The organism is Limnoraphis robusta BA-68 BA1, from assembly GCF_034932365.1.
Classification (GTDB): Bacteria; Cyanobacteriota; Cyanobacteriia; order Cyanobacteriales; family Microcoleaceae; genus Capilliphycus; species Capilliphycus robustus.
In genome coordinates, this window is sequence record NZ_JAYGHR010000001.1 from 163,580 (window position 1) to 221,250 (window position 57,671).

The 57,671-nt window shown below is 42.5% G+C and carries 56 protein-coding genes and 1 pseudogene (1 of these 57 cut by a window edge); 36 read left to right on the forward strand and 21 right to left on the reverse strand.

Features of this window, described 5'->3' with window-relative positions:
• Nucleotides 1-500 precede the first annotated feature (500 nt).
• Together VB836_RS00790 and glmU are read left to right on the forward strand one after the other, a co-directional pair.
• Nucleotides 501-1,379 (forward strand): tRNA (5-methylaminomethyl-2-thiouridine)(34)-methyltransferase MnmD, encoded by an 879-nt coding sequence (locus VB836_RS00790; protein WP_323217568.1) that lies wholly within the window; start codon nt 501-503, stop codon nt 1,377-1,379.
• Between the two features lie 304 nt (nt 1,380-1,683).
• Nucleotides 1,684-3,087 (forward strand): bifunctional UDP-N-acetylglucosamine diphosphorylase/glucosamine-1-phosphate N-acetyltransferase GlmU, encoded by a 1,404-nt coding sequence (gene glmU, locus VB836_RS00795; protein ID WP_323217569.1) that lies wholly within the window; start codon nt 1,684-1,686, stop codon nt 3,085-3,087.
• A gap of 107 nt (nt 3,088-3,194) precedes the next feature.
• Here the strand turns inward: glmU and VB836_RS00800 are convergent, their stop codons facing one another.
• Nucleotides 3,195-4,637, reverse strand: a complete 1,443-nt coding sequence (locus VB836_RS00800) for a mechanosensitive ion channel domain-containing protein (RefSeq protein WP_323217570.1) — start codon at nt 4,635-4,637, stop codon at nt 3,195-3,197.
• A gap of 60 nt (nt 4,638-4,697) precedes the next feature.
• On the opposite strand from VB836_RS00800, the gene VB836_RS00805 reads away from it, so the two are divergent.
• Complete coding sequence (locus VB836_RS00805) at nt 4,698-5,078, forward strand: VOC family protein (protein WP_323217571.1); 381 nt, start codon at nt 4,698-4,700, stop codon at nt 5,076-5,078.
• A gap of 385 nt (nt 5,079-5,463) precedes the next feature.
• Here VB836_RS00805 and VB836_RS00810 read toward each other — a convergent pair whose 3' ends face one another.
• Entirely contained in the window at nt 5,464-6,423 is a 960-nt protein-coding gene (locus tag VB836_RS00810; protein WP_323217572.1) for a DUF1517 domain-containing protein, read from the reverse strand.
• A gap of 328 nt (nt 6,424-6,751) precedes the next feature.
• Between VB836_RS00810 and VB836_RS00815 the strand changes: the two genes are divergently transcribed.
• Together VB836_RS00815 and VB836_RS00820 are read left to right on the forward strand one after the other, a co-directional pair.
• Nucleotides 6,752-7,360, forward strand: coding sequence for a hypothetical protein (locus tag VB836_RS00815; RefSeq protein ID WP_323217573.1), 609 nt, complete (start codon nt 6,752-6,754; stop codon nt 7,358-7,360).
• Nucleotides 7,361-7,516: 156 nt separating this feature from the next.
• The gene (locus VB836_RS00820; protein WP_323217574.1) at nt 7,517-9,310 is read left to right on the forward strand and encodes an ABC transporter ATP-binding protein; all 1,794 of its coding nucleotides are present in this window, start codon (nt 7,517-7,519) and stop codon (nt 9,308-9,310) included.
• Between the two features lie 202 nt (nt 9,311-9,512).
• Here the strand turns inward: VB836_RS00820 and VB836_RS00825 are convergent, their stop codons facing one another.
• The 4 genes from VB836_RS00825 to VB836_RS00840 all read right to left on the reverse strand — a co-directional run bounded on the left by VB836_RS00825 (nt 9,513) and on the right by VB836_RS00840 (nt 12,370).
• Nucleotides 9,513-9,887 (reverse strand): hypothetical protein, encoded by a 375-nt coding sequence (locus VB836_RS00825; RefSeq protein WP_323217576.1) that lies wholly within the window; start codon nt 9,885-9,887, stop codon nt 9,513-9,515.
• 67 nt (nt 9,888-9,954) lie between these two features.
• Nucleotides 9,955-10,521: a DUF6232 family protein gene (locus tag VB836_RS00830; protein ID WP_323217577.1), complete on the reverse strand. Its 567-nt coding sequence runs from the start codon at nt 10,519-10,521 to the stop codon at nt 9,955-9,957.
• Nucleotides 10,522-10,768: 247 nt separating this feature from the next.
• Nucleotides 10,769-11,374, reverse strand: a complete 606-nt coding sequence (locus tag VB836_RS00835; protein ID WP_323217578.1) for a macro domain-containing protein — start codon at nt 11,372-11,374, stop codon at nt 10,769-10,771.
• Between the two features lie 90 nt (nt 11,375-11,464).
• The gene (locus VB836_RS00840) at nt 11,465-12,370 is read right to left on the reverse strand and encodes a calcium-binding protein (RefSeq protein WP_323217579.1); all 906 of its coding nucleotides are present in this window, start codon (nt 12,368-12,370) and stop codon (nt 11,465-11,467) included.
• Between the two features lie 204 nt (nt 12,371-12,574).
• Between VB836_RS00840 and gor the strand changes: the two genes are divergently transcribed.
• The 12 genes from gor (at nt 12,575) to VB836_RS00900 (ending at nt 24,973) form a co-directional block, all read left to right on the forward strand.
• Entirely contained in the window at nt 12,575-13,921 is a 1,347-nt protein-coding gene (gor, locus tag VB836_RS00845) for a glutathione-disulfide reductase (protein ID WP_046277123.1), read from the forward strand.
• A gap of 310 nt (nt 13,922-14,231) precedes the next feature.
• Nucleotides 14,232-15,587 (forward strand): GH39 family glycosyl hydrolase, encoded by a 1,356-nt coding sequence (locus tag VB836_RS00850; RefSeq protein WP_323217580.1) that lies wholly within the window; start codon nt 14,232-14,234, stop codon nt 15,585-15,587.
• Nucleotides 15,588-16,005: 418 nt separating this feature from the next.
• The gene (locus tag VB836_RS00855; RefSeq protein ID WP_323217581.1) at nt 16,006-17,592 is read left to right on the forward strand and encodes a sensor domain-containing diguanylate cyclase; all 1,587 of its coding nucleotides are present in this window, start codon (nt 16,006-16,008) and stop codon (nt 17,590-17,592) included.
• A 135-nt stretch (nt 17,593-17,727) separates the two neighbouring features.
• The gene (locus VB836_RS00860) at nt 17,728-18,303 is read left to right on the forward strand and encodes a sigma-70 family RNA polymerase sigma factor (RefSeq protein WP_046276717.1); all 576 of its coding nucleotides are present in this window, start codon (nt 17,728-17,730) and stop codon (nt 18,301-18,303) included.
• The gene (locus VB836_RS00865) at nt 18,300-18,668 is read left to right on the forward strand and encodes a hypothetical protein (RefSeq protein WP_323217582.1); all 369 of its coding nucleotides are present in this window, start codon (nt 18,300-18,302) and stop codon (nt 18,666-18,668) included. Before VB836_RS00860 ends, VB836_RS00865 begins: the two co-directional genes overlap by 4 nt.
• Before the next feature lie 69 nt (nt 18,669-18,737).
• Nucleotides 18,738-19,817, forward strand: coding sequence for an RNA-guided endonuclease InsQ/TnpB family protein (locus tag VB836_RS00870; RefSeq protein WP_323217583.1), 1,080 nt, complete (start codon nt 18,738-18,740; stop codon nt 19,815-19,817).
• A 204-nt stretch (nt 19,818-20,021) separates the two neighbouring features.
• On the forward strand, nt 20,022-20,483 hold the full coding sequence (locus VB836_RS00875; protein ID WP_323217584.1) for a Spy/CpxP family protein refolding chaperone: 462 nt from the start codon (nt 20,022-20,024) through the stop codon (nt 20,481-20,483).
• A gap of 152 nt (nt 20,484-20,635) precedes the next feature.
• The gene (locus VB836_RS00880) at nt 20,636-21,616 is read left to right on the forward strand and encodes an NmrA family NAD(P)-binding protein (protein WP_323217585.1); all 981 of its coding nucleotides are present in this window, start codon (nt 20,636-20,638) and stop codon (nt 21,614-21,616) included.
• A gap of 186 nt (nt 21,617-21,802) precedes the next feature.
• Nucleotides 21,803-22,720, forward strand: a complete 918-nt coding sequence (locus VB836_RS00885; protein ID WP_323217586.1) for an NAD(+) kinase — start codon at nt 21,803-21,805, stop codon at nt 22,718-22,720.
• A 79-nt stretch (nt 22,721-22,799) separates the two neighbouring features.
• A complete protein-coding gene (gene nblR / locus VB836_RS00890; RefSeq protein ID WP_323217587.1) occupies nt 22,800-23,495 on the forward strand; it encodes a response regulator transcription factor NblR in 696 nt (231 codons plus the stop codon).
• A gap of 89 nt (nt 23,496-23,584) precedes the next feature.
• Nucleotides 23,585-24,094 (forward strand): DUF192 domain-containing protein, encoded by a 510-nt coding sequence (locus VB836_RS00895; protein WP_323217588.1) that lies wholly within the window; start codon nt 23,585-23,587, stop codon nt 24,092-24,094.
• A 660-nt stretch (nt 24,095-24,754) separates the two neighbouring features.
• Nucleotides 24,755-24,973: a DUF2949 domain-containing protein gene (locus tag VB836_RS00900; protein WP_046281886.1), complete on the forward strand. Its 219-nt coding sequence runs from the start codon at nt 24,755-24,757 to the stop codon at nt 24,971-24,973.
• A 112-nt stretch (nt 24,974-25,085) separates the two neighbouring features.
• On the opposite strand, the gene VB836_RS00905 is transcribed toward VB836_RS00900, so the two are convergent.
• The 7 genes from VB836_RS00905 to VB836_RS00935 form a co-directional block, all read right to left on the reverse strand.
• Complete coding sequence (locus VB836_RS00905; RefSeq protein WP_046281869.1) at nt 25,086-26,243, reverse strand: pyridoxal-phosphate-dependent aminotransferase family protein; 1,158 nt, start codon at nt 26,241-26,243, stop codon at nt 25,086-25,088.
• Nucleotides 26,244-26,287: 44 nt separating this feature from the next.
• Entirely contained in the window at nt 26,288-26,533 is a 246-nt protein-coding gene (locus VB836_RS00910; protein WP_323217589.1) for a DUF5340 domain-containing protein, read from the reverse strand.
• Nucleotides 26,534-26,619: 86 nt separating this feature from the next.
• Nucleotides 26,620-27,507: an indole-3-glycerol phosphate synthase TrpC gene (gene trpC / locus VB836_RS00915; protein ID WP_323217590.1), complete on the reverse strand. Its 888-nt coding sequence runs from the start codon at nt 27,505-27,507 to the stop codon at nt 26,620-26,622.
• A 310-nt stretch (nt 27,508-27,817) separates the two neighbouring features.
• Nucleotides 27,818-29,251 carry a dihydrolipoyl dehydrogenase gene (gene lpdA, locus VB836_RS00920; RefSeq protein ID WP_323217592.1) on the reverse strand — a complete coding sequence of 478 codons (1,434 nt, stop codon included), beginning with the start codon at nt 29,249-29,251 and terminating at the stop codon, nt 27,818-27,820.
• 437 nt (nt 29,252-29,688) lie between these two features.
• Nucleotides 29,689-30,114, reverse strand: a complete 426-nt coding sequence (locus VB836_RS00925; protein WP_323217594.1) for a type II toxin-antitoxin system VapC family toxin — start codon at nt 30,112-30,114, stop codon at nt 29,689-29,691.
• Complete coding sequence (locus VB836_RS00930; protein WP_046281874.1) at nt 30,114-30,350, reverse strand: DUF2281 domain-containing protein; 237 nt, start codon at nt 30,348-30,350, stop codon at nt 30,114-30,116. The genes VB836_RS00925 and VB836_RS00930 overlap by 1 nt, the downstream gene beginning before the upstream one ends.
• Nucleotides 30,351-30,462: 112 nt before the next feature.
• Nucleotides 30,463-33,192, reverse strand: coding sequence for a class I SAM-dependent DNA methyltransferase (locus VB836_RS00935; RefSeq protein ID WP_323217595.1), 2,730 nt, complete (start codon nt 33,190-33,192; stop codon nt 30,463-30,465).
• A 288-nt stretch (nt 33,193-33,480) separates the two neighbouring features.
• Here VB836_RS00935 and VB836_RS00940 point away from each other — a divergent pair, with 288 nt between their 5' ends.
• Together VB836_RS00940 and VB836_RS00945 are read left to right on the forward strand one after the other, a co-directional pair.
• A complete protein-coding gene (locus VB836_RS00940; protein WP_046281876.1) occupies nt 33,481-33,723 on the forward strand; it encodes a hypothetical protein in 243 nt (80 codons plus the stop codon).
• On the forward strand, nt 33,723-34,166 hold the full coding sequence (locus VB836_RS00945; protein WP_323217596.1) for a type II toxin-antitoxin system VapC family toxin: 444 nt from the start codon (nt 33,723-33,725) through the stop codon (nt 34,164-34,166). The genes VB836_RS00940 and VB836_RS00945 overlap by 1 nt, the downstream gene beginning before the upstream one ends.
• Before the next feature lie 71 nt (nt 34,167-34,237).
• On the opposite strand, the gene VB836_RS00950 is transcribed toward VB836_RS00945, so the two are convergent.
• Nucleotides 34,238-34,633 carry an SH3 domain-containing protein gene (locus VB836_RS00950; RefSeq protein ID WP_323217597.1) on the reverse strand — a complete coding sequence of 132 codons (396 nt, stop codon included), beginning with the start codon at nt 34,631-34,633 and terminating at the stop codon, nt 34,238-34,240.
• Between the two features lie 436 nt (nt 34,634-35,069).
• On the opposite strand from VB836_RS00950, the gene VB836_RS00955 reads away from it, so the two are divergent.
• The gene (locus VB836_RS00955) at nt 35,070-35,285 is read left to right on the forward strand and encodes a KGG domain-containing protein (protein WP_046281878.1); all 216 of its coding nucleotides are present in this window, start codon (nt 35,070-35,072) and stop codon (nt 35,283-35,285) included.
• 142 nt (nt 35,286-35,427) lie between these two features.
• Here the strand turns inward: VB836_RS00955 and VB836_RS00960 are convergent, their stop codons facing one another.
• Together VB836_RS00960 and VB836_RS00965 are read right to left on the reverse strand one after the other, a co-directional pair.
• Complete coding sequence (locus VB836_RS00960; protein WP_323217598.1) at nt 35,428-35,781, reverse strand: hypothetical protein; 354 nt, start codon at nt 35,779-35,781, stop codon at nt 35,428-35,430.
• 99 nt (nt 35,782-35,880) lie between these two features.
• Nucleotides 35,881-36,840 carry an orange carotenoid-binding protein gene (locus VB836_RS00965; RefSeq protein ID WP_323217599.1) on the reverse strand — a complete coding sequence of 320 codons (960 nt, stop codon included), beginning with the start codon at nt 36,838-36,840 and terminating at the stop codon, nt 35,881-35,883.
• A 379-nt stretch (nt 36,841-37,219) separates the two neighbouring features.
• Here VB836_RS00965 and VB836_RS00970 point away from each other — a divergent pair.
• The 3 genes and pseudogenes from VB836_RS00970 to VB836_RS00980 all read left to right on the forward strand — a co-directional run.
• Nucleotides 37,220-37,318 (forward strand): annotated as a pseudogene (locus tag VB836_RS00970) (XRE family transcriptional regulator); the annotation flags it as partial.
• A 222-nt stretch (nt 37,319-37,540) separates the two neighbouring features.
• Nucleotides 37,541-38,467, forward strand: coding sequence for a DUF2207 domain-containing protein (locus tag VB836_RS00975; protein ID WP_323217601.1), 927 nt, complete (start codon nt 37,541-37,543; stop codon nt 38,465-38,467).
• A gap of 600 nt (nt 38,468-39,067) precedes the next feature.
• Entirely contained in the window at nt 39,068-39,589 is a 522-nt protein-coding gene (locus tag VB836_RS00980; RefSeq protein ID WP_323217602.1) for a lecithin retinol acyltransferase family protein, read from the forward strand.
• Nucleotides 39,590-39,733: 144 nt separating this feature from the next.
• On the opposite strand, the gene VB836_RS00985 is transcribed toward VB836_RS00980, so the two are convergent.
• From VB836_RS00985 to VB836_RS00995, 3 genes are all read right to left on the reverse strand, one after another.
• Nucleotides 39,734-41,140 (reverse strand): NAD(P)(+) transhydrogenase (Re/Si-specific) subunit beta, encoded by a 1,407-nt coding sequence (locus VB836_RS00985; RefSeq protein ID WP_323217603.1) that lies wholly within the window; start codon nt 41,138-41,140, stop codon nt 39,734-39,736.
• The gene (locus tag VB836_RS00990) at nt 41,137-41,433 is read right to left on the reverse strand and encodes an NAD(P) transhydrogenase subunit alpha (protein ID WP_046281882.1); all 297 of its coding nucleotides are present in this window, start codon (nt 41,431-41,433) and stop codon (nt 41,137-41,139) included. The genes VB836_RS00985 and VB836_RS00990 overlap by 4 nt, the downstream gene beginning before the upstream one ends.
• Nucleotides 41,434-41,650: 217 nt before the next feature.
• On the reverse strand, nt 41,651-42,796 hold the full coding sequence (locus VB836_RS00995; RefSeq protein ID WP_323217604.1) for a Re/Si-specific NAD(P)(+) transhydrogenase subunit alpha: 1,146 nt from the start codon (nt 42,794-42,796) through the stop codon (nt 41,651-41,653).
• Between the two features lie 465 nt (nt 42,797-43,261).
• On the opposite strand from VB836_RS00995, the gene VB836_RS01000 reads away from it, so the two are divergent.
• The 11 genes from VB836_RS01000 (at nt 43,262) to VB836_RS01050 (ending at nt 51,850) form a co-directional block, all read left to right on the forward strand.
• Nucleotides 43,262-43,771 (forward strand): DUF2808 domain-containing protein, encoded by a 510-nt coding sequence (locus VB836_RS01000; protein WP_323217605.1) that lies wholly within the window; start codon nt 43,262-43,264, stop codon nt 43,769-43,771.
• Nucleotides 43,772-43,889: 118 nt separating this feature from the next.
• Nucleotides 43,890-44,027 (forward strand): 50S ribosomal protein L34, encoded by a 138-nt coding sequence (gene rpmH / locus VB836_RS01005; RefSeq protein WP_049560297.1) that lies wholly within the window; start codon nt 43,890-43,892, stop codon nt 44,025-44,027.
• A 58-nt stretch (nt 44,028-44,085) separates the two neighbouring features.
• Entirely contained in the window at nt 44,086-44,493 is a 408-nt protein-coding gene (rnpA, locus tag VB836_RS01010) for a ribonuclease P protein component (RefSeq protein ID WP_323217606.1), read from the forward strand.
• Nucleotides 44,465-44,848, forward strand: coding sequence for a PH domain-containing protein (locus tag VB836_RS01015; RefSeq protein WP_049560303.1), 384 nt, complete (start codon nt 44,465-44,467; stop codon nt 44,846-44,848). Before rnpA ends, VB836_RS01015 begins: the two co-directional genes overlap by 29 nt.
• Before the next feature lie 186 nt (nt 44,849-45,034).
• Complete coding sequence (yidC, locus tag VB836_RS01020; protein ID WP_049560306.1) at nt 45,035-46,207, forward strand: membrane protein insertase YidC; 1,173 nt, start codon at nt 45,035-45,037, stop codon at nt 46,205-46,207.
• Nucleotides 46,204-46,692, forward strand: coding sequence for a Jag family protein (locus VB836_RS01025; RefSeq protein ID WP_456085749.1), 489 nt, complete (start codon nt 46,204-46,206; stop codon nt 46,690-46,692). Before yidC ends, VB836_RS01025 begins: the two co-directional genes overlap by 4 nt.
• 51 nt (nt 46,693-46,743) lie before the next feature.
• Nucleotides 46,744-47,259, forward strand: a complete 516-nt coding sequence (locus tag VB836_RS01030) for a YceD family protein (protein ID WP_049560309.1) — start codon at nt 46,744-46,746, stop codon at nt 47,257-47,259.
• 81 nt (nt 47,260-47,340) lie between these two features.
• Nucleotides 47,341-48,858, forward strand: coding sequence for an AAA family ATPase (locus VB836_RS01035; protein ID WP_323217607.1), 1,518 nt, complete (start codon nt 47,341-47,343; stop codon nt 48,856-48,858).
• 93 nt (nt 48,859-48,951) lie between these two features.
• Nucleotides 48,952-49,404, forward strand: a complete 453-nt coding sequence (locus tag VB836_RS01040; RefSeq protein WP_323217644.1) for an SH3 domain-containing protein — start codon at nt 48,952-48,954, stop codon at nt 49,402-49,404.
• Nucleotides 49,405-49,696: 292 nt separating this feature from the next.
• The gene (locus tag VB836_RS01045) at nt 49,697-49,873 is read left to right on the forward strand and encodes a hypothetical protein (RefSeq protein ID WP_200906315.1); all 177 of its coding nucleotides are present in this window, start codon (nt 49,697-49,699) and stop codon (nt 49,871-49,873) included.
• Nucleotides 49,874-49,984: 111 nt separating this feature from the next.
• Complete coding sequence (locus VB836_RS01050) at nt 49,985-51,850, forward strand: peptidoglycan-binding domain-containing protein (RefSeq protein ID WP_323217608.1); 1,866 nt, start codon at nt 49,985-49,987, stop codon at nt 51,848-51,850.
• Between the two features lie 64 nt (nt 51,851-51,914).
• Here the strand turns inward: VB836_RS01050 and VB836_RS01055 are convergent, their stop codons facing one another.
• On the reverse strand, nt 51,915-52,463 hold the full coding sequence (locus tag VB836_RS01055; RefSeq protein WP_049560318.1) for a transcriptional repressor: 549 nt from the start codon (nt 52,461-52,463) through the stop codon (nt 51,915-51,917).
• A 302-nt stretch (nt 52,464-52,765) separates the two neighbouring features.
• Complete coding sequence (locus VB836_RS01060; protein ID WP_323217609.1) at nt 52,766-55,297, reverse strand: VIT domain-containing protein; 2,532 nt, start codon at nt 55,295-55,297, stop codon at nt 52,766-52,768.
• 448 nt (nt 55,298-55,745) lie between these two features.
• On the opposite strand from VB836_RS01060, the gene VB836_RS01065 reads away from it, so the two are divergent.
• On the forward strand, nt 55,746-57,467 hold the full coding sequence (locus VB836_RS01065) for a CTP synthase (protein WP_323217610.1): 1,722 nt from the start codon (nt 55,746-55,748) through the stop codon (nt 57,465-57,467).
• A gap of 102 nt (nt 57,468-57,569) precedes the next feature.
• Nucleotides 57,570-57,671, forward strand: partial view of a hypothetical protein gene (locus VB836_RS01070; RefSeq protein WP_049560329.1) — the beginning only. 318 nt of this gene lie beyond the right edge of the window; the window shows 102 of its 420 coding nt (coding positions 1-102); it begins with the start codon at nt 57,570-57,572; its stop codon lies beyond the right edge, outside the window.

Consider the following 57,671-nt stretch of genomic DNA (forward strand, 5'->3'; position numbering starts at 1 on the left):
TTCAATAAACCCGCCCCCCAATCATAAATTAAACCAGATTAGGATATAGTCCTCTTGAGAGGACTTTACTTTTTAGACGGGGATTTTAATCCCTGGCAACTGGGAACCCGTAGAGACTAAAAAACCCGGTTTCTTTGAGAAAGCGGGTTTTTGGCTTGTACCAACGGGGAACCCGCCCCTACAACACTGGTAACTGTTAAGGGCGGGTTTATATCGGTTGTCTGTGGGAAAATAGACATTGATGTAGGGGGGCGGGTTTATATCGGTTGTCTATGGGAAAATATAGATTAATGTAGGGGGGCGGGTTTATATAGGTTATCTGTGGGAAAATAGACATTAATGTAGGGGGGCGGGTTTATATAGGTTATCTGTGGGAAGACATAGATTGGTTCGGAACCCGCCCCTACAAATATCTGGTAATTGTTGAGGACGGTTTATATCGGTTATCTGTGGGAAAATATAGATTAATGGGGAACCCGCCCCTACAAAATTGTTGATTGATGGAGAAACAAGAACATTTCACACCGCAACCCACCGCAGATGGTTCTTACACGTTTTATTCAAGCGTGTTTGGTGAGTCTTTTCACAGTCAATTTGGGGCAAAACAAGAGGCTGAACGGAAATTTGTTGAACCGTTAAATCTTCGTCAACGCGCTCAACATTCTCCCTTATTTTTACTTGATATTTGCTATGGTTTGGGTTATAATAGTGCTGCGGCTTTAACAGCAATTTGGGAAACTAACCCCGATTGTCAAATCGAATTAATCGCATTAGAACTCGATGAAACGGTGCCGAAAAGTGCGATCGCTCATCATCTTCTCGAGAGTTATCCGGCTGAAATTGTAGAACTATTAACACAATTTTCAACAACTCATTCTTTAAATTGCGATCGCCTGCAAGCTAAACTGTTACTGGGAGATGCACGAATCACGTTACAACAGGTGAGATCTTCTGAGTTCAAAGCGGATGCTATTTTTCTCGATCCGTTTTCGCCTCCGGTTTGTCCACAACTATGGACAGTCGAGTTTTTAAGCGTTGTCGCCCAATGTCTCAAACCGGATGGTAAACTAGCTACCTACTCCTGTTCAGCGACGGTACGAAGCGCGTTACTCGCCGCAGGATTAACAATTGGTTCAACCTCTCCTGTTGGACGACGCACACCGGGAACTGTTGCGGGGTTCTCTGCTGCGTTACCCCCGTTATCAACCTCGGAACTCGAACATCTGCAAACTCGCGCTGCTGTTCCCTATCGAGATCCCGAGTTAAACGATAACGCTGAGAGTATTATACAACGCCGTTACCAAGAACAACAGTCCTCTTCGTTAGAACCGACCTCTCAATGGAAAAAACGCCATCGTGTACAGGCGGGTTCCGAATAAACCTATATTTTCCCAGAAACAACCTATAGTAGAAGTCAGGAGACACCGAGACAGGAGACAGAATTGAAACCTTTATCATAAAAGGATTCGACAGAAAAACAGTGTCCTAATCAACTCTTTCTCTGCTATAGATAAACCCGCCCCCTCTTTCAGACAGCGCAACAACAAACCCAACTTCTGAACTTCCCTCGTCCTGAGTTCTGTTAAATAGTATGAATAGTTAGCTGATCTTATGAAATCATAGTTTAAAGACCTAAAGTAATTAGGTCAACCACTTGAACACTGAAACCGCAAATTTTTTTTAATGGTAGCAGTAGCAATTTTAGCGGCCGGACGGGGAACCCGCATGAAATCTGATCTCCCCAAGGTTTTACACCAACTGGGCGATCGCAGTCTAGTTCAGCGAGTTCTCGATAGTTGTGTAGGAGTTAAACCGAACCGACGACTTGTTATTGTTGGTTATCGAGGCGATTTAGTTCAAGAATCTTTACGAGAAAGCCAAAGTGCTGAGGACTGGTTTTCTGATTGTCCTCTTGAGTTTATCGAACAACAGGAACAATTGGGAACGGGTCATGCTGTTCAACAGTTACTTCCGCATTTAAAAGGGTTTTCGGGTGATTTGTTGGTGTTAAATGGGGATGTTCCGTTGTTGCGTCCTCACACCTTAGAAGAATTGCTGAAAATTCACCAACAAAATGGAAATGCAGCGACAATTTTAACCGCTCATTTACCACACCCGAAAGGTTACGGACGAGTATTTTGTGATAGTCAAAATATCGTGAATCAAATTGTAGAGGAACGAGACTGTACGGATGCTCAACGCAAAAATCACCGGATTAATGCCGGGATTTATTGTTTTAACTGGCCGCAACTTGAACAGGTTCTTCCCCAGCTTACCTCTAATAATGATCAAAAAGAATATTACCTCACGGATGCCGTTTTTTTCCTCAACCCGGTGATGGCGGTGGATGTCGAAGATTATCGAGAAATTCTCGGAATTAATAACCGAAAACATCTGTCAACGGCTTATCAAGTCTTGCAAGAATGGGTGAAAGATGAATGGATGGCATCGGGTGTAACGTTGCTTGATCCGGCGAGTATTACGATTGATGATACTGTACAATTAGAACCGGATGTTGTGATCGAACCTCAAACTCATCTGCGCGGAAATACGACGATTAAAACAGGGAGTCGTATTGGGCCAGGGAGTTTAATTGAAAATAGTCAAATTGGCAAAAATGTAACGGTTTTGTTTTCGGTGGTGTCCGATAGTACGGTTGCTGATGGGACTCGAATCGGCCCTTATTCTCATTTGCGAGGTCATGCAAACGTTGGGGAAAATTGCCGCATTGGTAATTTTGTGGAACTGAAGAAAACCCAACTTGGCGATCGCACAAATGTCTCTCATTTATCTTATCTGGGAGATGCCACCGTTGGCAATAAAGTTAATATAGGCGCAGGAACAATTACCGCAAATTATGATGGGGTAAATAAGCATCAAACCCATATTGGCGATCGCACAAAAACAGGTTCAAATACTGTTTTGGTTGCACCGATTACTTTAGGGGAAGATGTTACTGTTGCGGCGGGTTCAACGGTTACAGAAGATGTTCCTGATGATTGTTTAGTTATTGCGCGGGAACGTCAAGTTGTGAAACCGGGTTGGCGGATGAACGCTGAGAAAATAGAACAACCCAAAACCGAGTAAAATTTTGAAGGGGCGTATAATTTTGCGCCTAATTCTGTAGGTTGGGTTAAGCGATAGCGCAACCCAAAAAAAGTAAATTTATGTTGGGTTTCGTTCCTCAGCCCAACCTACGGGCGAAGATTAAACAGTTTTTGAATGCGTTTCCTTATCCAAACTACAGGATTTTGATGAGGATCTGATTCTTCTATTAATCCTAACTCTTTGAGTTTAATCTGACAATTGGCGACAATTTCTTGACGTTTGGCGAGTTCTTCTGCTAATCTATTAACCAAATTGGGTTTGTCTTTGATAAAAGTCTCAAAGTTGTGTTTGGGAATGACAAATAACAAGGTATCTTCTAAGGCTCGAATCCCGGCGGGTTGAGGGACTCCTAACATCAGAGAAAATTCCCCAAAAAAATTATTGGTATTGAGAACATCAATTTGTCGATCAACTTTTTCGAGATAAGCTTCGACAGAACCTGAGAGGATAATATACAATCCTTCGCCTGTTTCTCCTTCTCGAAAGATAATTTGTGAAGCTTGAAACTGTTTGCGATATCCGAGTTCTATTAGTTGTCGAATATAGAAGTCATTACAGTTTTTAAAATAACAAACATTTTTTAAAATATCTTTTAAAAAGATCGGCTGAGGGGGTTCTTCTGAAGATAATTGAGGAGGGGTGGAAAGGTTTTGAGGTAGAGATAATGTTTCTGAATTTTTGACCCATAAATCTCGTTGAGGGAAGGGAATCGAAATTTTATGTTGACGAAATTGATATTCGATAATGTAAAAAATAGAACTTTTAATGGTAACTTGTTGATCAATTTGATTGACATAAACCCAAAGTTCAAAGTCTAAAGAATTTTCTCCAAATCCAATAAATTTAACTTTTGGCGATGGATCATGTAAAACGGTTGATTCCATGTACGCACAGTCTAACAAAATTTCAGTCACCAGAACCGGATCACTCCCATAAGCGACACCAATTGGAATTTTGATGCGTCCTCGGAAGCTTTCTAAACTCATATTAACTAAGCGTTTTTCAACCAATTGACTATTGGGAACAACGACATCAAATTGATCGAAGGTTTCAATTAAAGTGGAACGAATTGATATTTCTTTCACATATCCAACCATTCCATCCAGTTCGATAAAATCTCCGACTTTAACTTTACGTTCGAGTAAAATCGTTAAACCACTGACAAAGTTTTTGGTAATATCTTGTAACCCAAACCCAATCCCAATCCCTAAACCGCCTGCTAAAATTGCTAAGGAACCTAGATCAATTCCATTAACTTGTAAAACTAAAACACAAGCTAAAACCCCAATCCCATAACCTAAAATGGTTGAGATGATTTCTCGGTTACTGGCGTCTATTTTTAATTTCGTTAATACTTTTGTTTTGAGAAATTGTTTGAACAGTCGAGAAATCAGAAGCGCAAAAATCAGTGAAACGGTTAAGTTGACAACGGCTAAACTGGAGATGGGTTTATTCCCAATCTTGAATAAAGGTTCACTCAGAAAAGATAAGTTGACAGCTAAAATTTTCCCAAAGATTACGAACAACATACTTTCAACCGACTAACGTTAAAAATTAGAACTGATCCATTCAAAAGGAGCGATCATTCGATGAAATTAAATCAAGTCACCATTGGTGTCACAGACATGAATAAAGCTGTTCAGTTTTATCAAGGACTGGGATTTGTTCAAATTGTCGCGACTGATGACTTACATTATTCTCGGTTTTTATGTCCCGATGGAGAGGCGACTTTTTCTTTAGAAAAGGTTGAATCTGTCTCCACTCATCCAACGACAATCATTTACTTTGAGTGTAATAACCTCGATGAAAAGGTTAAACAGTTGCAGGCTTTGGGCTACAGTTTTGAAAGCGAACCGACTGACAAAAGTTGGCTGTGGAGAGAGAGTTATCTGCGTGACCCAGATGGTAACAGAATTTGTCTCTACTATGCCGGAGAAAATAGAATGAATCCTCCTTGGCGGTTGAAATAGTTAGCGCTCACCTCTAAAACCCACATTTATTATGATCAAAGCTGGGTTAACTTGGCACTAACCCAGCCTACAACTAATCATTATTTCAGAAGTGAGTTAAGTTTGCACGGAACCCAACTGAGCGTTAATTAACGTGAATTCGACAAATAGAAAAAACCCCTCTCCAAACCTCTCCCCTGAGAGGAGAGAGGCTTTAAAACCTTAATTTTTCATTGAGCAGCTTTAAAGAGATTTAAGCCCCTCGCGATTAATAAATAGTCCCGCCAGGGACACCTTTTCCCTCTCGATTAATAAATAGTCCCGCCAGGGACACTTTTTCCCTCTCCTCGTAGGAGAGGGTTAGGGAGAGGTGGAGAGGGGTTGGGGAGAGGTAATCTCACGTTAATTAAACGAGTGCTAAATCGGGATAATTCGCCAACATATCATCAGTGCTGAGTGTATCTCCCTTCGCTTGGGGAGTCCATAAGACTTCTACCGCTAAAAGTTGTTCCGCACCCACAGAACCCAAACGACTAATCGCTTGACGCAATTCTTGAGCGCTATTCACTTTTGGTAATTCTAGCTTTCCTAATGTTCCCACAACCAGGGTGACAACAATATATTCTCCTGGTGCTTGATCTTGGGGAACAATTTCACCGTTACCTGTATCACCGGATGAAATTGCAGGTGCAGTCATACCGGAAAGCTGATTATTATAATTAGACAGGGTTTCTTCGGTGAACTTACTGCGTTCTGCGATCGCCCACTGATTAAACTTGGACTCTGCCCCTTCCATTCCCGTTTGTGTCGTTTCAGCCGCCCCATAAGCCCAATATTCAGGGTGACGCAACAGGGCTAAAGTGGCTTCTTGTAACACTTGGGCGCGTCCTTGTGCCGAGCCTGTATCCGCCGCTTGAGCGATGCGATCAAGGTCATCTTGTAGGCTACGACCCTCCGCCAATAAACCCACCTGTACACGCCCTACAGACACTCCAGAACGGCTGTAAGGGCTTGTTTCTTCGCCGCCCCCCGCAGCAGACTGGAAGCTTCTAACCAGGAAATTCGCGATCGCAATAACGATGAAAATGCTAAATAATCCACCAAAGCCGCCGCCAAACCCAAAGAAGGGAATTAGGAAGGGGAAGCCAAAGCCACCACCATAACCATAACCGCCACCGGGCGCTCGGGTTGGGCCAGGAGCATAGGTTCGCGGTGCTGTTCTAAAGGAACCTCCGCCAATGCGTCCCCCACTCCGGGCGGCGAGTGCAAAATCGGCTTGAGAGAAGACTAAGGTCAATACTATCCCAAAAGCCACTAAGGATTTCAAAATGGATTGAATTCGTGAATGCCGTTTCTCGTTTTTCATAGAGCTTTGTATTTTAACTTCAGGTTAACCTAGAGCGGATAACCGACCTCACCTAATACTGTAGCGTTTCTTGGCTTCCTGCTTAACTCCTGGGATGGGTGGATTTCCGCCAATGGGGATTTATAGCATAAGTCAGAAGTCCAACTCTTTCTAGACTAGAGTTTAACAGAATTGTTCTGTCCTAATTGCAACTTTGCGACTGCTATAGCATTGATGAGTCAGTCTAGATGTTCAGAGCGTGTCTGTAAAGTCGGATGCTTTTTTATTCTTAATTCTCAATTCTCAGATAAAGATATACTACGAACGGGCTAGCTGGAGGATTGCTTTTTTGAGAACAATTCAAGATTTTTTTAAGCTTCAGAAAATCAAGAAAGTTAAACGTTACTTTTTTCTGACTGTTGCTTTTTTTCTGATTATAACCGATTCTGTTAACGATTTTTCAGTTCAGGCTTTAACGGTTGCTACAACGATTATTCGTCCGAATTCTGTCAATCAACCCAGTTGTCCGACGGATTTACAAGCGTTACTGGATAAAATGTTACCAGATTTACCGAGTTATACCAATCGAGTGATTCAACGGGCGAGTACCAATCGTCAATTAGAACGAGACATTTATATTTTACTGGCTACACAGTTAGATGAACTTGAAGCTTTACCTTTTAATGTCAATTTAGATCATCCCGATGAAACCTATCTGGTTTATTTTCAAACTTGGCAACGAAAACATTATCCCAATAAAATTATTAGATTCAAACAATATCATTGGTTATTTTTGCGAAGAAGTCCGACAGGTTGGGTGTTAGAAAAGATGTTTTCCAAGTCGAGTTCTTACCCTCAATATGGATTTTATCCGCTTCCGGGTGAAACGAGCGAAAGTGCGATCGCCCAAGCCATTGGTTTGTGGTTACGGGACTGTCAAGCGGCGAATAGCAATTAGAATGCCGACAAGCCTTATTCTAATTTCTATCTCTTTATCTTATCACAAAAGGATAGCGTTGATCAACTCATAAACAACAAGCCTGAAAACCCGTTAAAATTTTTTAAAAATGTCACAATAATACAGAGTCATCGTTAATCCTCAACTTGAGTACCCGTGAACGATTTTACCCCATCTTCTCAACCGTTGCCGAATAAGTTTTTTTCAGACTATCGTAGCGATCGCCCGTTTAAAACTTTACTCTACCTCTATCAAAACGATCTACGCTATATCGGGCTATCAATGCTATTTTACCTGATTAAGCACAGTCCTGAATGGATTCGACCCTTAATTATTGCCAATATTATTGATATTATTTCCAGTCCAAGCACTCACAGTTTATCAGAACTCTGGTTCAATGGAGCCTTTTTAGCCTTTTCAATTCTTCAAAATACTCCCACCCATTATCTTCATATTCGCTTTTTGAGTACCGCCACTCATTCAATGGAATATAACCTCAGATCGGCGATTACTCGTCAACTGCAATATCTTTCAATTGGCTTTCATCAACAACGAAATTCAGGAGCAATTCAAAACAAATTACTGCGAGATGTAGAAGCCGTTGCCCTATTAACAACTCAGATCTTTCAGTATCTCCCTTCATCCATTTTAACGATTGTCATTGCCATTATCATTACCGCCATTCGCGCCCCCGGATTTTTGATTTTTTTCGTAGGAACCATTCCGGTAGCCGTAACGTTAATTCGTTATTTTCGCACGCCAATTCGTTCTCGAAACTCCGTTTTTCGTCAACAGATGGAAACCACTTCAGCCTATTTAATTGAAATGCTGAAACTGATTCCCATTACTCGCGCTCATGGTGCCGAAGAAGCGGAAATTTATCGCACCGAACAACGTTTAAAAACCCTCAAACAAGCCAGTATTAAACTCGATTTAATCAACGCTTTAGCGAATGCTGCATCTTGGGTTAGTTTGCGATCTTTTAACCTGGTTTGCTTATTAGCCTCCGCTTGGTTAGCCTATACTGGAAAATGGGAAATTACCGTCGGAGATGTCGTCTTATTAACGGGATATTTTGACTCAATTACAGGTTCAGTTGTGCAGATTTTAGGAGTTCTTCCCCAAATCGGAAAAGGGTTTGAAGCGTTGTCAAGTATTGGGGAAGTTTTAGAATGTCCTGATGTTGAACAAAATCAAGGAAAAACACCCGTTAAACGACTAAAAGGAGAGTTTTGTTTTGAGTCGGTTTGTTATGTTTATCCCGAGAGTCGAAACCAAACTGCAATTGTCGATTTTTCTCTACAGGTTAAACCCGGAGAAACGATAGCTATTGTTGGGCCATCGGGTGCGGGAAAATCAACCTTGTTAAACTTAATTATCGGGTTTTTGCGCCCAACTTCGGGTCAAATTAAACTGGATGGAAAAGAGATGAATTCCCTAGACTTGAGAACCTATCGCCAATTTTTATCAGTGGTTTCTCAGGAAACAATCTTATTTGAGGGAACCGTCCGAGAAAATATTTTATATGGGAAAGATACCGTGAATGAACAACGGTTAAAACAAGTTGTTATAGAATCAAACGCCGATGAATTTATACAAAATCTCCCTCACGGACTAGAAACACAAATTGGAGAAAATGGCGTTAAACTCTCAGGAGGACAACGCCAACGAATCGCAATTGCACGGGCTTTAATTCGTGATCCGCGTGTGTTAATCTTAGATGAAGCAACATCTTCTTTGGATACGGTTTCTGAGTCGTTAATTCAAGAAGCGTTAGATCGGTTAGTTCAAAATAGAACAACATTTATTGTCGCCCATCGCCTCTCAACTATTCGCAAAGCAGATCGCATCGTCGTGTTAGAAAAAGGGAAAATTATTGAAGTGGGAAATCACGAACAGTTATTAGAACATCAAGGTTTATTTGCGATCATGCACGCTTTACAAAGTTAACCGTTACAATAAATTATCAGAACATATTTGGAGTGATCTAGCATGACTAAAATGACGGTCAAAGATGTAGAAAAAATTTAAGTGATTGCCTTCTATATAAGTACCATGATTACAAACATATTTCTGATAATCATTATTTGGACTATACTCGTTAGAGTGTTGTTCAATCAAAGCATTTTAGAAGGCAATTTATTATGATTTATTATAATTTATTGTTTTCTTGCCAATCTTCTAAAGCACCAATTATGAAACTGGCAGCAGGATGATTTAAAAACTGCTCTAAGGCACTCACACTACCTTTTTTAAAAGCGCTCCGTAACCTTTGAACCGTTCCCGGGTTGCTTTTAATACTTTTTATTGTTTCAGTTGCTACCTGTTTTGTATCAAAAGGGTAAGTTTTACTGTGTTGTTCCATGATCTGATTAATCTCAGCAGCAAGTTCAACAAATATCTGCTTCTGCTGTGAGTTATTGTAATAATCGCCTTCAACATAAGTCCCGTGATCATTAACATTAGTTTCCCGATAGTCACCTCTACTAATGTGGATATTGCGCTGATTAGATTGTGGTTCTGTCATGGTATTTTCAGTTGAATGAGTTATTGATTATAATAACTTTTTAGTTGCTGTATTGCAAGCTTTTTTATTAATTATTTTCAATGTAAGTTCCTTTGTCATTAACATTGTTCTCACGGTAGTTCCCCGTGACGGTAATATTTCTTATAGAGTTCTCTTGAGGATCGATAATTAAGTCTCTGAAATTAACATAAATATTAGAATAAGTTAAAAGGTCATATTCACCATCCATAATTCTATAAAACTCAGCGATTACTGTTTCTAAAAATTTTCTGTCTCTACAAGTAAATAATACTTGTTCTCCAGAGTTGGTTTCAAAAAGTAGTCCCCATATTACTTGCTCTTGTATTTTAGGTAGAGATATACTGAATAATGCTCCCAGTAAAAATAATAATCCAATTCCTCCTATGAGGATACTGCCTCCGACTACTGATAATGTAGCAATACCTGCACCAGAAAATAAGAAAGTAGAATTCCAGCGATAAGTTTCCTGAATTTCTTTTTTGTATTTAACTACTTTAAAATAGGTAATATTACGAACTTGATAAACACTAGAACCAAATTTAACTGTTTTTTTGGTAAAAGTTAAACCTGGGTAAGGTTCAGGTTCTAAGTCGGAGAGATTTTCTTGAGTCATAGATTGAGGTAAAGTTGTTTACTGGAGATCGGTAGATGCAGTCCAACTCAACCCCATATTTGACCTATGCAACCGCTTCTCTACTGAGATCAATAGCATTTAGTAGTGTTTGGTCAAAGAAAGCCACCAAAAACATATTAACTCAACTTGTCAACTTTGACAACTTTCTTTAACCTCGTATTGCTATCGGGTTTGATTAAACAATTGCGATAATAACTGATATGATATCGAGAATAAGGATTGAAACTTACATTTTATGATGCTTTCCCCCTTCCCAAATTTGAAGTTGTCTTTCTGCTGCAAAAAAATTATTAATAGAAGTCGGTGGATAAACAAAATGATCGTAAGCTAACGCCATTTGACGGGCGGCTTCTGAATAGGGAACTCTACCAATTCCTGTCCCTAAACCCGGACAAAGAACAGATTTAATGTTTCGTTTGTGATGTAAATTATAACGGCGAATTTCCAATAACATCGCCCACATTGCAGTATAAGGAATATCTGTTCCTGTAATAGACATGGGAACTCGCATGGTTGGTGTATGGGCTAAAAAAGGATGTTTGGGATGTTGAGTTTCGACAATTAAACAGGTTCCCACTGGTTGTTCACCGAGATATTCTGTTAAAATCTTTTCTTGAACTCGCATCATTAATTCTTTCCCGAAATAAGTAATAATTGCTGCATCTATTCCACCATCCATTAGCCCAAAAGAGTTAGCTGGACTCACTAAACAATCATACTCTGATACCGCTTCAAACGAGTTATTAATAATTTCCACATCGGGTAAATAGTGGAAATGTTCTCGAAAAGCCGCAGTTAAAGCGGGGTTGGGTGCCACTAAAATGAGTTTCAAGTTTTCAGCCTCCTTTTCACTTAAACTTTTATTTTAATTGATGGGATTGCTATTGAGAAGCTTTGAGGACGCAAGCCGCAGCGCTCCTACTTAACCGAAGGCTAAATCTTGATTAGAAACAGAGATAAAGTTCAAATCTTCCGCCCCAACATCTCTAACTAACCCGAGAATATTTCCGGTACTTTCCTCAGAAATAACTATCACTTGAATGGTTTCAATTTGAAAATCCTCCGTTCTCATTTGTCCTAATGGAAAAGGCCCACTCGGATCATAATCTCGGCGATCGCCAATCACCATAAATCGTTCAGTTAAAATCAGATTATCGGCGGTTAATCCACCCGTTAAACCAATCACATCATCCGTTGGATTATAATCTAAAATGATATCAACCGTTACAGATTCTAAAGCCGTAAATAAATCTCCCTCGGGTGGAGTTTCTGAACCAATTTCTTGTGGGGTAGAAGCTGTACCTGTTCTTAAAACAAACAGATCTTCTCCTTCCCCTCCCCAGAGTTTATCAACACCTAAATCCCCAATCATTGTATCATTTCCTTCACCTCCGACGACCTCATCATCCCCTTGACCACCGCGAACAAAATCATCATCATCATTCCCATAAAGTCGATCATTATCTTTGTTTCCATGCAGGAGATCATTCCCTTCTCCACCTGCTATAACGTCAAAATCTTGACCGCCTCGTATCGTATCATTACCCGCTTTTCCGAGTAAAACATCTTGACCAGAATTCCCATAAATCAACTCATCATTCTCTGAACCGCGAACATAATCATCACCTGCTAGGGCGAATATTCCACCTGGATAATTCTCAATGACATCATTGGTTAATTCGACAATATCCGAGTCGGAAGTTAACAGAAAAAAGCCAAAGCGGTTGCTGGGGTTACTGAGAGGTTCGGAAATCACCTGAACATCCACAGGATCAGCAAGGCTTGTTTCAGGGTTAATTGGGGTAGAAGGGTCAAAGTTTTGTGCCATAATCCGAGTTATAATATATGGGTTGAGCCTTAAACTAAACTGTGAGAGTATTGGTTCCGATCCTAGCAAAAGATGAATGCTTTAACAACCGATTGAAAATTGCAGCCCCTAACTCATTACAATAAACAATAGGAGTTAACTGCACAATTCAGTTGACCACCAGGAAATGACTTCAGAAAATTCTCTACAAGAGGCGATTTTATTATGGCTTATGACTACGATCTGTTTGTAATTGGTGCAGGTTCAGGCGGGTTAGCCTCTTCTAAACGGGCGGCTTCCTATGGCGCAAAAGTGGCGATCGCAGAAAATGATTTAGTCGGCGGAACCTGCGTGATTCGCGGTTGTGTCCCCAAAAAATTGATGGTTTATGCGTCTCATTTTTCCCACTATTATAAAGATGCAGTCGGCTATGGTTGGAGTGAGGTCGAACCCTCTTTTGATTGGAAAAAATTAGTCGATGTGGTGGATAAAGAAGTTCGACGTTTAAGTGAACTTCATATTAGTTTTTTGGAAAAAGCAGGCGTTGAACTAATTCGAGGATATGCTAAATTTATTGATCCACATACCCTAGAAGTGGGCGATCGCAAAGTCACCGCCGATAAAATTTTAATCGCAACAGGAGGACATCCAATTAAACCCGATATTCCCGGAATTGAACACAGTATTTCATCGGATGATATGTTTCTTTTAAGTGAACAACCGAAACGATTTGCGGTTTGGGGTGGCGGTTATATTGGAGTAGAATTTGCTGGAATTTTAAACGGTTTAGGAAGTCAGGTGACGCAAATTATTCGCCGAGATTTTATTTTGCATGGATTTGATCAAGATATCCGCAGCAATATTCAAGAAGGAATGAGTAAACATGGCGTTAATTTTCACACCAATACCACCATTGAAAAAATTGAAAAAACCGATGAAGGCTTGAAAATTACCCTCACAGGTGAACAAGCAGAAAACCCGTTAATCGTTGATCAACTCCTCTGTGCGACGGGTCGTCAACCCAATTTAGGCGGATTAATGTTAGAAAATGCCGGAGTCGAAGTCAATGCGAATGCGATCGCTGTTACTCCAGATAGTCAAACCTCTCAACCGAATATTTATGCGGTAGGAGACTGCACAGATCGGGTGAATTTAACCCCCGTTGCGATTGCGGAAGGTCGCGCTTTTGCGGATACTGAATATGGTCATACACCGCGATTAATTAGCCATGAAAATATTGCAACGGCTGTTTTTTCTCAGCCCGAAGCTGCAACAGTGGGCATGACCGAAGAACAAGCCAAAGAAAAATTTGGAGAGGCTATAAAATGCTATAAAGCCCGTTTTCGTCCCATGTTTCATAGTTTAACTGGATCGGACGAAAAAGTGTTTATGAAGTTAGTCGTTGAAAGCAATACTGATCGCGTTTTAGGAGCGCATATGGTCGGTAAAGATGCAGCCGAACTCATTCAAGGCGTGGCGATCGCTGTGAATATGGGTGCAACGAAAAAAGACTTTGATAATACGATGGGAATTCACCCCAGCAGTGGCGAAGAATTCGTGACGATGCGTTAGAATCAACTGAAATTTACCAAGGAGAGAATGAAAAAAACGGTCTTCATTCCTCCTTTTTTCTGGTTGTCTATGAAATCGCTTAATGTTGGCTACAGATGATGGATAGGGAATGCTATAGGGGCAGGTTCCGAACAAATATATACTTCCCACCAACCCCTAAATAAACCCGTCTAAGATTGCCACATAAGCTGAAGATTGATCTGTAGCATTCTTTTTTTAGATATTATGATAGAATGAATCTAATTCATTTTTTCAACCTAAAAATGATCACAAGAGAGAGAATCTAGTCAAAATTAGTATATTGTTAACGATGCAGAAATTCAAATATTCAAGTCTATTTTCCGGGTTTAAACCTGGAAAATTTAATCCTATAAAAACCTTTTTTGTGTTGTTTTTTGTGAGTTCTGCTTTACTCACGTTTTTGATCGGACAGTCGCCTGTATTCGGACAAACTCAAGCCACCGTTGCAATTGATTTTGGTGTACCTCAAACAGGGATTCATTCCATGAGTGGTTTTTTGTATGGGATTGGTGATAGTAAGCCACCCAATAATATGTTAAGTCCCTTACAACCGAAATTTTGGCGGACATCAACACTCAATCATTATCCTAAAATTACAGCATTAGGTTCTCAATTTCAGTTACTATTAAGTGATACTTGGGGCTATGGAAAACCACGTGGTTGGCCCTATGAAGATTACAGTAAATGGGAAGAACACGTTAGAAAAATTGCTCAACAACACAAAGATAAAAAGATGATCTGGGATGTTTGGAATGAACCCGACTTAAAAGATCCCTTTTGGCGAGGAAGCCGATCACAGTTTTTTGAAACCTACAAACGCGCCTATACTGTGATTCGCCAAGAACTCGGGCCAAATGTAATGATTGGAGGGCCGAGTATTGCCAAATATGATCAAGGTTTTCTCAGAGAATTCTTAGATTATTGCAAAAATAATAACCTAGAAGTTAATTTTATTGCATGGCATGAACTCAATGATCAAGAAATTACTCGAATCAATGATCATGTGAATGAAGTGCGGCGTTCATTTGTGCAGAACCCCAACTATCAAAGCCTGAAAATTCAGAAAATTTATATCAATGAAATTGTCGGGCCAATTGCTCAATATCGCCCCGCAGAGATTTTAGGATATCTGGCTTATACCGAACAAAGTCGAGTTGACGGCGCTTGTAAAGCCTGTTGGGAACCCGTTGCAGGGGGACGCAATAACTGCTTTAATGAAAGCCTTGATGGTTTAGTCACGCCCGAACAGTCCGCCCCCAGAGCCGCTTGGTGGGTTTATAAAGCCTACGCCGATGGGTTTAGTTCACGGGTAAAAAGCGAGTCGAGTAACCCGAGAGTAGTAGCCTTAGCCAGTCAGTCGAATCCACAAAATCAAGCTCAAATTTTGTTTGGTTATTTTGAACAAGGCGCCTCACCCGGGAAAGCAACCGTTGTTCTGACGCTGAGAAATTTGCAACAGCTTAATATTGCTCGTGAGGGAAAACCGTTAACCTTTGCCGTCCAAAGAATACCAGACTCGGGAGAAAAAGTCATTACCCAACTAGAGAAAGTCAGACAAGAGCAGGTTACCGTTAATAATCAAATTGTACGCTTGACCATTCCTAACGTTCAACTGCACGAAAGCTACTTGCTTACAATAAGTTGAAAAAAGTCTAATCTTCCAGTATTATTCCTGAAGACAATATACTGGGACTAATTTTTGTGATTTTGAACAGCATCCCTATTCCCAGGGATGCACATTAAGACCCAAAAATTTAAAACTTATCAAAAGTTTATAAAAAGCATCAAAAGTTATAACGATTTAAAAAATATTCAAATAATTCTTCAAATCTTTAAATTTCTGTATGCTTTGCAACAAATTTACATAAGAATTGTAAAAAACTATAAATAAGTTACGGTGACTGACGTATCCTTAATCTTATAACCTCTATTTAATAACAAAAAATATAAGGAGGTGAGTTCGAGCTGTGCATAAGTTTTTGTGTCCGTGCTGTTCTGAACCCCTATTGGTTCATATTAGTGATCATAAAAAGGTCGGATTTTGTGTTCGGTGTCATCAAGAAATGCCTCTTTTAGAGCATTATGGTTGTTCAGGAATCACACCTTATACAGAAGTTGAATTAAATTCCAATTTTTCCGTGTTTGATTTGAATAATATCAAACAATTTACCGAGCAATTTTTGCAAACTGGGCTGGAAGGAATTTTTATTTTAGATACAGACAAAAAAATTACCTTTTTAAACTCAAAGATGGCAGAAATGCTGGGATATACAATAGAGGAAATGATCAATAAATCCCTCCGAAACTTTTTAGATCAAGATCATCCAGCCTTTGCTCAACTTTGTTCCTACAAAAATCTCAGCAGTCAAGAAGAAAGATACGAAATAAAACTCTATCATAAAAACAGTCAATTCATTTGGGTAAAATTATCAGTAAACGTTCTGCGAGATCAAGACAATCAATTTCAAGGCTATCTGTGTCGAGCAATTGACATCAGCGATCGCAAACAAATGGAACAGGACATTAAACAACAAAATCGACGAGAACAAGCCTTAAATCGACTTACGCAAGTCATGCGATCTTCCTTTAACTTAGAGATTGTTTTTGCCGCCGCCGTCGAAGAAATCGGGAGGCTTTTTGCCGTTTTATCCGTCCAAATTGTTGAATATCTCTCCGATGAACAATGTTGGCTGAGTCGAGCCGAATACCGTTCTCCAGAAGCAGAATTAGCGTTAAATTCTGATCAAAACTTAGAACCGATCAAAAAATTAGACCATCCACAACTTTTACGATTTGATGATCGAAAAATCCTGAAATTTGAGAGAGATAAATCCTCAATTCCTCTGAAAGTTCCCGCTCATATCACTGAAAGTTTAACCTCAAACCCCGAAGTAAAAATAGACGCTCACAAAATAGAGCAGTTCATGCAAAATTGTCCAGGAGCTTGGCTACCTGTGCCGTTGTACAGTCAGTCAGAGATTTGGGGAAGTCTCAGTATGGTGATGAAAAATCCCGGGTATAGTTGGCAAGAATCAGATTTAAAATTAATATATAGTTTTGCCAATCAACTCTCAATCGCCATCCATCAAGCCTCACTCTACCAACAACTCGAAGAAGCCAAGAAGAAATTAAAATACTTATCAGGAGTTGATAGCTTTACTCAACTGTTGAACCGTCAAAGCTTTAATGACTATCTCTACAAAAAATGGGAGCATCTCTGCCAAGAATCCTTACCCTTGTCTATGGTTTTGTGCGATCTAAACTACTATCAGTTTTATCGAGAAACCTATGGTGAACATTCGGCGGGACAATTTATAAAACAAGTCGCTGAAGCTATCAATACAGCCGTGAAAAATCCCCATCATATCGTTGCTCGTTATGATGAAACCGAGTTTGCAGTGTTGTTACCCAAAGCCCATTCAACCCAAGCCGTACAACTGGTAGAAACCATTCAGACTAAAGTAGAGAAAATCAAGTTGACTCCAGAATCTCGATGTGAGAAACAATATCTATCCATGAGTTTTGGTATCGCCAGCACCATTCCCAAACCTGCGAGTTCTCCCGAACAGCTCCTTGAAGCCGCAGAACAAGCTCTTGATCACGGAGCCTCTCAACTGTGTAAATGTTTACTCTCGAAAAAATTGGGGTAACTCAAACTTAGAGCAGTTTCTCGGAAAAATAACAAAGATCAACCATGAACTTTTGAGAACATCTGTGAGTCTATAATATATAGACCAGGAAGGGAAAAGGAGATTTCGCAGGTGTTCGTTGAGGATACCACCGATATGTTAACGGATGACTGCTCGGATGCCTTTTTGGTAGAACAGTGTCAGAAAGGCGATCGCCAGTGCTTTCGCTATCTCTACCAACGATACCAGGGAAAAGTTCGATCAACTTTATATCAACTCTGCGGCTCCTCATCCCTTGATGATTTAGTTCAAGAGGTGTTTTTGCGGGTGTGGAAAGGATTACCGAAACTGAAGCAACCTGCAACATTTTCGACTTGGCTCTATCGAATTACCTGGAACGTGGCAACTGATCGACGACGAATGTTAGCCAAACATCATTCATTTAATTTACCATCCAAAACGGTAGATTCAATAGACGCTCAAGATCTTCTCTCCTGTGCGAGCGATTCTCCTGATTTAATGCTTCTACACTATCAGGATTTAGTGCAACGCGGATTAGCTCATCTCAGCTTTGAACATCGAACCGTGATCGTTCTGCATGATCTTGAGGAAATTCCCCAAAAAGAAATTGCGGAAATTTTAAATATCCCCTTGGGAACCGTTAAGTCTCGCCTGTTCCATGCTAGAGCCGCTCTGCGGAAATTTTTGCAAAGTGAAGGAGTCAACCTATGAGTCAGTTGCCCACTAATGATCAAACGTTGATTAATTTTCTCAAGCAATATCGTTCGACTGCTCCGGAAGCAACCCCTGAGTTGGAAGAGCTAATTATGGCGAGTCTCGACACCGATGATCGGCTTAAAGAGTCTCAACATCAAAGCAGTCCCCGAACAACAATTCAGGCTTTGGGATGGGTTTCCTCTTTGATTGCTGCCAGTTTGACTCTACTGTGGATCGGCGATCGCATCCTTCATCCCCCATCATTAACAACCCGTGAACAATCCCAATTAGAAGGCTTTATTGAAAGTAACTGGGAGGGTGCAATGGAAGAAACGCAAGAAAGCAGTTGGTTCACAATGCTAGAAAGCTCTAAAGATTAATAGAGCAGTAACTTAGTAGACGATTTATGGTACAACACGGTACTCTCCGTAAGAGCAGATAATAGATCTATGCAACGAGCCTATCATACCAAGTTAAAACTGAACAACAAACAGAAGACTTTAATGGCGACCCACGCCGGATATTCTAGGTGGGTTTGGAACTGGGCGTTAGCGATGTGGAATGAAGCTTACAAACAGGGTTTAAAACCTTCAACGAATAAGCTAAAAAAGTTCTACACCAATCACATTAAACCTCAATACTCCTGGCAGTCAACGCTAAGTTCTAGAGTTTATCAATTTGCTTTCATGCACTTGGGAGAAGCATTTAGCCGATTCTTTCAAGGCATTGCCAAACATCCTAAGTTCAAGAAAAAAGGAATAAATGATAGCTTTACTCTCGATAATTGTGGCAAGGTAATGAGGTTTGCGGGTACAAGGCTAAAGCTCCCCTTCATTGGATGGGTATTCACTTATGAACCCCTACCTGAAATCAACACAAAGCGAGTCACAATTAGTCGAGTAGCTGATTCTTGGTATATTTCAGTAGCTTATGAATTTGAGCCTGAACCTACCATTAAATCAAGAGTTGCTCTGGGTGTTGATGTTGGGGTTAAGGTCTTAGCGACCTGTTCAGACGGTACGGTTTTTGCAAACCCCAGAGCATACAAAAAGGCTAAGAACAAATTAGCGCGACTTCAAAGAGAACTCTCGAGAAAACAAAAGGGCTCAAATAACAGGAATAAAGCTAGACTGAAACTGGCAAAAGCACATCAAAGAGTGGCTAACATCCGAAAAGTGTCAATTCATAAATTTACCTCATGGCTATGCAAAAACCACGCAGTCATCGGGTTAGAAGACTTGAATGTTTCTGGGATGTTAAAGAATCATAAGTTAGCGGGTGCTATTGCTGATTCTGCTCTTTATGAAATTCGCCGCCAAGTTGAGTATAAATCTGAGTGGTACGGCTCAGTAGTAGTTTTTGCTGACAGATTTTATCCGTCAACTAAGACCTGTTCAAGTTGCGGTCACGTTCAAAAAATAGCACTGAAAGAACGAGTTTTCATCTGTGAAGCTTGCGACATATCAATTGATCGCGATTTGAATGCGAGCCTCAACTTAAAGTATTACGCCGAAGGCTATTCGGTTTGAGCCTGTCTGACCGGGTGCTGCCGACAGTCCGGGGTGAGGCACCGAACGAAACATTAATACGGTTTATACCGTGTTATATCAGTTTTCGATAGCAGAACATACCGCCTCTAAACGGTTCACTGACTCTGCCTTCCCTGGTTTTCTTCTCAGGGACTTATTCCCTTGTCAACTCTTAAAATTTTTAAAAAAGAGAATTAAAATTTTATGTTGAGATCTTGGATTTTACTATTAACGCTTTTCCTGCCAACTTTTCACAGTGGGATTGCTGATGCTGCCACGTCTGAGAAAATATTATCTCAACTTCAGGCGCAAGCAAAAGTTTATGCCGGAGAATCTGATGATGATACCGAGCAATTGCTGAAACAATTAAATGCGACACCCGAACAAAAGCAGAGAATGCAAGAAATTCGCGCTCAGTATCAAGATAAAATCTCTCAACGCCGACAACAACTGCGTCTAGCCCAAGAACAATTACAAGCCCTACTCTCCAGTAACGCCAGCCCCAGCCAAATTCGTCAAAAATATGATGAATTGCTCCAGCTCAAACAGGAAATGAGCAAGTTGCAGTTTGAGATCATTCTGCAAATTCGAGAAGTTCTGACTCCCGAACAGCGCCGTCAGTTTGCCGAGATCATGGAACAACGACGGCGAAACCGTCCCCGCTAGCACGGGAACTGCCATTTCCTCTGTTTCAAGCTCAATAGAGCTTTTTAGGGGGCTACCCATCAGCTTATCAAAAATTTATGAAGTTTTATTAAAAAATGAGAGATTTTCTGATACGATCTTAAGTCAAGTTTAAGTTTAATACCGATTTATTCATGACTATTTTAATCGTGGGTGCTACTGGCACTCTAGGGAGACAGGTGGCTCGTCGTGCTATCGATGAGGGCTATCAAGTTCGTTGCTTGGCCAGGAGTTACAGTCGAGCTGCTTTTCTTAAAGAATGGGGCGCTGAACTGGTACCCGGAGATCTCTGCAAACCCGAAACCCTCAAAGCCGCTCTCGAAGGAGTCACGGCTGTCATTGATGCCGCCACCGCCCGACCCACTGATTCTCTCAGCATCAAAGATGTAGACTGGTACGGTAAACTTTCACTAATTCAAGCGACCCAAGCCGCAGGGATTGAACGCTATATCTTTGTCTCCTTCTTGGATGCCGAAAAATACAGACAAGTACCGCTATTAGATATCAAATACTGCACCGAGTTATTTTTAGCAGAGTCGGGCTTAAAATACACGATTTTAAAACCTTGTGGCTTTTTACAGGGAATCATTGGTCAGTATGCCATCCCCATTTTAGAAGGACAATCTGCCTGGGTTCCGGGCATCAGTTCTCCGATCGCCTATATGGATACCCAAGATATCGCTAAATTTGTCGTTCGCGCCCTCTCCGTAGCGGAAACCGAGAACAAAAGCTTCCCCGTTGTCGGTTCTCGCGCCTGGACAGCCGATGAAATTATCCGCCTCTGTGAACGACTCTCCGGCAAAGAAGCCAAGGTGACTCGCACCCCCACCAATATGTTAAGGTTGGTACGCAGTATCACCCGTTGGTTTCAGTGGACGTTGAACATCTCCGATCGGTTGGCTTTTGCAGAAGTAGCCGCCACAGGTCAACCCCTGAAAGCTTCGATGGAAGAAACCTACAGCGTTTTTGGTTTTGAGCCAGCAGAAATGACTTCTTTAGAAGCCTATCTACAAGATTACTACGGCCGAATTATCAAGAAGATCAAAGAAGTCGAATACGAGCGCGAAAAACAGAAAAAACGCAAACAAAAAAGAACTCCATTCAAAAAAACATAATTGCTCAACCCATGCCAGTTGTCGTCTTGATCATTGCTCATGTCTGGCTGGGGTTAGATGTTGGTCAAGGCGGACTGAAACTATGATAGAATTCAATCTAACCAAATTCCGTAAAGCACCTGTTCAAAAGCTGATTTAAAGCTTTCTGTTGAATTGCATTTTTTAAACCTGAGTTAAGTTATTCGCGTGCCCAAAGCTGGGATTATTTATAACGATGCCAAATCAGCGGCTTGTCGCATCGCTGACGAGTTGAAAGACAAGCTGACTTCTTGTGGCTGGCAAGTTCATACTGCAACTGGAGTGGGAGGCTTGCTCGGCTATTCTGAGCTTAACCGTCCCCTCTGTCATAAGCCCGTCGATCAGTTAGTGCCTCCCGGTTTCGATGAGGATATGGCGTTTGTGATTGTTTTGGGTGGAGATGGCACTGTGTTATCGGCCTCTCGCCAAATTGCTCCTAAAGGAATTCCGATGCTGACAGTCAATACAGGTCACATGGGATTTTTAACCGAAACTTATATTAATCAGTTACCGACTGTTCTTGAGCAAGTGATGGCCGGAGATTATACCGTTGAACAACGGGCCATGCTCTGTGTCGAGGTTTATCAAGAAGATCAATTACTTTGGGAAGCATTGTGTTTAAACGAGATGGTCTTGCATCGTGAACCCATGACCTGTATGTGCCATTTCGAGGTAGAAATTGGCCGACACGCGCCTGTTGATATTGCCGCAGATGGGGTAATCATTTCTACCCCAACGGGTTCTACAGCCTATTCTCTCTCGGCTGGCGGCGCCGTTGTCACACCGGATGTCGGAGTCTTGCAACTCCTGCCCATTTGTCCCCACTCTCTGGCCTCAAGAGCCTTAATTTATGCCGAAAAAGAACCTGTCAACATTTATGCAGCCAGTCCTAATCGTTTGGTGATGGTGGTTGATGGGAACGGCGGATGTTATGTCTTACCGGATTATCGCGTTAGAGTGACGCGCTCGGTTCATTCTGCCCACTTTATTCGCCTAAAATTACCGGAATTTTTCCAGGTTTTGCGAGAAAAATTGGGTTGGGGACTGCCCCATATTGCCAAACCGACGTCTGTTGAGTTGCCCTGAAGGAAAACTAAATCTCTGATTGTTCAATTAATCCGTCTAACGTGCTAAAACGGGTAATATTCCGATGGGGGATTTGTCAATGAGTATCGTTGCGAGCGAGCATCATCCTTCAATTTTAGTGGTTGAATCCGACGAACTTTTAGCCCAACACGTTAGCCTAGATTTGGAAGAATCGGGCTATTATCCGATTGTGGTTCCGAATGCGACCCTGGGCCTGCATCGAGCCACAGAGACTCAACCCGCTTTGATTGTTGTGGATCGAATGTTGGGCGGAGAGTCGGGGTTAACGCTGTGTCGTCATCTGAGAAATCAGGGAAACCGCACGCCGATGCTAGTATTTATGGCAAGAGATAATGTAGAAGATCGTGTCGCTTGTTTAGAATCAGGAGCGGATGATTATTTCCTCAAACCCTATCGCACCGAATCGTTTTTGCAACTGGTGCGTCTGTATTTGCAACCGATTGATCACAATACTGATCAACTACGCTTTGGTGAATTAGTCTTAGATGTAGCGACTCGATGCGCCTTTCGCAATGGTCGAGCGATTGAGTTGACCATGAAAGAATTTGATCTATTACGATATTTAATGGAACATCCCCGAGAAGTTTTAACTCGTGAACAAATTTTAGAAAATGTTTGGGGTTATGATTTTCTCGGTGAATCGAATGTGATAGAAGTTTATATTCGTTATCTTCGTCTCAAAATCGAAGAAGAAGGGGAAAAACGTCTGATTCAAACCGTTAGAGGCGTGGGTTATGTTTTGCGAGAGTCCTAACTCTTTGGGAACAAATCAGGGGAAATAAACAACAAGATTGCTAACTCTGTATTTGCCTGATCTGTGATTAGGTTTCTCAACAATTTCCTATGAGCAAATTTTTAGCACTGTCTCTACTCCCCATCGGACTTTTTGTTGTTTTAAACAGCACTATCTTTTCTCAGCAGCCAACCCAGCTTTCATCCCCACCTACCGAAAATTTAGGTCAAATGCTACCTGTTACCGCCCAAACCACTCTCGGAGGTGAGGTGATTCAACTCGAAGTCGCCCGCACTCCCCAACAACAGCAAATGGGACTGATGTACCGCACTTCCTTACCCGACAACCGAGGAATGCTGTTTTCCTTTTCCCCGCCTCGGGTTGTCGGTTTCTGGATGAAAAATTGTAAAATTTCTCTCGATATGATTTTCATCCGTAATGGAATTATTCAAGGGATTCAGGTGAGTGCGCCTCCTTGTACGGCTGAACCCTGCCCGACCTATGGCCCTAATGTTCCGGTAGATCAGGTGATCGAATTAAGAGGCGGACGAACCCAAGAGTTGGGCGTGAAACCCGGCGATCGCGTTGAGATTGAGTCTTTGAACTCTGGGAACCCCTAAACCCTGAAAAAATTGTTTTCACAGAATCTTTACAAAAATTAAGTAAATTTGATAAAAACTTAATGATAGAGCCTACAAATTTGCAGAGAAATCTGCTAGGCTATCATTTCTAGCGTCTAAAATTTATCCGGCTTCATCTGAGCTGTAGGCTCCTATTGATTAAGGTGTCAGAGACGAGTGAAAGCTTGGGCGCACGACAGGCATCCAAGCCAGTTAGCCGAAACAAAGCGAAATCTTTGTTCGCTTCAGTCTGCGAGTTGGAATGAAGTCGAGATCGACTGAACATTCATGACTGGATGGAGCTAGTCATTAAGTTCTGTCCAAGGACGGATTTAATCGGTTTAAAAACCAGTTGTAGTAGTTAGTAGCGAAATTTAATCAAGATTAAGCCTATAACTACGCAGAGCATTAGCTCAAATCTTTATACTGCCTGAGTTGCAGTAAAAGCCATCTGTGAGGAGTGCAAGAGTGCAAAATAGTTCGGAATTCGATCCTCAGTGAATGTAGATCGAAAAACAATCCGAATGTTCAACTCAATAAGGTCTGATTTTTTAGATCTCAAGTGACGGGTAGACAGAAAACAAACTGGCTGAGTGCTGTTTTCTAAACAACTATCTACGTCACATAATGGTGTCTGTAAAAGGGGAGGTGAATACTCAAATGACACCCAACACCTACTCTCGATTTGTGCGATTTTTGCAAGAAGAGTTATCGGTTTCTCCCGCTTCGATCGCGATGGCGGAGAAAGCTCAAGACACGTCTAACGATAAACAAAGATACCGCGATCCTAATCCACTGTCAATGACACTGTTGCAGTATGGACTGGTAACTTTGGAACAACTTGATAAAATCTTTGATTGGTTAGAAACGGCTTATTGATGAAGTCAGTGGTCTTTTTCTGAGGTGTGCTATTAGAACGAGACCTATAAAGTCTAATACAAACACTCAAAAATTGTCGATAATCTTCGACCACTGACTGTCAATTTTCGGCTTAAGATTCAGCTAAAACTCGAGCTGCTGCCGCTACTCCCGATCCAGGAGTAAAGCCTTCATAACCTAATTCTCGCAATGCGACTTCGATCGAAGAAACCGCAGTCAGAATATCGCGATCGCTGACAAATCCTAAGTGACCAATGCGGAAAATTTTACCCTTGAGATGATCTTGTCCGCCTGCGAGAATAATATCAAACTTCTTCTTGACTACAGAACGCACTTGTTCAGCGTCTAGAGATTCAGGAGGACTAACCGCCGTGATCGCTGGACTTGCGGCCTCATCTGGGGCCAGTAAGGGCAAATTCAACGCTTTCATCGCCGCTCGACTGGCTGCCATTAAGCGGTGATGACGAGCAAAAATCGATTCTAAACCTTCAGCTTTCATCATGTTCAATGTTACCTGCAAGGCAAAGAACAAGTTGACTGGAGGGGTAAACGGGGTCGTATTTTTCGCGGCATTTTTGCGATAAGCCCCCAAATCTAAATAGTAACGAGGCAAATCCGACGTTTTATAAGCTTCCCAAGCCTTCGGACTCACCGCCACAAAAGCTAACCCGGGCGGAATCATGTAGGCTTTTTGAGAACCACTGGCGACGACATCAATCCCCCATTCATCGATGGGAATATTAACCGCCCCTAAACTGGTAACCGCATCAACAATCATCAACGCTTCCCCGTGAGCCTTAACATAACGGTTAATCGTTTCGAGATCGTTGAGGACTCCGGTTGAGGTTTCGCTGTGGGTGAGAATCACCGCCCGGATGTCTTTTTCGGTATCGGCTTCTAACTGTTCGCGGAACTTCTCTGGATCAAGGGGTTTACCCCATTCGGCGGAAATCACATCAACTTGCAACCCGTAGGCTTGAGCAACTTCAGCCCAACGTTCGCCAAATTTACCATTACTTCCACATAAAACGCGATCGCCGCGACTCAAGAAGTTAATGATTCCGGCTTCCATCGCCCCGGTACCACTAGCCGTCAAGATCAGCAGATCATTTTGAGTTTGATGTAACCACTTAAGGTTTTCCGTCACCTCTGCCATGATCTTGCTAAATTCCCCGCTACGGTGTCCGATGGGGTGTTTAGCGAGGGCGAGAAGGGCTTGTTCAGGAACGGGGGTCGGCCCCGGAATCATCAGCATTAATTTGTCATCCATCGCTTCAATCCTGTGTTTATGTCTTTGAATTGATTATCAGGGAATTAGCTCAGATTAGACTCTGGGTTAATCTCATTTAAAGACCAACGTGACTCAACGGGCAAATTCGCGTGTAGACAGCTTTGCTCTAATTGCTTTTGGAGGGCGAGCGCTTTGCGAAGGGTAATGATGAGCTGGTTGACCTGTTCATACTGGCGAGAATTGCGGTAAAGTGCAACTCTGGTTCTGCGTTCTAGCAGTTGTAGCAGAAGCTCGTAATGAACGTAAGAGGGTAAAGGAATCGGTTCCATGTGGGCAGATTAGAAGCTGATAAAGTGGAACCTCAAAGCTAACATCTGACCAGCTTATTATACTAGCAAATGGCGATCGCATTTGACTAGCCATGACCGATCAATTGCTTTAAGGCCTCTCCCGGATCGGGTTGCTTGATCAACGACTCCCCGATCAAAACCCCATTCGCTCCGGCATTTTTCACAATACTGAGATCATCAGGAGTATACAAACCCGACTCACTCACCACTAAAATTCCCTGGGATTGAATTTGTTCTTGTTTGGCTTCTAACAGTTGGCGAGTTGTGTCTAGATCAACTGAAAAGTCCTGTAAATTGCGATTATTAATCCCAATCAAATTCACACCATCTAAACTCAAAACCCGTTCGAGTTCATCAAGGGTATGAACTTCAATTAAGGGAGTCATCCCCAAAGACTTGACAATTTTGAGAAAATATTGTAAATCTTGGTTAGATAAAATAGCCGCAATTAATAAAACCGCATCTGCCCCATAAATTCGAGCCAGATAAATTTGATAAGGATAAATCACAAACTCCTTACACAACAACGGAATATTAACCGCAGCCCGAATTTTTCCTAAGTTATCAAAACTCCCTTGAAAGAACTTTTCATCCGTTAACACCGAAATACAACTCGCACCATTTTCTTGGTAAGCTTGAGCAATATTCACCGGATCAAAATCTTCCCGAATGATCCCTTTACTCGGAGACGCTTTTTTCACCTCTGCAATAATAGCAGGTTGAGTTGGACTGGTTTTTAACGCCGCGAGAAAATCCTTGGTTTGGGGTAAACCTTCAAGCTGACGTCGCAACTCCAATAACGGTAAACCTTCCCGTCTTCTATCAACTTCTCTCTCTTTTTCCCAGACAATTTCTTCGAGAATATTTTGCGGTTGATCATCCGGTACTGCAATTTTATAGCATAAACTAGCAACCGCAACAGACGGGTTAGGAGGACGACGACGAATTTGCATTGTTAGGAATTAGGGAACAGGGAACAGTAACCAGTGAACAGTAATCAGTGACCAGTGAACAGTTAGCAGTAAACAGCTTTTACAGTTTACAGTTTACAGTTTACAGTTACCAGTTTTTAGAGTTATCAGTTATCAGTTATTAGTTATTAGTTATCAGTTATCACTGTTTACTGTTTACTGGTCACTGTCTTCACTGGTCACTGTTTACTGTTTACTGGTCACTGTCTTCACTGGTCACTGGTCACTGGTCACTGGTCACTGTTTAAACCCACCCGATATTTTACAGCCTAATGGTAACGTTTGGATCGAATTAATGGGTTGCACTTAAAGCCCGTTTGTAGGCTTCATCTAACACCTCTGAAAGCGTCGGATGAGTATGCACAGAAAACGCTAAGGTTTGCACCGACTGACGGCTACTAATGGCGTTTGCTGCTTCTTGAATTAAATCCGCAGCGTGTAACCCAAAAATATGAACCCCTAAAATTTCACCCGTATCTTTGCGGTAAATTACCTTAGCCATTCCTTCGGTTTCTCCCTCAGCAATAGCCTTTGAATTCCCTTTAAAATAGGTTTTCACCGAAGCAATTTCAAAGCCTTCTTGTTCACCCAATTCCTTCGCCGCAGGTTCAGTTAAACCCACATAACTAATCTCAGGATGAGTAAACGCTGCTGCTGGAATACTGCGATAATCGACTTGGCGATGCCGACCACAAATCGTTTCAACGACTGCAATTCCCTGAGCAGATGCCGTATGGGCTAACATCATTTTACCCGTTACATCGCCAATTGCCCATAAATTTGCGATCGCCTCACCGCCAGAAGTTACGGCTAAATCATCATTAACTGGAATAAAACCGCGTCGATCTGTTTCCACCCCAACTGATTCTAACCCCAAGTTTTTACTATAGGGAATTCGCCCCGTTGCCACCAAACAAGCATCAACTTCTAACACTTCTTCAACTTCTTTGGTTTTTGCATCGGCTAATTCAATCACCACTGGAGAACCGGGCGTTACTTTGATCGCCAATTTACCCACCCGCGTTTCAATATCTCGCGGCGAAATTAACACCCGTTGGGCTAATTTAGCAATATCTGGATCGAAAGTTGGCATCAATTGATCCAACGCTTCAATCATCGTAATTTCACAGCCTAAAGCCGTATAAACATCAGAAAATTCTAAACCGATGTAACCACTTCCAATAATCGCAACCCACTGAGGTAATGATTCTAATTTCAGCGCATCATCACTCGTAAAAACGGTTTGATGATCAATTTCAATACCAGGGGGAACAAACGGAATAGAACCCGGCGCTAAAATAATATCTTTCGCTGTAATTGTTTTATCACCTTTTGGCGTTTCAACGGTTACTTTTTGGGGGGCGACTATTTTTCCCCAACCTTGAATAACATCAATTCCCAAGCGTTTCAGGCTATTCGTCATATCGCCGCGAATTTTCGTGACAATATTTTCCGCATGACCCGCAATGGTTTCTCGGTCAAAACTCACCTGTCCCAGTTGAATTCCCAGCGTTTGTAGATGATGAGTATTGCGTAACTCTCGCACCCGTCCTGCCGCAGCTAACAAGGCTTTTGATGGGATACAGCCTCGGTTAACGCAGGTTCCGCCCATTTCTGCAACTTCTACAATAGCAGTTTTCAAGCCACAGCTAACGGCGTGGAGGGCGGCACCGTGTCCACCCACCCCTGCGCCAATTATCACTAAATCGTAGTCAAAATCACTCACTCTACCTCTCCTGGTGCGATCCTCTTTGTTTATTGTGAACCACAAAGGGGACAGTAGACAAGGGTGAGTTTGTCACGGGTTGAAACTATAGCAATTCTGTAGGGGCTTATGACATCAGCCCAAAACCCATTGTAATTAAAGTTGTGATTAAAAAAGCTTGTCGTTGCAATGCACATACTCCCAACCTCGGGCTGAAGCAACAATGACGAACTGAGTAATAATAATTGTACAGTAATTAGTCAAGGTAAGGAAAGTCAATCTATGATCCAAATCTTACAACAACCGATTACCTTTTCTATCAATTGGTGAATGAAGAATAGGAATTACAGCAATTTATAGCAATTTCAAGTTGGCGATCGCTTATTTTCACCGACTTTCCCCTATCTAACGTTAACAGTTGAACAATTTTTTGGAAGCTAGTCAAGTGCGATCGCTCTTTAATTATCTGATTGAGGACTAAGCAGAGGAATAGGACGGTCGCGATTCTTGCGATAAATCTGAAAATCACTATCGAGAGTGAAAACAGAACTGTTGGGATAAAGCTCGGCCATTCGGACTAATTCTGCATCTGCCAAAGAAACTGGTACGGATTGATAGCGAGTCAGCAGCGCCGTTACTGCTGCCAACTCTGCATCTAAATCAAACTGAATCACAACTTGCTGCTGGTTAAGAAGTTGAAGCAGTGTTTCACGACCATTCTTGACTCGTTGCAACAGAAACCAGGTTTCCGAAATCACAGCCTCACAAGTCAGCAAAGGCGGTGCGATCTGGGTCAACTGCCCTCTTACCCAGGCATGATAGCGATCGCGTCGATCAATCAAAGCCACCAAAACACCCGTATCAACAATGACTTGCTGGAGCATTACTGACCGTAACCCCGCATATAGTCTGGATTCGTTGAGAGATCTCCAGGGCCTTCCCCCGCTCCAATCGAAGCCTGGGCTACCTCAAAAAATGATTGGGAAACAATTTCAGGTTCCGCAGTTTTGAGTTTCTGACGTTTGGCTTGTAGAAACTGTACAAAATCCAAAACCTGTTGCTGATCTTCGGGTGGTAATGCTTCTACAGTTTGTAAAATTTTCTCACTCAAATGAGACATGGTTATCGGCTCTAGAAGGAAGGATACCTATATTATGATAAACGACTGCGATCGCCTTAACTAAACCAATCTAATTTCGGTGAAAATCGACTTTCACGATTAAGGGGGGAATTTATTCCACAGGACGACCAGGCCCGACTATAGATTCACCTTGTTTTTCTTTGGCTGCAAGTTCTTGATTTAGTGTTAATAATCTTTCTAAAATATCATCATTTTCATTAAAACCGTAGGCTTGCATGACCAACTTACTCAGTTTAGCATGAAGTTGGTAAAGTTGGCTACTCGGTTCATTAAAAAAGGCATTATAAAGTTTTGTGATTCCCCATTGTTTCTTTTGCATTTGTTCACTGCGATATTCATGCAGTTCTGTTGCTGTAACTCGAATTTGTTTGACCAACTGAGCATCGGGATTTTGTGGAAAGGGAAAGGTTTCAAAGCAAGTATTGTGAGTGTAAGCAATATCTGCTTTAAGAGTTGATTTTTGAGCGTTCATCCAAATTCTATGAACCGAGGATAAAAGTACACCCAAAATATAGAAGTCATCTGAAGAAACAGCTTTTGTTTTGTTTCCTGGTAGCCAATCAGAATAACAAGAAATAAAGATTGCCCACTTTGACACTTCTGGAACTGCAAAATACCCAGATAATGAAGCCAGTGCGTCCCTCATTTCTGATCGGGTTCGTAAAAATCTCCACCAGTATTTTCTTGCTTTAGCGTCTCTATTTTTATCTCTTTCTGGCTTAACATTAGCCTTGACCCATTCAAAAGGAAGCTTGTATTCAATTGCATCCTCCAAACTCATATCATTAAAATCAATAATCCAGCGCTCCGGTTTTCCCAGGGTATTTTTAGCGAGATTACTTCCCATCGAAAACAGTTTAATCACCTCTTGGTTTTTTGAATCAGATTTTATCCACTGTTCGGCTTGTTGTTCGGCAATGATAAACCCTTTACCCACAGGAATAACACCTTGAAAACATTGATTGAGATTAGCCTTTAAACGTACAGCTTGAGAAACATCGATAACAGATTTTAGGGATGAGTTAATCTGTTGAACGAGATGATTATCGAGATGATAATGTTTGGGTTGCTGCTTACACCAATTCACCAAACTAACATGAACTTTTGCTTCACCAGACCAAGGTTGAGTAGAAATCGCTTCGTAAATATATCCGCCATTTTGGGTAATATATTCTAACGCAGCTTTGCGACTTTTTCCTTGACTAATAGAGTTTGTTCCAACTAATCCCGCCCTACCTGTTTCACCAATATGATCGTGAGCTAACCGAAACCAATACACACAAAAATCTACCGAGTCTTTTACATCTGAAAACTTGTTAAAAACCCGATCAATATATTCATCGCCTAGCGTCATTCTCATGTGTTTTCCGCCCAAAAATGGAGGATTTCCAATCACAGCATCCGCCTTCACCCACTGACCAAATAAAGCATCTTGACAGACAATATTTTGATCTAATGTATCTAAAGGTAAAGCAGGTTCATTGGTGAGTTCATATTTATCAATGGCAATTTTTCGAGCAATCATCATTGTCACCCTAGCCAACTGCACAGCAAAGGGATTTGTATCCATTCCAAAAAATTGCATCGGAGTCACAAAACTGATCGCCGCCACAGTCGATTCTGAACGTTTTCGTGCGGCGATTTTATCCATTAATAGCCTTTCAATCCGTTTTAATTCTTGATAAGCCACATACAAAAAATTTCCCGAACCACAAGCGGGGTCAAGTACCCGATATCCTTGCAATTCCATCTGCAAAGTATTTAATTCTCCAATAGTATTCGCCCCATTAATTCGGTCTTCCCAATAATCGCTAATGGTCGGTCGAACAATTTGACGAATATCAACTTCACTGGTAAAATGAATCCCGTGAGCGTGGCGTTTTACGGGGTCAATCGCACCTTCAAAAATATTACCAAAAATAGAAGGTCTAATATTACTCCAATTATCACGAGCGCAAGCATCCAACAAGCCGAGTTCTTCTGAAGTTAAATCAATTGCTTGCACAGTAGAAAACAACCCGCCATTAAAATAATCAACTCCTGTATAACGTCCGGCGGGTGTAACTCCGGGTCGATTCATTTCTTGAAACAAACCGCCCAAAATATCATAGGAACTTCCTTTTTTATCTTTGCAATCTTGAACCAAACCGACAAATAAATCACGGGGAAGTAAACCCCGATCTTCTGAAAACATCGCCATCACACATTGCAATATAAATCGCTGAAGCTGTTCTTCGTTAAAGTCTCGAAATCCCGTTTTATTTGCTCTTTCATAAATCAGTTGATACAATTCCCCCATTCTTCTAGCGGTGCGTTCAGTAACAGCAACTTGGTTATTTTTAAATACAGGAGACTGACCGCCAATTTCCATAAAACTAAACGCTCCCATTCGTTGAGGAAGCTGTTCTAGGAGGACTTGATCGACGGGTTCATCGACTTGGTTTTCAAAGTCAAAAATCCAAAATTCATCAAAGTTACAAAGAATTGCATATCGGGGTCTGTTGGGAGCAATTCTCATCCAATACCGTTCGAGTTGAGCATAGTGTTTGCTGAGGTTTTCTCCTTTTGATTTCATCTCAATTAAAACACCGTAAACACCCGCACGCGATCGCCAAACCAAATCAGCAAATCCTGTTTTTCCCTTTGCACTTCCTTTCGTTAAACGGTCTTCAAATTCTGCACCGACTTCTTTCGTTCCTTGGTGTCCAAAAGCCTGAAAAAACTTGCTCAAAAAAATTTGAGCCTCACTTTTTTCATCGCCTCTGAGGTGTTGCTGACAATAATTTACAAAAGACTGAAGGCTTTCGGGCGTTGCTGGCATTGAATTGACTCCGGTAATTCACCAAACTGTCATCAATTATTCTAATAATTCTTGTTTATTTTTATAATTACTGTTGGCTGATTGTCGTAATTGATTCGGCAGTTTAATAACGCTTTCCTTTTTAATTATACCAAGAAAGGGCTTCCACTTAATACAAATATTTGTATCGATTACGCAACCCAGGCAGTTTAATTCAATGATTGAACAGATAGCGATCGCTGAAGTTAAAATAATGTAATAATTATGGTAAAAATCTATCGCCTACAAATCAGATTTTTAACACATCCTATGACTCTCAAAGAACAACTCATCCAAGCTATCGAAGATTTACCGAGCGATCGCCTTGCCGAAGTCCTCACGTTTGTCAAATCTGTCTCCAAGCAACCTTCTACCACATCTGCTCAATCTTTTCTCACTCACCTCAAAACAATTGGCACTTGGTCAGGAGACGACCTCCCAGAATGTTTAGAAGCGATCAAAAACTCACAAGGAGAAGTACAATTTGACTACAGCCTCAATCCATTCGATTAATGTTTCTCCTTGACACTAACCATTGTAGCTACGCGATTCTAGGCAATACCCAAGTTTTAGAGTACCTTGCTAGTCTTGGTGATCAACCCATCGCAACCTGCACAATTGTTAAAGGTGAATTAATTGACATGGCGGCGCGATCGCAGCAACGGGAGGCTAATCTTGCCCTAATTCAACGCTTTTTGTCGGGACTCTATATTTACCCAATTGATGAAACGACAGCCGAAATTTACGGCAAACTCAAAGCCGCAGTCTTTGATCGCTACGCCCCAAAAGACAAAAGCCAACGCCGTAGAACCAACATCACTCAATTGGGGATGGGCGAAAATGATCTGTGGATCGCTGCCGTTGCAGTTCAGCATCAACTTACCCTAGTGACAGCAGATCAAGACTTTCAGAGAATTCAAGCCGTTCAACCCTTCAATTTGGAATCTTGGGTTTGAACATCATTGGAGGAAAGGAATTGACATCCTCCCGTCATAGAGCGATCGCTATCTGTAATTTTAACGTTTAATTATCGTCGCCACATATCAAATTGATCTTCTGAACACCCATTGATATAACGATTATCCACCCACCCGGAAAACGGAGTTAACTTTTCATTAGGCGGAAATCCATTAACCAAGGCGACAATTTTAACCCAATTTCCTTGACGAGAAACAGCCCGAACGACATCACCCCGTTTCAGTTGTTTTACGACTGGACTTTTTAAGTCCGGGTTTTTACGAATATTAACTTTACTATTCACTTGGTTTGTCACAATAAACGAACAAACCGGAGTAGAAGCGTTAACTGCAACAGTAAAATGACCTGCGGTGAAGGTTTCAGCCAAAGCAGGAGTGACTAAGAATGTACTAGCGATCGCAGCGAATGTTAGCGGTTTTAAAATAGATGTAATGGCGAATTTCATGGTGACGGTTCCTGGTGAAATCAATTGAACTGATTCTGTTTTCACCTAAACTATCTGTTTATTTAGAGGTTGATAGACAAAAATTAAATTGTCTACACTTTAAACCCCTATCACCTCCTAAGTTCTGAGTCTTTGAGACAATGAGAATAGGACAGTTAAACTTCTGTCTATTTTTAGAGATTTACTAAAATGGCGATCGCACACCGCTATCCTAGCAATAAATAACCCACTCTCTTTAAAAGACTTGGTTTTTGATTATTAACACTTTATTGTTGAGCTTGGTTCAGTAAAAGTAGCAGTAACATGATCAACAGAAATCCATCCAAAGTCAAGTTAACTTGAATTTAAAACTTGCATCTCTAGATAGACTCTGTAACGTTTTTGAATTGATACCTTATAGAGAAATGAATTTGTTTTGAAAAAAGGAGAAAAGCTAATGTCTACTGAAGATCGTGGATTTGCTTCAATGGATAAAGATAAGCAACGGGAAATTGCTAGTAAAGGCGGTAAAGCAGCCCATGAAAAAGGAACTGCTCACGAATTTACCTCAGAAGAAGCTCGTGAAGCAGGTAAGAAAGGCGGCGAAACAACCAGCCAAGACCGTGAATTCATGTCGGAAATCGGTAAAAAAGGAGGCGAAAACAGCCATTAATTAATTAACTAATTTTCGATTTCACTTAGTCAAAGATTAAGGGATTGTTTTTCTGAACTCAACAAGGGAGTTTAGCAGGGATGTACAGTAAAAGCTTTAAATAAAACTGTACTATCCCTCAACTAAAACTCCCTTGAAAACTTTACATTCGTGTGAGTACAGAAACCTTACTAATCTTCTCAGCATCTAAACCTTTCAGTTCATCAAGATGCAACCATCCCTCTTTTACTAACTGAGCAAAGGAAAAAATCAACAGAGAATCTCTGTGATCATACTTCCCATCAATATCATGTCTTCTGGCACTTAAAAAATCGTGAAGAAGCCAAATCTCATCAAGCTGTGTAATCTCACTTGCTTGTTCTCGAACAACTTTGATTAAAGCCGTAATTTCTCGCTGATAAGCTTTTTCAAACGCCTCCCGAGCAATTTCTTTCTCGGCGGTAGACCACTGAATGTCACTCACGGGTATTATCAAACCTAAAATATCTGCAATCATCTATGTTAACCGATTCTACGGTTAGCCTCCAAATAAAAGAGCGCCCTTTGTACTCAGACGCTCATCCCAAATTAAACAGTATTTTTGCCTAATTTTTTTCTAACGAGCTAAGTTTAATAGCTCTTTGGGAGAAGCCAACAAATCAATTGCAACGAAGAAAATTTTGTTTTCAGCATTCAGTAAAAACCGCCAAGCAATATTCATACCCACACCTGCACCGAACCAGGGAGTTTGAACTTTACCTGTTACTTTGATTTGAGTATAACCATCGTCCGCAGGTTCAGAAACGCCCCGCTCTGGAATTAACTTCAGATTTTGACATTCTTCTTGGAAAAACCGCAGAACCGCTTCTTTTCCTACAATGGGTCGGCGGAAAGGAGGCTGCAACGCCCCATCGGGTGCAAATAACTCAATTAACGTATTGAAGTCATTCGCATTCAAATTATTCATGTATTCCAATACAGTGGTATTGGTAACGCCTTCAATTTTGACTTGAGTTCGTTTTGCCATATCTGTCGGGGGAGTAACAGGTTCAGCAACACGGGTGTAACTGCCTAATTTGCTGGTGTCAAACCCCATATCAACAACCGAATTCCGCAAAACGGTAATTTGTTGACCCGACTCTAAATCGCGAATCGCTTGTAACACCGCAGCCGCGTTTGCAGAAAGCTGATAGCCTTCAGGAATCGGCGCCACAAGTCCCTGATCCATCCATTGTCCGAGTTGATACCAGAAACCCAGCTTAATATTCGCAGACCAAGTGGCATAGGTGCGACAAAGGGGTGTATCTGAACGGTTTGCCAAGTCGCACATGATCTGGGATTGTTCTTGTGGCCCAGAGTTACGAATTTCGTTGAGTGTAATCTCAGCAAATTGCATATTTGCCGCTCCAGGTGCCGCAATAGTAATGGTTTTGCCCATTTCAAGATAAGCAAACCAAATCAAAGCCAGTTGGTCTTCAGCACTTAGCTGAGTAAATCGAGCAATGGTAGCGGGTACGGTATCAGCAGCTAACGTGTTTGGAAAGATGTTGCGAGCTGAATCGATTGTAAATGGCATAAATTACCTTTTCAAAGTCTACGAAAGGTTTAACTCAATGCTTGTTATCGCAGGTGTGATCAAACCCACCTCTACAATAGGGGAATATGGTACACCCAAACATAAAGAATTCAAATTGGGGGTTAAGCATTTTTTATGGCCATCCCTCTTTATGGGTTGGCCTTTCTTTGTGACTGATTTGGATTTGTGAATAACGAAAAAATAACGAGTTTCAGTGTAGGGGCTTCAGGTCATTTTCAAAAATGTTTTATCCAAGCATTATAACACATTTCTACACGGGGATAAGATTACTTAGAAGAATTAATTTACAGTCTGCGACAAAAAGCCGAGCGATCGCCATAGATGCAGTGAGCGCGTTTTCGCGCCTCAGAAGCAGTTAGCCGAAGCATTGGGAGTTACTGAAACGACAATTAGAAATTGGGAAGCGAGACGTTCAGTTCCGAAGTTAACCCCTGTTCAATATAACAAATTCTTATAAGTTCTGGAAATTACCGTTGAGGAATTACCTGATAATTTTGGCTTTCCCAATGACTAAAATGAGCCAATTCATAAATTCTCCTTGAGGGGGTGTAATAGTAATAGGACTCAGACTGAGTTCCTAAAAAAATCAAGTTTCGACCAAGTTCTAGGCTGTGTCAGTGCAGAAAAAACAATGTGTAATATGAGACTCAAACTTAAGTGGCAGAGAGTTCTAATTTTCATGCTCTCATTTTTGCTCAGTCTGGCTCCGATGCTAATGGCTGTCGGACAAGAAAAGTCTCCATTTTATTGGGAATTTATCAATGTGGAAATTGATGTTCAAGAAAATGGAGATATGCTCGTGAGTGAAACTCAGAAATATGTTTTCACTGAATCCCATACCAATCAGCGATATCGATATATTCCTTTAGATAAGGTTGATCGGATTACAGATGTTAGGGTTTTGGAAAATGAAGAACAAATTTCGGCAGAAACGGGAACTGAAAACCATCAATTCTGGATAAGATGGCGACACGATCTTAACGCTCCAGAATCCCATACCTTTGTTTTGAAATATCGAGTTATTGGAGGTTTAAAAGTTAGTGATGATCAAGATCGGGTTTATTGGAAAGCTATTTTTTCAGATCGAAATGCTCCCATTGAAAACGCCAAAGTTGTGGTGAGACTTCCCGAAGTTTTATCGGGAAAAATTACACAATATACCAGTTATGGTGCCTCAACCAACATTCGCCAGATTAATCCCTACACGTTTGAATTTGTCGCTCAACAGTCAATTCCTCCGGGAGAGGAAATAGAAATTCTGATCGCTTTTCCGGGTACTATTCTCGATATCCCCACACCAAAATGGCAGCATTTCTCTTTGGGGAGTGCCATTTCAAACTTGATTAAAAATTTGTTGAGTTTTCCACTGCTTTTGTGGGTGTTAGTTTTGGCTGTACTTTTCTCCATCTTGAGAAGAATATTTGGCTGGGATGAAAATAGTCGCTCAAGGCATTATGGAACGACTTACAGAAGCACTGGTGGATATAGCAGTGGTGGTGGTAGTGGTGGAGGTGAAGCCGGAGGTGGCGGTGGTGGCGGTGGCGGTGGCGGTGGTGGTGGCGGTGGCGGTGGCGGTGGCGGTGGCGGTGGCGGTGGTGGCGGCTAATATTATAGCACTACGCATTATGGTTAGGACTTATGTAAAAGCTGAAAACCTTTTGTAGTCTAACTTTTGCCTTTCTTACAAACTTTGCTCTCTTGCGAACTAAGTCTCGCCGGAAACCGCCGGGCCGCAAGTTCGCGCTCTCGCCGGAAACCGCCGAGTCGCAAGTTTGCGCTTTTGCCTCTTGCCTCTTGCCTAGCGCGTAGCGCTATACCGCTTTGAAAACACCGCTTTCAATACCCGCTTCCTTTTGTTAGCTAACCGCCAAACTCCCATAAATTAACCCTCGATCGCATCTTGAAAAAGAAAACAATCGAGGGTATTTTCAACGAAATTAAACGGACTATCAGGAAGGCGAAGTTCGGAGTTTGACTGAATCATAAATTAGCCTTAACTCACTTCCGTACTAATTTAACATACTAATGTTATAACTAAAAGTAGCTTCATCCGTAAAAACACCGAATAAAAATTTTAATTTATTGCTTGTAAGGTTTGACAAAATGTCAATGATAAATATCACAATTAGAGATGATAATGGTCACAATCATCAACAACCTAAGCCCAAGATAATCAGCGATAGCAACATTATTTCAGGTTACAGCTATGGCCAAGGGCGACCATATTTATGTTGATTGGGGCTTGTTTGACCATCATGGGATAGACTGTGGTGATGGTACGGTCATTCATCGTTCTAAAGCTTCAAATAGAATAACTAGAGATTCTAAAAGCGAGTTTGCTAAAGGAAAGCCAATTAGAACTAAGATTTATCAGAAAAAATATTCTCCTGATGAAATCGTTAACCGGGCAGAAAGAAGATTGAAAAAATCTCATACCGAGGGATATGATGTTTTGTTTAACAATTGTGAACACTTTGCATACGACTGTACAACAGGTGAACCTGATAGTTCGCAAGTTTTTAATGCAGGTACAGGTGTTGCGGGTGCCGGCGCTGTGGGTGCTGCTTTAGCTTCTGCAACTATACCAGTAGCTGCTCCTGGTATTCTAGGGCTTGTCGGATTTACCACTACAGTCGCAGCTTTTCCGCTTGCAGTCGTTTTAGGTGGTGCTGCTGTTGCTGGCGTAGCAATTTGGCAAAAGGATAGATTCATAAACAACGATAAATAGCTTCAATTAAAACTTGAGGTAAAACAACGAAATAGTTAATAAATAATCCCCTATACTACTACTTACCATGAGTACAGGGGATTTTTATTGCCTAGCTAATATTTCTACTTGTAGTAGATAAGCTAGATAGAATTAAACGGAAAACTAGAGTTGTTTGATTTCAGAAACCAACTTCGCAACCGCATCTTTAGCACTGCCAAAGAGCATCATGGTTTTATCCTTGTAAAACAGATCATTGTCCACCCCAGCAAAACCAGTATTCAGACTGCGCTTAATCACAATGGTGTGTTTTGCCCGATCAACTTCTAGAATTGGCATTCCATAAATTGGGCTTTTTGAGTCTTCCCGTGCTGCCGGGTTAACCACATCATTTGCCCCAATGACTAACGCCACATCCGTCTGTTCAAACTGAGGGTTAATGTCATCCATATCGTATAACTGAGGATAAGGAACATTCGCCTCAGCTAACAATACGTTCATGTGTCCTGGCATCCGTCCAGCTACCGGGTGAATCGCATACTTGACATCAACACCCAACCCTTCCAACATATCGACTAATTCTTTAACCGAATGTTGGGCTTGAGCAACCGCCATCCCATAACCGGGAACAATCACCACAGACCGAGCATAACCCAACATCATCGCCCCTTCTTCGGGGTCAATGGTACGAATTGACTTATCTGTTGTACCAGCGCCACCAGCAGCAGCACCGCCTGTTTCACCCGTACCAAACCCAGCAAACAGAACGTTTGTCAGAGGACGGTTCATGGCTTTACACATGATGATGGTGAGGATAATACCTGATGCACCCACCAACGCACCCGCAATAATCAGCAGGTTATTCATAACCACAAAACCAGCCGCACTCGCCGCCAAACCCGAGAACGAGTTCAGCAGAGAGATGACAACGGGCATATCGCCGCCACCAATGGGAATAACGAACAAAACCCCTAAAACCAGGGAAATGACCACTAAACCCAAAAATACGGGCAAATTGAACGGCACTAAACAGATGTAGACACTACCAACCAAAAACGCGATCAAGAGTGCTACGTTGAAAGGTTGTTGTAAGGGGAAAAGAATCGGAGAACCGCTCATAATCCCTTTGAGTTTGGCAAAGGCAATTAAAGAACCCGTAAAGGTGACGCCCCCAATTAACACGCCCAATACAGCCGTAATGGTTGTGGGTAGAGGAGGCGTTTGGGAAGCCGATAAGAACCGCCAAAATTCACCCACCGCAACGAGGGAAGATGCAGCACCCCCTAAACCGTTGAGCAAACCCACCATTTCAGGCATGGCGGTCATTTCAATTTTATAGGCAGCGATCGCACCAATGACTGATCCGATGAAAATCCCCAACAAGATCATTTCATAGTTGAGGACTTGTTGATTCAGCAGAGTCGCAGCAATGGCGATAAACATCCCTACCGCAGCCCAAACATTTCCACTACGGGCGGTTGCAGGTGAACCCAACTTCTTCAGCCCAAAGAAAAATAGGGTAACAGCAACTAAATAGCTTAACTCTATGCCTGTTGGCAAAAACTCGCTCATGCTTTAGCCTCCTTTTTCTTGAACATTTGCAGCATCCGATCTGTTACCAAGAAACCGCCGACGACGTTAATTGTTGCCAGCACAATAGCGATCAAACCTAGAATTACAGTCACGTTCCAATCCCGTTCTCCGGCGATAATTAACGCCCCTAAAACGGAAATACCCGAAATAGCATTAGCACCCGACATGAGCGGTGTGTGCAGTGTCGGTGGAACTTTAGTAATCACCTCAAACCCAGCAAAGGTTGCCAGGACAAACACAAATAATGCGGAAATTAGAGTTTCTGCTGTCATAATCTATCTGGAGAATTAGCGGTTAGTCGTTGCGCTGAAACGCCCAAAAGTCAACAGTTAAGATGGGCGGGTTTACAGAGGTTATTGGTCAGAGACAGACGTAAAAGCGGAACCCGCCCCTACACAACTGGTCACTGGTCACTGGTGAGGTAGTGCGGTCTTGGGGTCTCCCCAAGTGGAGCAACTACCGAACCCGAAGGGTCACTGGTCACTGTTTCTACTGAGTCACAGCCACGCCTAAAGCATCTTTAACCCGTTGGCAAAGAATCTCGCCGTTGTGAGCCATACAAGCCCCGCTAATGATGTCATCTTCAAAGTTGAGGATCAGTTCCCCTTCTTTGGTAGTCATCAGCTTTAAGAGAGCCGAAAGGTTCTTGGCGTAGACTTCTGAAGCGTGAACAGGCATCGAAGACGGTAAGTTAATCGGGCCAACGATGGTTACACCATGTTTCAGCACGTCTTTTCCGGCTTCGGTACATTCGCAGTTCCCGCCCTGAGAGGCTGCTAAATCAACCACAACAGAGCCAGCTTTCATCTGAGTCACCATTTCCTCTGTCACCAGTAGAGGGGCTTTTTTGCCGGGAACCTGAGCCGTTGTAATCACGACATCAGAAGCAGCAACGTGAGTCGTGAGAACTTCACGAGTATGTTGTTTAGCCTTCTCAGAGAGTTCTTTGGCATAGCCGCCTTCAGCTACGGTATCTTCTTCGAGGGTGACATCAACAAATTTCGCCCCTAAGCTTTGGACTTGTTCTTTGACTTCGGGACGAACGTCAAAAGCCTCAACCACAGCCCCTAAACGACGAGCGGTGGCGATCGCTTGTAAACCTGCTACCCCTGCGCCCATAATTAACACTTTGGCAGGGCGAATGGTGCCGGCTGCGGTGGTTAGCATCGGGAAATATTTCGGTAAAGTTGCAGCCGCAATCAACACCGATTTGTAACCCGCCAGGTTCGCCTGGGAAGACAGCGCATCCATGCTTTGAGCGCGGCTGGTGCGAGGAATCATTTCCATGCTGAAGGCTGTCACCTGGCGATCAGCCAGCTTTTGAACTAAGCCGGGATTGCCCAAGGGGTTCAAGAATCCGATAATAATGCTGCCTTGACGGAGTTTTTCGACTTCAAATTCTTCCAGATAGCCAACTTTCAGCACAATATCGGCTTCACGCCAGACGGTGGCGCTATCACCAATCACTTTGACACCGACTTCCTCATAAGTGGCATCCGAGAAAAAAGCGCGTTCACCTGCTCCGGCTTCTATCCAGACTTCGATTCCTTGTTTAACCAGTCTGGCTGCTACCTCTGGCACTAGGGCAACCCGACGTTCATCTACCTGAATTTCTTTGGCGATCGCTATCTTCATGTCATAAACTCTCCTTATGCTTTACTTAGAGTCACCAGTGAGCGTCGGGGGAATTCATCAATTACCCGTACCCGTTACCTGTCATTCAGTGAGCCGTTTTTCTCAGGGATTAGAATTAAGGGGGGAAGTAACCAACCTCTAACCCCAAACCCCAAATCCGCTAGCCCTTTAACCGATTTATGGGTGACTGTTCACTGTTACGGTAAAAGCTGTCTACTGGTACTGATCAACAGCAGTCGGATCTGCCGCCGATCCCTTCGGTCTTGTAGCTTATTTAATTTTCCATGCCCAATCTTGAACACAACCTCCGATGGACACAACTCGACACCACGCTTACCGTTGTGTCACAATAACTTATCTTTCTGCATCCTAAGCCCAATTTTGACTAAGCATTTCGTATCTTTAACTTGTTTTTATGTCGTTCAGCGTTTGTGAATAAAATTTCAGTTTGTTACAGGAGTGTTTATGCGACGTTTTTTTTCGACTCTTGCGCTCACCAGTGTCTTGTTTTCAAGCCTTCCGGTTGCCAGTTTGGCTCAAGGAACCCCTGGAATTACGTTGTTTGGGGGGCCAGAACAAGCAAATCTTCTGAATTTTTATCTGCAAAGCGGTCGGGCTGGGCGCTGGGATCGCTATAAACTTAGAATTCCTGCCAATAAACTTAACTTGGCTGTAGCGTTGATCTCGATTACCTATCCCGAGTATTACAAAGGAAAATTTGACCCGAATAAAATTGAAGTGAGAATCGAAGGCGAATCTGTCGCTCTAGAGGAAGTCGTTTGGGATGCTGAAAATCATTTTATCGAGATTTATCCGGCTGAACCGATTCCGGCGGGCAATAAAATCGAGATTGTCATGTCAAATGTCAGAAATCCCACATTTGGGGGAATGTACCATTTCAATGCGAATATCCGCACCCCCGGAGATGTTCCCCTATTGCGGTATGTGGGAACTTGGGTTTTGAGTATTGACTAGAGTTCAAGGTTTTTATTTTTTGAAGTCAGCCCCCTAGCTGGGTGTTTTTGAGTTTAGCTAAATGTGATAAAGTTAGAGATTGGGACTTTTTTTTGTGGAAACCTGGGAGTAAAAAACAATGGCTCAACAAACGTTGAAAGGAACGAACCGAAAGAAAAAGAGAGTATCAGGTTTTCGGGTGCGGATGCGAACCAAAAATGGTCAAGCGGTGATTAAAGCGCGTCGGAAAAAAGGACGCGCTCGTTTGTCGGTCTAGTGGGTTGAATGATCCAAAAGCCGCCGATCGCCAATTCTACTGTTGAGATTCGGGTGAGATGTTACCCAAAGTTAACCGACTCTGGCATCCCCAAGACTTTAAATCCGTTTACACTCGTGGAGTGCATCGCAAGACTTCTCATCTAACCCTGAGAGCATTACGATGTTCTCCTCAAGCTGTCAAAAGTCAAAAAACAGCTAATCAGACGACAGTGCGACCGACTCGCATCGGGATTTCGATTAGCCAAAAAGTCAGTAAACAAGCGGTGATTCGCAACCGAATTAAACGACAAATTCGGGCAGCATTCCGTCAACTGTTGCCGAAGCTGTCGAGCGGTTGGGATATTGTTATCGTGGTCAAACCAACAGCATTAGAGTGCAATTCTGACAAATTTCTGCAAGAATTAGAACTGTTGTTGGTACAAGCAGAGGTAATCAATGGCTACTCGCGAGGAAACATTTTATGAGGGAGGCCCCCATGTGGGAGACCTGATCCTCAATCTATTGATCGGACTGACGATTATCGGGTTGCCCCTGGCTGTTGGTGCAGTGGTGAGGGCTTTATGGTTGCGCTACCGCATTACCACCCGTCGGGTTTCAGTGGTCGGCGGCTGGATGGGAGGCGAGCGCACCGATATCGTTTACTCAGAAATTGTCAAAGTTGCGAAAGTGCCAAGGGGATTTGGACTGTGGGGAGATATGGTGCTGACCCTCAGAAATGGTAGTCGCCTAGAACTACGCGCCCTTCCCCGATTTCGAGAAATCAACGATTTTATTGAAGAAAAAATTGCTTTGAAGGCGAAGCAATCTAGTGGCAACTAAGGCTCAAAAAGATTTTTGTCAAAATTTTGTCAAAATAAACTCAGTTAAATCGCCAAGTTCCTCCCCGATTTTCACGGCATTTTCAGATCCAGAAGATCAAACAATCAATCATCCCCACAAGGGCAGAGAGATTGTGTAAATTAGTGATAAAAGACTCGCAAGCAGATAGATTATCTCATAAGACGAATGGACTTTGGTATAGGTTTTCTCTCAAACAACATTATGTTGCCGATCCTGGATTTTTTCTACGGGATCGTGCCGAGCTACGGTTTAGCAATCGTCGCTTTAACGTTAGTCATCCGCTTTGCTCTTTATCCTCTCAATGCTGGCTCTATCCGTAATATGCGCCGCATGAAAGTGACTCAGCCCTTAATGAAAGATCGAGTCGAGAAGATTCAGCAACAATACAAGGATGACCCCGTAAAACAACGGGAGGAAATGAGCCGAGTCTACAAAGAACTTGGTAATCCCTTGGCCGGATGCTTCCCCTTGTTACTTCAGATGCCGATTTTATTTGCGCTGTTTGCCACGTTGCGAGGATCACCGTTTTCCGATGTCAACTACACGGTAGAGCTAGAAATCTTTCCGAAGGAACAGATCGAACGCATTCAACCGCAAGCCTATACCACCAAACCGCAAAACGTTTACATCGCCGATGGTGTTCACTTCTCCACTGTGGCTTTGCTACCGGGAGGAAATCGCCTGGTTGAAGGAGAAACGGCAAAGGTAGAATTAGAAACGGCTCAGGGTGAATCCCTAAAAGCTAAACTGGGAAACTATCCAGATACTCAATTCAAACAGAAATGGACTGTACTCAAAGGATCAGAAAAAGTTCAGATCGATGATCAAGGTAATATCGTTGCCTTAGAACCCGGACAAGCGACCCTACAAGGCACCTTAAAAGGAATTGCTGCGGATAAAGGCTTTCTGTTTATCGATGCTCTGGGTCGAGTCGGTGCCTTTGATGAAGATGGCGTGATTCACTGGGACATTGTAGGCATGATTTTAACCTTTGGGATCAGCCTGTATCTAAACCAAGTTCTCTCTGGGCAAGGAGCCAGTGCGAGTAGCGGAAATCCTCAGCAGGATACGATCAATAAAATTACTCCAGTTCTGTTTACGGGAATGTTTTTCTTCTTCCCCCTTCCGGCGGGAGTATTGTTGTATATGCTGATTGCCAACATTTTCCAAACAGCGCAGTCGTTTATCCTCTCACGAGAACCCTTACCGGAGAACCTTCAGAAAATTGTTGAAGAAGCCAATTCCAAAACCGTCAAAGCAGTCCCTTCATCGGGAGGAGGAACCGGAAAACGAACTTCACTTCCTTTTGAACCCGGAAGTTCTAAAAAGAAAACATGATGCAAGCAATGGATGAAGATCAAATGCAACAGGGCAAAGAATGGCTAGAAGAACTCCTCAAAGTCGGGGCGCTCTCCTCAGCCGTTCAAGTTGCTCAAGAAGAAGACAGTTGCTGGTTAACCATTAATGAAATAAACCTCTCTGCCAAACAAATTACAGCCTTAACAGGTTTCAATGGTGAAGTGTTGGATGCTCTTCAATACTTGATTAACACCGTCGTCAATTTGGGTAAAGAAGAAGAGGAAAAAGCGGCTTACACTGTAGAATTAAACGGATATCGATTCCGTCGTTATCAAGAACTCAGCGCCTTAGCTGAAAATGCCGCCAAACAAGTTCGACAAACCGGAGTAGAACTAGAGATTAAATCTCTCTCCTCGGTAGAACGCCGCTTAATTCATAACATCTTGAAAGACAGCGAAGATATCGAAACCTACAGTCGAGGACAAGAACCTGACCGTCGGTTAGTCATCAAGGTCAAAAGTTAGAAACTCAGCATTTTTATCGTGTCCATTTCCAGTCCTGGGAGTAGCAGCCTTATGGATGCCATCTACATCCCTCACCTGCTAAAAGTACCTCAGCGCAGTCTAGAGTTTCAGTTTGAGGAATTTCTCCCCGAACTCGAAACCCTCACACCCGTTAGAGGTCGTTTGAGGGTAACTCATCAAACAACTTACATCGAAGTCACGGCTCAAGCCGAAACGATCGTTACACTCACCTGTCATCGGTGTCTCAAACAGTATAACCATCGCTTGAAAGTCGATACATCCGAAATGATTTGGTTGGATGTCTCCGCTCATCAAGCTTCTGTCAATGCCCTAGAGGTGGAAATGAATGTCGAAGACCTGGTGGAAACCCTATCTCCCCAAGGTCACTTTGAGCCGACAGACTGGTTATATCAGCAATTGTGTTTGCAAACCCCTTTGCGACAACTGTGTGATGGGCCGTGCGAACCGCCTCAACCCACAGCAAAACCCACAACAACAACTTCAGAAACTTCAGTCGATAGCCGATGGGCGGCTTTAGAATCTCTCAAACAACAACTATCTGGGTAAAATCCCCATCTGCAAGCAAAAACCCTAAATCAATTCCCCCTTAAAGTTGCTGAAGTTGAACTAGCCACCATCAAAAGCCGGATGACCAAATTTAGTGAGGAGTTGGAGTTACTCCTGCGATCGCGCTACTCCTTAATCTACATTCCCACCTTAGAAGAAGAGCGGATTGAAATGGCGATCAAACAATCCGCCAAACAGCAAGGAAATCGAGCCGTCTATATTTGGGATTTTGTGGAAGGCTATCAAGAAGGCAATCCGAATGACCAGGGATTTGGCTGCCGAAATCCTCTTCAGGCGCTAGAATTTGTCGAAAAACTGGCAGATTCTAGCCCCGCGATTTTCATTTTACGGGACTTTCATCGCTTCCTCGATGACCTCTCAGTTTCTCGTAAACTTCGCAATCTCGCCAGACGCTTAAAGTCTCAACCGAAAAATATTATTCTCATCTCGCCGCAGGTGGCAATTCCCCAAGACTTGAGTGAAGTGCTAACGGTTCTAGAATTTCCTTTACCCGATCGCCCGGAAATTCAAGCTGAGGTTGAACGGTTATTAGCCGCCACAGGACATCGGCCCGATGTTCGTCAACTTGATGAGATGGTGCGCTCTTTTCAAGGACTTTCTATTGAACGCATCCGCCGGATTTTAGCGAAAGCGATCGCCACTCACGGAGAACTGCGTCTCGATGATCTCGATCTGATTTTAGAAGAAAAACGGCAAACGATTCGCCAAACTCAAATTCTAGATTTCTATCCCGCCCAAGAAAATATTTCCGATATCGGAGGCTTAGATAACCTCAAAGATTGGCTACTACGGCGGGGAAGTGCCTTTTCCCAACAGGCTCGACAGTATGGCTTACCTTATCCGCGAGGATTGCTGCTCGTCGGAATTCAAGGCACCGGAAAATCCCTCACCGCAAAAGCGATCGCTCACCATTGGCACCTACCCCTATTACGCTTGGATGTGGGGCGGTTATTTGGGGGTTTAGTGGGAGAATCCGAATCAAGAACCCGACAAATGATTCAACTCTCAGAAGCCCTTGCGCCCTGTGTGTTGTGGATAGATGAAATTGATAAGGCGTTTTCGGGAATGGATGGCCGAGGGGATTCTGGAACCGCTAATCGCGTGTTTGGGACGTTCATCACCTGGTTGGCTGAAAAAACCTCACCTGTGTTTGTGGTGGCGACGGCTAATAATATTCAGTCTTTACCGCCGGAAATTTTGCGGAAGGGGCGATTTGATGAAATCTTCTTTGTCGGTTTACCTTCCCAGGAAGAACGACTAGCTATTTTTGAGGTGCATTTATCCAAACTACGGCCTCATGGCATCAAAAATTATGATATAAACCGTTTAGCTTATGAAACTCCCGATTTTTCAGGGGCTGAAATTGAACAAATTCTGATTGAAGCGATGCACATTGGTTTTAGTCAAAATCGTGACTTTACCACTGAAGATATTTTAGAAGCTGCCAGTCAAATCGTTCCCTTGGCTCGTACCGCCCAAGAACAAATTCAATTTCTGCAACAGTGGGCGGCGGCGGGGAAAGCACGGCTGGCGTCTCGCAATAGCAATCTGAGTCCTCGCTTTCCCCCCGAGGATTAAGCTATAGTTAAATTCTCTTTGACTCAGGTATCGTTAAATTCTCTTTTAATATTGATGTCTTATCGCTCACCCCTGACAACTTCCCGTTCACCTATGAGCTTTTACAACCTCTTCAAGTTTTTAGTTGGGTTTGTGTTAGCATTTGTGATTCTGGCAGGTGCTAGCGTTGCGGCTGCTCTCTATTTTGCGGCTCGGCTCACCGAACTTCCCGAACGACCGACTTTTGCTAACGACGCTCCACCGACGGCTCAAGCGGCTAGCAACACACCGAAACCGACTCCGACAGCAAATCCGACTCCTAGCCCCACTCCTGCCGCTCCGAAGTTACCAGAGGGCGCGTACAGAGCGGTTGTTGTTCAACCGATTGGCTTGATTTTACGGGACAATCCGAGTTTTGATGCGAATCGTATTGGCGGGGTCGGTTATCAAGAGGCGGTTATTGTTTTAGAGGAAAGTCAAGATAAAAACTGGCAGCGTGTGCAGGCGGAAGAGGATAGTAACCGTGTGGGATGGGTTAAAGGTGGTAATACCGAACGACGACAATAGTGCAGAATTTTTTTGATTTTTGAGCCGCTCAACCCGTTGGAATTTCAGTTGAGGCACGATTAAATCGTGTCTTTTATCATATAAAAATACAGATACTCAAGATTTTTTATTAAGTTTTAATAATTGTCAAATTCATTTCGGCTAAAACAGCGAACTATGTTAAGAAAGTTGGACAAAAATCAATCTTAGTTGCAATACCCAATGGATCGCTTCACCACAGAGAGTCCAAGTGTTAGTGTGATTAGACACATGACAAATGACTGATTAAAAAACTTCATTCGGGAAAAAACAAATGTACAAAAAAGATTCAAAAGGTGATCCCGTCGTTGCTGTTGTAACGGCTTCCTTGGGTGCTGGGGTCGCAACTTCTTTTGCAGTTGCTCAAGGTCAAAGTCCCTTCGTTGCTTTAGGAATAACAATATTCGCTGGTCTTGCCGCTTTTCTTCTGGATCGAGCAGGTTTGGTGTAAATCAAAACTGCCTGAGAATAGAGGGCTAATATAGAATAGAACAAACGATAAGTCAAAGGCGGATTGTCTTTGACTTGTTGTTTCCATAAATTTTTTAGCACCTGAATTATCATGGACTCTTATGCTTATCTTCATCTGGCAGTCGTCTACGAAGACCCTTCTCAATACCCATTAAAACCGCCTGCAAGTATTAATTGGAACAAATTTTCATCTCTGACTTACCGCTATTTTTTATCTCTGGCTTTACTGGTCGCTGTCTTATCCGTTTCTCAATCTGCTTCGGCTCAGGTGATTCGTGAAGGCGATCGCGGAAGCGAAGTGAGTGCGATCCAAAGCTCCTTACAATCTTTAGGTTTCTTTAATTCTAATGTTACAGGTTTTTTCGGCCCAATTACTCGTGAGGCCGTCATTCGCTTCCAACAATCTCGGGGACTGTCGGCCGATGGGGTTGTTGGCTCCAATACTTTAGCTGCTTTGGGACTCAGCCAACCTCAAAATCCACCGTTTCCTCCAATTAGTCGAGCCGTCATTGGTTTAGGTCAAGGGGATAGCGGCCCTGGAGTCAGGGATTTACAAACCCGTTTACGTCAGTTGGGTTATTTTAACACTGAACCGACAGGCAATTTTGGGTCAATTACTCGTGATGCAGTGATTCGGTTTCAGCAAGTCAACCGCATTCCTGTAACCGGGTTAGTCAGCGAAGAAACCCTGGTTTTTCTCAATAACAGAATTCCGACTCTTCCGGGAAACCCAAATCCCACTCCTCTGCCTTCAGGAACACTCAAACGAGGAGATACCGGGCCTGCTGTGGGGGTCTTACAACAACGGCTATTCCGCTTAGGCTTTTATAACGGACAAATTAACAACTTTTTTGATGTTGCCACAGAACAAGCGGTGATTCGTTTTCAACAAGCTTACGGAATTCAACCCACAGGTCAAGTCGGGCCAACAACCGTGAGTTATTTGATCAGCGCCACAGGAGAGGGAATTCCGTCTGTTCCCAGTGTTCCGATTGTTAATCCTCCAGTCAACCTGCAATTAGGCGATCGCGGAGGTTCTGTCAGTGTATTACAGCAAAGATTGCGAGTATTAGGCTACTATAGCGGCCCGATGAATGGGATTTTTGATTTAACGACTCGACGAGCTGTACTGGCTTTTCAGCGAGATTATGGTATCGCTCAGACGGGAGTTGTTGGGCCGACAACTCAATCTTTTCTGGTCAGAGCAGTTCCTGAGTTTCAACCTGTAGCTGTTTCTCAAGTGCCGAATTGGTTCGCTCCCCAAGGTCGGCCGTTGAATATTGCCCCACAACCCAACCTACTGCCCCCTCAAGGTCGTCCGACGGTGATTTCTGAGGTTTATGACGGAATTGTACCTCCAGGTCGTCCGACGCTGATTCCCGAGGTGTCTGACGGGGTTGTTTCTCAAGGTCGTCCGTTGAACCCTTCTCCATTAACTCCAATTTCACCTGTAGCGACTTATCGCAGCGTTGTGAGTGTTGGAGATACAGGCTTTGAAGTCAGAAAAGTTCAACAACGACTGCGAGAGTTGAACTACTACCGAGGGCCGATTAATGGGTTTTTTGATCGCACGACTGAAGATGCAGTGCTTCGCTTTCAAAGGGCGAATGGGATTACTCAAACGGGTGTAATCGGCCCGACAACACGCATTTATATGTTTAATAGCGCTCAAGCTTCTGGGTCTACTTCGAGGGCGGATGCTTCTCCTTCTGTCGCTTCTCCCTCAACTCAAACGGCTCAAACTCTCCCGCAAACCCCGACGGTAGAAATTCAAAATCCTCCTATTAGTACCGCTAGCGTACAAGAGTTACAGAAACGCTTGCAAGTTCAAGGACTTTATCAAGGGCCGATTGACGGCGTTTACAATTCTCAAATGGAAGTTGCTCTTAGCAAAGCACAAGAACTCTATGGTACCAGTGCCAATGATGTGCTGTTCGGCGGGTTACAATCTAAATAAAATTGCAGGGCCGACTGTTTACATTTTGGCGGGGAAAAAAAACTTAAATTCCCCGCTCTTGTCCCTACTCCATGTCATCTAATTCTGAGTCTGATTCTGATAAGCTGTATTCAGTTTGTTCTGCGATCGCCTGTGAGCAAGACCATTCACTGGAAATTAGAGAAGGCCAACCCATTCTTAATGCTTCGTAGCAAACGGTATGAATTGTCAATTGACAGTCTAATAAGTGCAGTCCCGATTTCTCGGCTTGCTTCATCCCGATTTTAGAAATAGAATCATTTTTGAACTCTATTGTCTTGTTACACTGAACGCAAACTAAGTGATGGTGATGATGGGGATAAGGTTGATTAATTTCGTAGTGTTTATGGCCTTCGGCTAGTTCTAGTTCTCGCAATATCCCCAATCGTGCCATTAATTTCAGGCTGCGGTATATTGTTGATAAGCTGATCGGTTCTCCTCGGCTTTTGAGAAGGTTATACAAATCTTCTGCACTCAGGTGATTTCCTTTGGGAAGATTTTGAAAGACGTGGAGAATAGTTTCCCGTTGAGGAGTTAGACGCCAGCCCTTATTATTTAGTTCAGATTTGAACGAGGAAGAAGTGTATAAAGGCATAATTTTGTTTTCAATAAAGCTTTCATACTGAAAATGATACACAACAAGCTCAGTGATTGTCAAAAAAGCTGCTTATTGAGAATAACTAGCTATAACAAGAATTAGAGACTCCCTCAGCATCCTTATCATTAGCCTTTAGGACTCATTCTCAGTTGATTTTTGATTTTTTAGTATTGTTAGGTACAGCTTTTTTACAAGATATCGTTCCGCCTAGCAATATTCTACCATTTTTCGGGGTTCACTTTACCAGCAGTTGATAAAAATTCTATCTTCTGACTGAGTTTTCCCCCCTGAAAAACATCTTAATCGGGTTGAAGTTGCAATGTAATCCGAATCGTATCATTAATATCGGCGGGAGGTTGCCACAGTTGTAGCGATCGCCGTATTCGATCAAGTACAATCACCTCATTTGTACGATCACGCAGGGAGAATGTCGAGTTGATGTCATCCCAAATAATCCGTTCTACATTTCCTTGACTGACGACCACCTCAAAAATTACTTCACCTCGAACCCCTTCAGGTAAGTTAACCCCTTGTAAATATCGGTTTAATTCAGTTATTATATCTTGAGTTAACCCCTCAACGGCAAGAACTTTTAAGCGAGAACCTGAACGGATAGGAACATTACTCGGTTGACGAGAAAAAGTAGGAGTTGGCGGTGCAATTTCGACAGAACGAACTCCTCCACTACTTGGTCTTGGCTGTTGCAGGGGAGTCGGAGCATAACTAGGAACTGCATTTGACATCCCATTAGGTTGGGGTTGAGAACCAAAAATCCCCTCATAGCTTACTCCTTCTGGTAATTCTACCGGAATTTGTACCGTGCGGCGCGTTCCATCTGGATCAACTCTCACCTCTTCACTGACGGCGACAAATGCGGTATACTGCGACAGTAAGCGGTAATCTAGGGCGGTTTGTGTCACAGCCTCAACACCGGATTTTGTTTCACCGCCAAACATTTGATTCATTAAGTGTTTGATTTTTGCTCTTCCCCACAACTGAGCAATGGCAATATTACCAAAATCTTGATCATTTCTTGCAGAGGAATTAGAGTCTGAACCCTTAACATTGTTTGGGGGTGTAAAGTTGATGGGGATGATTTGTTCATAGCGATCGCCACTAGCTGTTATTCCCCTAATTTTCAGTTTACCACTGCGATGATCGGTTTTTCGTCCAAAAATAACTAAAGGCTGACTATCAAATAAATCAGGTAATCTCACCGGATAAACTTCGACAGGTTCTCCAACGCCATCCCAACCGACTTGAATATTGGTAAGAACAGGATTATTGATTTGACTCAAGAATGATTCTACCACATCTTCTGTGGGTTCATCAGGGCGAGTAATTTGGGAACTTCCTCGTCCAATTTCGGCTAAACGGTTTAATAAAAAGCGATTAACTGAACTTCCCACGCCAAAACTATAGAGACGATTTCCTGATTTTAGCTGGTTTTTTACCTCGGCGATTACTTCATTTTCATTGCCAATATAACCATCTGTAATTAACACAATACTGCGTAACCGTTCCGTAGGAGGAGAGGGGAAATTCATCACGGTTTGAATTCCGTTTAACAACTCAGTTCCGCCATTCGCTTCGAGTTGATCAATATACGCCATTGCTTTTTGTTGGTTGGCGACTGTATTGGCTAAAGGAGTCGCTGAAAGTGCGGTTGTTGTGTCAGAAAAATCGATAATAGTAAACGTATCATTGGGGTTTAAACTTTGAATAAACCGTCGCATCAGTTGTTTAGACTTCGCTAGCGGTTCACCCCGTTGAGAACCCGATGTATCCATCAGAAAGATGACATCTTTAGCGACAATTTCGTTTTGATTATATTCTAAAGCAGGAATCAAATAAGTCGCAAAATGTCCGCCTCGAGAATCAGCTTGGGTGAGAGTGGTTATTTTTGTATTCTCGCCGGAAACCTGATAACGGATGATTAAATCTTTATTGGGAATGGTATCAGATTTAGCTAGAGTTACTTCTATTTTATCTCCTCTATTTTGAGTTAAAATCTGATGAGAAGGAGAGGTAATCTGTTGACCTAAAATACCTGCATCAATTTCTAACTTTACATTAATATCATGTCCAGAACGAGTCGCTGGAGGAAGGACAGGCGGGGTAATTCGAGACGCATCAGGGACTCTTTCTGTATCCCGTCTCAGTCCATTATTCGGAGTTCCTGGAATATAACGAGGACCTACGACCATCGGAAAGACAAATTCATAGTTTCCCCCTTGAAACTTCAAACTTTCGGTATAGCGAATTTTGACTTCAATTTTTTCACCCGGTTTAATATTTGCGAGAGACTGTGTAAAAATATTATCTCGTTCTTGTTCCAGTAAAGCTGTGGTATTTCCTGCTTCTTTTGCTTGTTCATAAATGGCTTTTGCTTCCTCTCGTTTTTTGAGAGTTGATTTAATAATGCGATCGCCAATTTTAATTTCTAGATGATCAACGGCTGCTTCATCGGGTAAGGGAAAAACATAAATCGCTTCTAAAGCTTCATCAAAGGGATTTTCAAAGATTTGAGTCACTTCGACTCGAGAAATATTTCCAGAAATTTTCGCAGAAACATCAGTTTTTTTCAGAGGAAATACCGATGAAATATCCGTTTCCGATAAAACATACAATCCTCCAACCGTACATTTTGAGGTACAATCAGGAGTAGGGAAACGAGAAGGATTAGCTTGAGCCAGTGTTTTAATATTAGAGGCGGAGAGAATGGGTTCAGAAACAGCGAAAGCCAAAGCATAATTTAAGGGAATCTGAGTAAATAGAAAAGCCCCTAGCAAAACTCTCGAGAAAACTTTAAAATTAGAATAAAATAGCATATTGACTAAAAAAATAGAGCCGTAAAAAATATCAATCAATATAAAAATCAAGAAATCCGAAAAATAGATTCTGCAATCCTTCAAAATTTTAGAAGCATTTATAGCAGTCGAAGCCGAGATTAGGACACTGTTTTTCTGTCAAATCCTTTTATGATAAAGGTTTAAATTCTGTCTCCTGTCTCCTGTCTCCTGACTTCTGCTATAAGTTCTGTTTTTGAGCCAGATTTATTCAGATTTATTAATCGATTTAACCTGTTAAATTATCCAATAAAAGTAGGCACAATCCCGGCAATTTACAAAAAAATAACAGTGAGAATAAACGAATTAAAATTTTGGGGATGAAGGTTGATCCCCCTAGAGAGGGGTAGGTTATAAATAGTCAAATCGAAAAGATTTTGTGGCACAATACAGACTAGGCCTCTGGATTGAGTTGGGATGGGTAATTTTTATGACTAAATTTGTTTTTGTTACAGGTGGAGTGGTTTCGAGTATCGGGAAAGGAATCGTTGCAGCAAGTTTAGGGCGTTTGCTGAAATCGCGAGACTATTCGGTATCAATTTTGAAATTAGACCCCTATATTAACGTCGATCCGGGTACAATGAGTCCGTTTCAACATGGAGAAGTCTTTGTCACCCAAGATGGTGCAGAAACCGATTTAGACTTAGGCCACTACGAACGCTTTACAGACACCTCCATGTCGCGTCTCAATAGCGTTACCGCCGGATCGATCTACCAAGCCGTGATCAACAAAGAACGACGAGGAGACTATCAGGGAGGAACCGTACAAGTCATCCCTCATATCACCCATGAATGCAAAGAACGCATTCGCCGAGTCGCCCAAGACACCAACCCCGATGTTGTGATCACCGAAGTCGGGGGAACAGTCGGGGATATCGAATCTTTACCCTTTTTAGAAGCCATTCGTCAGTTTCGCAAAGATGTTGGACGCCAAAACGTGATTTATGTTCACGTCACCCTGGTTCCCTATATTGCTTCAGCCGGGGAGATGAAAACCAAACCGACTCAGCATTCCGTCAAAGAACTGCGATCAATTGGAATTCAACCCGATATTTTAGTCTGTCGCTGCGATCGCCCGCTAGCAAAAGGCATCAAAGAGAAAGTCTCCGAATTCTGCGATGTCGAAGTTGAATCCGTGATTATGGCTCAAGACGCCCAAAGTATCTATGAAGTTCCGTTAATTCTCGAACGAGAAGGACTCGCCCAACAAACCCTAGAATTACTTCATCTCGAACCCCGTAAACCCGAACTGCGGGCTTGGCAGACCTTGGTGGATCGGCTTTATCATAGAGACAGTGATAATTTAGGCACCAAACCGCGATCAGTCGAAATTGCGATTGTCGGAAAATACGTTCAACTGACAGATGCTTATTTATCCGTCGTCGAAGCCCTGCGTCATGCGGCGATCGAAATTGGGGTAGAGTTGAATATTCGTTGGGTCAACTCCGAAGAAGTGCAGGACAAAGGCATAGAAGCCTGCTTAGAGAATATTGATGGGATAATCGTTCCAGGAGGGTTTGGGATTCGAGGAATTGACGGTAAAATTGCTGCAATTCAGTATGCCCGTGAACAGAAAATCCCCTTCTTAGGACTGTGTTTAGGAATGCAATGTAGCGTGATTGAATGGGCGCGTCATATTGCTAAACTAGAAAGAGCTGATAGTGCAGAGTTTGACCCGGAAACACCCAATCCGGTGATCAACCTTTTACCAGAACAGCAAGATGTCGTTGATCTCGGTGGTACTATGCGCTTGGGTTTATATCCCTGTCGTTTGCAACGAGACACCTTAGCGTATCAACTTTATCAGCAGGAAGTGGTTTATGAACGCCATCGCCATCGTTATGAATTTAACAACGCCTACCGGAATCTGTTTTTGGAATCCGGTTATCAGATTAGTGGGACTTCTCCCGATGGTCGCTTGGTGGAAATGGTGGAACTCCCGAATCATCCCTTCTTCATTGCGACCCAATTCCACCCGGAATTTCAATCTCGACCGAACACACCTCACCCTTTGTTTCAAGGTTTGGTGAAAGCTGCTAGCAACACAGAAGCATTTTTGAACGTTCCTATTGATCTACAGCCAACCGCCTCAGCCTCCCCAGAGAACCCCAAGGACTCTAACCGTGTTCACTCTCCGGCTGAAGTTTCCTAGCCTAGCATCATTAGGTTGCTACAGATTGGATTGAGAAACCATTTGTCGGGTAACTTGTTTTTGATCCCCCTACGCATCGATTCCGAGGTTTGAGGTACTCCTGTGGCTTACTGGATTAAAATTTCAGAGGACAGAAAAGAATATATTGTCAATCTAGATAGGATTGGTGCTTTTTGTGTGGAACTCAACCAGAGGATCAAATTT

Bases quoted from the DNA above. Each gene is read 5' to 3' on its own strand.
- VB836_RS01060 (WP_323217609.1), bottom strand. From the start codon at position 55,297: ATGCTATTTTATTCTAATTTTAAAGTTTTCTCGAGAGTTTTGCTAGGG.
- VB836_RS00930 (WP_046281874.1), bottom strand. From the start codon at position 30,350: ATGTCTCATTTGAGTGAGAAAATTTTACAAACTGTAGAAGCATTACCA.
- VB836_RS00875 (WP_323217584.1), top strand. From the start codon at position 20,022: ATGTTGAGATCTTGGATTTTACTATTAACGCTTTTCCTGCCAACTTTT.
- VB836_RS00925 (WP_323217594.1), bottom strand. From the start codon at position 30,114: ATGCTCCAGCAAGTCATTGTTGATACGGGTGTTTTGGTGGCTTTGATT.
- VB836_RS00850 (WP_323217580.1), top strand. From the start codon at position 14,232: ATGCAGAAATTCAAATATTCAAGTCTATTTTCCGGGTTTAAACCTGGA.
- VB836_RS01000 (WP_323217605.1), top strand. From the start codon at position 43,262: ATGCGACGTTTTTTTTCGACTCTTGCGCTCACCAGTGTCTTGTTTTCA.
- VB836_RS00955 (WP_046281878.1), top strand. From the start codon at position 35,070: ATGTCTACTGAAGATCGTGGATTTGCTTCAATGGATAAAGATAAGCAA.
- VB836_RS00860 (WP_046276717.1), top strand. From the start codon at position 17,728: ATGTTAACGGATGACTGCTCGGATGCCTTTTTGGTAGAACAGTGTCAG.
- VB836_RS00905 (WP_046281869.1), bottom strand. From the start codon at position 26,243: ATGGATGACAAATTAATGCTGATGATTCCGGGGCCGACCCCCGTTCCT.
- VB836_RS00900 (WP_046281886.1), top strand. From the start codon at position 24,755: ATGACACCCAACACCTACTCTCGATTTGTGCGATTTTTGCAAGAAGAG.
- nblR (WP_323217587.1), top strand. From the start codon at position 22,800: ATGAGTATCGTTGCGAGCGAGCATCATCCTTCAATTTTAGTGGTTGAA.
- VB836_RS00950 (WP_323217597.1), bottom strand. From the start codon at position 34,633: ATGAAATTCGCCATTACATCTATTTTAAAACCGCTAACATTCGCTGCG.
- VB836_RS00910 (WP_323217589.1), bottom strand. From the start codon at position 26,533: ATGGAACCGATTCCTTTACCCTCTTACGTTCATTACGAGCTTCTGCTA.
- VB836_RS00870 (WP_323217583.1), top strand. From the start codon at position 18,738: ATGCAACGAGCCTATCATACCAAGTTAAAACTGAACAACAAACAGAAG.
- VB836_RS00800 (WP_323217570.1), bottom strand. From the start codon at position 4,637: ATGTTGTTCGTAATCTTTGGGAAAATTTTAGCTGTCAACTTATCTTTT.
- VB836_RS01035 (WP_323217607.1), top strand. From the start codon at position 47,341: ATGACCAAATTTAGTGAGGAGTTGGAGTTACTCCTGCGATCGCGCTAC.
- VB836_RS00935 (WP_323217595.1), bottom strand. From the start codon at position 33,192: ATGCCAGCAACGCCCGAAAGCCTTCAGTCTTTTGTAAATTATTGTCAG.
- VB836_RS01065 (WP_323217610.1), top strand. From the start codon at position 55,746: ATGACTAAATTTGTTTTTGTTACAGGTGGAGTGGTTTCGAGTATCGGG.
- VB836_RS00995 (WP_323217604.1), bottom strand. From the start codon at position 42,796: ATGAAGATAGCGATCGCCAAAGAAATTCAGGTAGATGAACGTCGGGTT.
- VB836_RS01045 (WP_200906315.1), top strand. From the start codon at position 49,697: ATGTACAAAAAAGATTCAAAAGGTGATCCCGTCGTTGCTGTTGTAACG.
- VB836_RS00990 (WP_046281882.1), bottom strand. From the start codon at position 41,433: ATGACAGCAGAAACTCTAATTTCCGCATTATTTGTGTTTGTCCTGGCA.
- VB836_RS00805 (WP_323217571.1), top strand. From the start codon at position 4,698: ATGAAATTAAATCAAGTCACCATTGGTGTCACAGACATGAATAAAGCT.
- VB836_RS00880 (WP_323217585.1), top strand. From the start codon at position 20,636: ATGACTATTTTAATCGTGGGTGCTACTGGCACTCTAGGGAGACAGGTG.
- VB836_RS01025 (WP_456085749.1), top strand. From the start codon at position 46,204: ATGATGCAAGCAATGGATGAAGATCAAATGCAACAGGGCAAAGAATGG.
- VB836_RS00840 (WP_323217579.1), bottom strand. From the start codon at position 12,370: ATGGCACAAAACTTTGACCCTTCTACCCCAATTAACCCTGAAACAAGC.
- VB836_RS00810 (WP_323217572.1), bottom strand. From the start codon at position 6,423: ATGAAAAACGAGAAACGGCATTCACGAATTCAATCCATTTTGAAATCC.
- VB836_RS00865 (WP_323217582.1), top strand. From the start codon at position 18,300: ATGAGTCAGTTGCCCACTAATGATCAAACGTTGATTAATTTTCTCAAG.
- yidC (WP_049560306.1), top strand. From the start codon at position 45,035: ATGGACTTTGGTATAGGTTTTCTCTCAAACAACATTATGTTGCCGATC.
- VB836_RS01055 (WP_049560318.1), bottom strand. From the start codon at position 52,463: ATGCCTTTATACACTTCTTCCTCGTTCAAATCTGAACTAAATAATAAG.
- VB836_RS01015 (WP_049560303.1), top strand. From the start codon at position 44,465: ATGGCTACTCGCGAGGAAACATTTTATGAGGGAGGCCCCCATGTGGGA.
- glmU (WP_323217569.1), top strand. From the start codon at position 1,684: ATGGTAGCAGTAGCAATTTTAGCGGCCGGACGGGGAACCCGCATGAAA.
- rnpA (WP_323217606.1), top strand. From the start codon at position 44,086: ATGTTACCCAAAGTTAACCGACTCTGGCATCCCCAAGACTTTAAATCC.
- VB836_RS00985 (WP_323217603.1), bottom strand. From the start codon at position 41,140: ATGAGCGAGTTTTTGCCAACAGGCATAGAGTTAAGCTATTTAGTTGCT.
- VB836_RS01050 (WP_323217608.1), top strand. From the start codon at position 49,985: ATGGACTCTTATGCTTATCTTCATCTGGCAGTCGTCTACGAAGACCCT.
- VB836_RS00975 (WP_323217601.1), top strand. From the start codon at position 37,541: ATGCTCTCATTTTTGCTCAGTCTGGCTCCGATGCTAATGGCTGTCGGA.
- VB836_RS00945 (WP_323217596.1), top strand. From the start codon at position 33,723: ATGTTTCTCCTTGACACTAACCATTGTAGCTACGCGATTCTAGGCAAT.
- trpC (WP_323217590.1), bottom strand. From the start codon at position 27,507: ATGCAAATTCGTCGTCGTCCTCCTAACCCGTCTGTTGCGGTTGCTAGT.
- VB836_RS00895 (WP_323217588.1), top strand. From the start codon at position 23,585: ATGAGCAAATTTTTAGCACTGTCTCTACTCCCCATCGGACTTTTTGTT.
- VB836_RS00855 (WP_323217581.1), top strand. From the start codon at position 16,006: ATGCCTCTTTTAGAGCATTATGGTTGTTCAGGAATCACACCTTATACA.
- VB836_RS00790 (WP_323217568.1), top strand. From the start codon at position 501: ATGGAGAAACAAGAACATTTCACACCGCAACCCACCGCAGATGGTTCT.
- VB836_RS00965 (WP_323217599.1), bottom strand. From the start codon at position 36,840: ATGCCATTTACAATCGATTCAGCTCGCAACATCTTTCCAAACACGTTA.
- VB836_RS00830 (WP_323217577.1), bottom strand. From the start codon at position 10,521: ATGACTCAAGAAAATCTCTCCGACTTAGAACCTGAACCTTACCCAGGT.
- rpmH (WP_049560297.1), top strand. From the start codon at position 43,890: ATGGCTCAACAAACGTTGAAAGGAACGAACCGAAAGAAAAAGAGAGTA.
- VB836_RS00960 (WP_323217598.1), bottom strand. From the start codon at position 35,781: ATGATTGCAGATATTTTAGGTTTGATAATACCCGTGAGTGACATTCAG.
- VB836_RS01030 (WP_049560309.1), top strand. From the start codon at position 46,744: ATGGATGCCATCTACATCCCTCACCTGCTAAAAGTACCTCAGCGCAGT.
- VB836_RS00825 (WP_323217576.1), bottom strand. From the start codon at position 9,887: ATGACAGAACCACAATCTAATCAGCGCAATATCCACATTAGTAGAGGT.
- gor (WP_046277123.1), top strand. From the start codon at position 12,575: ATGGCTTATGACTACGATCTGTTTGTAATTGGTGCAGGTTCAGGCGGG.
- VB836_RS00980 (WP_323217602.1), top strand. From the start codon at position 39,068: ATGGCCAAGGGCGACCATATTTATGTTGATTGGGGCTTGTTTGACCAT.
- VB836_RS01040 (WP_323217644.1), top strand. From the start codon at position 48,952: ATGAGCTTTTACAACCTCTTCAAGTTTTTAGTTGGGTTTGTGTTAGCA.
- VB836_RS00940 (WP_046281876.1), top strand. From the start codon at position 33,481: ATGACTCTCAAAGAACAACTCATCCAAGCTATCGAAGATTTACCGAGC.